At 73.0% G+C, this 54790-nt stretch carries 56 protein-coding genes (2 of these 56 running past the window's edge); 27 read left to right on the top strand and 29 right to left on the bottom strand.

Annotation, left to right across the window (positions count from 1 at the left end; all coding sequences use genetic code 11):
- The 5 genes from ACZ6Y1_RS22510 to ACZ6Y1_RS22490 all read left to right on the top strand — a co-directional run.
- A protein-coding gene (locus tag ACZ6Y1_RS22510; protein ID WP_376658205.1) for a DUF4442 domain-containing protein crosses the window boundary here: on the top strand, positions 1–438 show its 3' portion. Its footprint begins 21 nt before the window's first position; only the last 438 of its 459 coding nucleotides appear in the window; the start codon falls outside the window, past its left edge; its stop codon occupies positions 436–438.
- 49 nt (positions 439–487) lie between these two features.
- Complete coding sequence (locus ACZ6Y1_RS22505) at positions 488–688, top strand: DUF2191 domain-containing protein (protein WP_384581868.1); 201 nt, start codon at positions 488–490, stop codon at positions 686–688.
- 117 nt (positions 689–805) lie between these two features.
- Positions 806–3319, top strand: coding sequence for a beta-glucosidase (locus ACZ6Y1_RS22500; RefSeq protein WP_469632482.1), 2514 nt, complete (start codon positions 806–808; stop codon positions 3317–3319).
- Positions 3320–3376: 57 nt separating this feature from the next.
- Positions 3377–4045 (top strand): DedA family protein, encoded by a 669-nt coding sequence (locus ACZ6Y1_RS22495; protein ID WP_469632480.1) that lies wholly within the window; start codon positions 3377–3379, stop codon positions 4043–4045.
- A gap of 10 nt (positions 4046–4055) precedes the next feature.
- On the top strand, positions 4056–4403 hold the full coding sequence (locus tag ACZ6Y1_RS22490) for a hypothetical protein (RefSeq protein ID WP_469632477.1): 348 nt from the start codon (positions 4056–4058) through the stop codon (positions 4401–4403).
- A 37-nt stretch (positions 4404–4440) separates the two neighbouring features.
- On the opposite strand, the gene ACZ6Y1_RS22485 is transcribed toward ACZ6Y1_RS22490, so the two are convergent.
- Positions 4441–4986 carry a gamma carbonic anhydrase family protein gene (locus tag ACZ6Y1_RS22485; RefSeq protein ID WP_469632474.1) on the bottom strand — a complete coding sequence of 182 codons (546 nt, stop codon included), beginning with the start codon at positions 4984–4986 and terminating at the stop codon, positions 4441–4443.
- Between the two features lie 138 nt (positions 4987–5124).
- On the opposite strand from ACZ6Y1_RS22485, the gene ACZ6Y1_RS22480 reads away from it, so the two are divergent.
- On the top strand, positions 5125–5871 hold the full coding sequence (locus ACZ6Y1_RS22480) for an acyltransferase (protein WP_469632472.1): 747 nt from the start codon (positions 5125–5127) through the stop codon (positions 5869–5871).
- 54 nt (positions 5872–5925) lie between these two features.
- On the opposite strand, the gene ACZ6Y1_RS22475 is transcribed toward ACZ6Y1_RS22480, so the two are convergent.
- Complete coding sequence (locus ACZ6Y1_RS22475; RefSeq protein ID WP_469632468.1) at positions 5926–6792, bottom strand: EamA family transporter; 867 nt, start codon at positions 6790–6792, stop codon at positions 5926–5928.
- Between the two features lie 105 nt (positions 6793–6897).
- Here ACZ6Y1_RS22475 and ACZ6Y1_RS22470 point away from each other — a divergent pair, with 105 nt between their 5' ends.
- Complete coding sequence (locus ACZ6Y1_RS22470) at positions 6898–7530, top strand: helix-turn-helix domain-containing protein (RefSeq protein ID WP_469632465.1); 633 nt, start codon at positions 6898–6900, stop codon at positions 7528–7530.
- Positions 7531–7563: 33 nt separating this feature from the next.
- Here the strand turns inward: ACZ6Y1_RS22470 and ACZ6Y1_RS22465 are convergent, their stop codons facing one another.
- Entirely contained in the window at positions 7564–7968 is a 405-nt protein-coding gene (locus tag ACZ6Y1_RS22465; RefSeq protein WP_469632462.1) for a CoA-binding protein, read from the bottom strand.
- 132 nt (positions 7969–8100) lie between these two features.
- On the opposite strand from ACZ6Y1_RS22465, the gene ACZ6Y1_RS22460 reads away from it, so the two are divergent.
- From ACZ6Y1_RS22460 to ACZ6Y1_RS22450, 3 genes are all read left to right on the top strand, one after another.
- Positions 8101–8727, top strand: coding sequence for a YigZ family protein (locus tag ACZ6Y1_RS22460; protein ID WP_469632458.1), 627 nt, complete (start codon positions 8101–8103; stop codon positions 8725–8727).
- A gap of 83 nt (positions 8728–8810) precedes the next feature.
- Complete coding sequence (locus tag ACZ6Y1_RS22455; RefSeq protein ID WP_469632455.1) at positions 8811–9980, top strand: exonuclease SbcCD subunit D; 1170 nt, start codon at positions 8811–8813, stop codon at positions 9978–9980.
- A complete protein-coding gene (locus ACZ6Y1_RS22450; RefSeq protein WP_469632451.1) occupies positions 9977–12988 on the top strand; it encodes an AAA family ATPase in 3012 nt (1003 codons plus the stop codon). Before ACZ6Y1_RS22455 ends, ACZ6Y1_RS22450 begins: the two co-directional genes overlap by 4 nt.
- Positions 12989–12994: 6 nt before the next feature.
- On the opposite strand, the gene ACZ6Y1_RS22445 is transcribed toward ACZ6Y1_RS22450, so the two are convergent.
- A complete protein-coding gene (locus ACZ6Y1_RS22445) occupies positions 12995–13441 on the bottom strand; it encodes an Lrp/AsnC family transcriptional regulator (protein WP_469632448.1) in 447 nt (148 codons plus the stop codon).
- A gap of 94 nt (positions 13442–13535) precedes the next feature.
- Here ACZ6Y1_RS22445 and ACZ6Y1_RS22440 point away from each other — a divergent pair, with 94 nt between their 5' ends.
- Complete coding sequence (locus ACZ6Y1_RS22440; protein ID WP_469632445.1) at positions 13536–14051, top strand: rhodanese-like domain-containing protein; 516 nt, start codon at positions 13536–13538, stop codon at positions 14049–14051.
- A 90-nt stretch (positions 14052–14141) separates the two neighbouring features.
- On the opposite strand, the gene ACZ6Y1_RS22435 is transcribed toward ACZ6Y1_RS22440, so the two are convergent.
- From ACZ6Y1_RS22435 to ACZ6Y1_RS22420, 4 genes are all read right to left on the bottom strand, one after another.
- The gene (locus tag ACZ6Y1_RS22435; protein WP_469632443.1) at positions 14142–15845 is read right to left on the bottom strand and encodes a DUF885 domain-containing protein; all 1704 of its coding nucleotides are present in this window, start codon (positions 15843–15845) and stop codon (positions 14142–14144) included.
- A gap of 219 nt (positions 15846–16064) precedes the next feature.
- The gene (locus tag ACZ6Y1_RS22430) at positions 16065–17534 is read right to left on the bottom strand and encodes a GNAT family N-acetyltransferase (protein WP_469632440.1); all 1470 of its coding nucleotides are present in this window, start codon (positions 17532–17534) and stop codon (positions 16065–16067) included.
- A 119-nt stretch (positions 17535–17653) separates the two neighbouring features.
- Positions 17654–19222 carry an alkaline phosphatase D family protein gene (locus ACZ6Y1_RS22425; RefSeq protein ID WP_469632437.1) on the bottom strand — a complete coding sequence of 523 codons (1569 nt, stop codon included), beginning with the start codon at positions 19220–19222 and terminating at the stop codon, positions 17654–17656.
- Between the two features lie 239 nt (positions 19223–19461).
- On the bottom strand, positions 19462–20313 hold the full coding sequence (locus ACZ6Y1_RS22420) for an alpha/beta fold hydrolase (protein WP_469632434.1): 852 nt from the start codon (positions 20311–20313) through the stop codon (positions 19462–19464).
- Positions 20314–20600: 287 nt separating this feature from the next.
- On the opposite strand from ACZ6Y1_RS22420, the gene ACZ6Y1_RS22415 reads away from it, so the two are divergent.
- Positions 20601–21371 (top strand): GntR family transcriptional regulator, encoded by a 771-nt coding sequence (locus tag ACZ6Y1_RS22415; protein ID WP_469632431.1) that lies wholly within the window; start codon positions 20601–20603, stop codon positions 21369–21371.
- Positions 21372–22039: 668 nt separating this feature from the next.
- On the opposite strand, the gene ACZ6Y1_RS22410 is transcribed toward ACZ6Y1_RS22415, so the two are convergent.
- The 3 genes from ACZ6Y1_RS22410 to ACZ6Y1_RS22400 form a co-directional block, all read right to left on the bottom strand.
- Positions 22040–23197: an ROK family transcriptional regulator gene (locus ACZ6Y1_RS22410; protein WP_469632428.1), complete on the bottom strand. Its 1158-nt coding sequence runs from the start codon at positions 23195–23197 to the stop codon at positions 22040–22042.
- 101 nt (positions 23198–23298) lie between these two features.
- Positions 23299–23949 carry a response regulator transcription factor gene (locus ACZ6Y1_RS22405; RefSeq protein ID WP_469632423.1) on the bottom strand — a complete coding sequence of 217 codons (651 nt, stop codon included), beginning with the start codon at positions 23947–23949 and terminating at the stop codon, positions 23299–23301.
- 4 nt (positions 23950–23953) lie between these two features.
- Positions 23954–25132, bottom strand: a complete 1179-nt coding sequence (locus ACZ6Y1_RS22400) for a sensor histidine kinase (RefSeq protein ID WP_469632421.1) — start codon at positions 25130–25132, stop codon at positions 23954–23956.
- Between the two features lie 108 nt (positions 25133–25240).
- Here ACZ6Y1_RS22400 and ACZ6Y1_RS22395 point away from each other — a divergent pair, with 108 nt between their 5' ends.
- From ACZ6Y1_RS22395 to ACZ6Y1_RS22385, 3 genes are read left to right on the top strand one after another with little or no spacing between them, the layout of a single operon-like run.
- Positions 25241–26152: an ABC transporter ATP-binding protein gene (locus tag ACZ6Y1_RS22395; RefSeq protein ID WP_469632418.1), complete on the top strand. Its 912-nt coding sequence runs from the start codon at positions 25241–25243 to the stop codon at positions 26150–26152.
- Positions 26153–26181: 29 nt separating this feature from the next.
- Positions 26182–26934, top strand: coding sequence for an ABC transporter permease (locus ACZ6Y1_RS22390; protein WP_469632415.1), 753 nt, complete (start codon positions 26182–26184; stop codon positions 26932–26934).
- Between the two features lie 40 nt (positions 26935–26974).
- On the top strand, positions 26975–27412 hold the full coding sequence (locus ACZ6Y1_RS22385) for a hypothetical protein (protein WP_469632412.1): 438 nt from the start codon (positions 26975–26977) through the stop codon (positions 27410–27412).
- Here ACZ6Y1_RS22385 and mug read toward each other — a convergent pair.
- From mug to ACZ6Y1_RS22360, 5 genes are all read right to left on the bottom strand, one after another.
- Positions 27396–27953: a G/U mismatch-specific DNA glycosylase gene (mug, locus tag ACZ6Y1_RS22380; RefSeq protein ID WP_469632621.1), complete on the bottom strand. Its 558-nt coding sequence runs from the start codon at positions 27951–27953 to the stop codon at positions 27396–27398. The two genes, ACZ6Y1_RS22385 and mug, sit on opposite strands and share 17 nt — an antisense overlap.
- On the bottom strand, positions 27950–29383 hold the full coding sequence (gene purB, locus ACZ6Y1_RS22375; RefSeq protein WP_469632409.1) for an adenylosuccinate lyase: 1434 nt from the start codon (positions 29381–29383) through the stop codon (positions 27950–27952). The genes mug and purB overlap by 4 nt, the downstream gene beginning before the upstream one ends.
- Positions 29384–29454: 71 nt before the next feature.
- Entirely contained in the window at positions 29455–30246 is a 792-nt protein-coding gene (locus tag ACZ6Y1_RS22370) for an SGNH/GDSL hydrolase family protein (RefSeq protein ID WP_469632406.1), read from the bottom strand.
- Positions 30247–30302: 56 nt separating this feature from the next.
- Positions 30303–31328, bottom strand: coding sequence for a hemolysin family protein (locus ACZ6Y1_RS22365; RefSeq protein ID WP_469632401.1), 1026 nt, complete (start codon positions 31326–31328; stop codon positions 30303–30305).
- Positions 31325–32719, bottom strand: a complete 1395-nt coding sequence (locus tag ACZ6Y1_RS22360) for a hemolysin family protein (RefSeq protein WP_469632398.1) — start codon at positions 32717–32719, stop codon at positions 31325–31327. Before ACZ6Y1_RS22360 ends, ACZ6Y1_RS22365 begins: the two co-directional genes overlap by 4 nt.
- Before the next feature lie 272 nt (positions 32720–32991).
- On the opposite strand from ACZ6Y1_RS22360, the gene ACZ6Y1_RS22355 reads away from it, so the two are divergent.
- Positions 32992–33414, top strand: coding sequence for a GNAT family N-acetyltransferase (locus ACZ6Y1_RS22355; RefSeq protein WP_469632396.1), 423 nt, complete (start codon positions 32992–32994; stop codon positions 33412–33414).
- Between the two features lie 124 nt (positions 33415–33538).
- On the opposite strand, the gene bioD is transcribed toward ACZ6Y1_RS22355, so the two are convergent.
- From bioD to bioB, 3 genes are read right to left on the bottom strand one after another with little or no spacing between them, the layout of a single operon-like run.
- Positions 33539–34258 (bottom strand): dethiobiotin synthase, encoded by a 720-nt coding sequence (bioD, locus tag ACZ6Y1_RS22350; protein WP_469632394.1) that lies wholly within the window; start codon positions 34256–34258, stop codon positions 33539–33541.
- A 1-nt stretch (position 34259) separates the two neighbouring features.
- Complete coding sequence (locus tag ACZ6Y1_RS22345; protein WP_469632390.1) at positions 34260–35582, bottom strand: adenosylmethionine--8-amino-7-oxononanoate transaminase; 1323 nt, start codon at positions 35580–35582, stop codon at positions 34260–34262.
- Complete coding sequence (gene bioB, locus ACZ6Y1_RS22340) at positions 35575–36822, bottom strand: biotin synthase BioB (RefSeq protein WP_469632387.1); 1248 nt, start codon at positions 36820–36822, stop codon at positions 35575–35577. The genes ACZ6Y1_RS22345 and bioB overlap by 8 nt, the downstream gene beginning before the upstream one ends.
- A gap of 157 nt (positions 36823–36979) precedes the next feature.
- On the opposite strand from bioB, the gene ACZ6Y1_RS22335 reads away from it, so the two are divergent.
- The gene (locus tag ACZ6Y1_RS22335; RefSeq protein WP_469632384.1) at positions 36980–38158 is read left to right on the top strand and encodes an 8-amino-7-oxononanoate synthase; all 1179 of its coding nucleotides are present in this window, start codon (positions 36980–36982) and stop codon (positions 38156–38158) included.
- A gap of 5 nt (positions 38159–38163) precedes the next feature.
- On the opposite strand, the gene ACZ6Y1_RS22330 is transcribed toward ACZ6Y1_RS22335, so the two are convergent.
- Positions 38164–38385, bottom strand: a complete 222-nt coding sequence (locus ACZ6Y1_RS22330; protein WP_469632380.1) for a DUF397 domain-containing protein — start codon at positions 38383–38385, stop codon at positions 38164–38166.
- Positions 38386–38397: 12 nt separating this feature from the next.
- The gene (locus ACZ6Y1_RS22325) at positions 38398–39282 is read right to left on the bottom strand and encodes a helix-turn-helix domain-containing protein (RefSeq protein ID WP_469632377.1); all 885 of its coding nucleotides are present in this window, start codon (positions 39280–39282) and stop codon (positions 38398–38400) included.
- A 197-nt stretch (positions 39283–39479) separates the two neighbouring features.
- Here ACZ6Y1_RS22325 and ACZ6Y1_RS22320 point away from each other — a divergent pair, with 197 nt between their 5' ends.
- The gene (locus tag ACZ6Y1_RS22320) at positions 39480–39935 is read left to right on the top strand and encodes an ATP-binding protein (RefSeq protein ID WP_469632375.1); all 456 of its coding nucleotides are present in this window, start codon (positions 39480–39482) and stop codon (positions 39933–39935) included.
- 7 nt (positions 39936–39942) lie between these two features.
- Here the strand turns inward: ACZ6Y1_RS22320 and ACZ6Y1_RS22315 are convergent, their stop codons facing one another.
- Positions 39943–40338, bottom strand: coding sequence for a VOC family protein (locus ACZ6Y1_RS22315; RefSeq protein ID WP_469632371.1), 396 nt, complete (start codon positions 40336–40338; stop codon positions 39943–39945).
- Positions 40339–40651: 313 nt separating this feature from the next.
- Between ACZ6Y1_RS22315 and ACZ6Y1_RS22310 the strand changes: the two genes are divergently transcribed.
- The 7 genes from ACZ6Y1_RS22310 to ACZ6Y1_RS22280 all read left to right on the top strand — a co-directional run bounded on the left by ACZ6Y1_RS22310 (position 40652) and on the right by ACZ6Y1_RS22280 (position 47046).
- Positions 40652–40954: an urease subunit gamma gene (locus tag ACZ6Y1_RS22310; protein ID WP_469632368.1), complete on the top strand. Its 303-nt coding sequence runs from the start codon at positions 40652–40654 to the stop codon at positions 40952–40954.
- A gap of 15 nt (positions 40955–40969) precedes the next feature.
- Positions 40970–41281 carry an urease subunit beta gene (locus tag ACZ6Y1_RS22305; RefSeq protein ID WP_469632365.1) on the top strand — a complete coding sequence of 104 codons (312 nt, stop codon included), beginning with the start codon at positions 40970–40972 and terminating at the stop codon, positions 41279–41281.
- A complete protein-coding gene (locus ACZ6Y1_RS22300) occupies positions 41274–42995 on the top strand; it encodes an urease subunit alpha (protein ID WP_469632362.1) in 1722 nt (573 codons plus the stop codon). Before ACZ6Y1_RS22305 ends, ACZ6Y1_RS22300 begins: the two co-directional genes overlap by 8 nt.
- 16 nt (positions 42996–43011) lie before the next feature.
- The gene (locus ACZ6Y1_RS22295) at positions 43012–43686 is read left to right on the top strand and encodes an urease accessory protein UreF (RefSeq protein WP_469632359.1); all 675 of its coding nucleotides are present in this window, start codon (positions 43012–43014) and stop codon (positions 43684–43686) included.
- A gap of 19 nt (positions 43687–43705) precedes the next feature.
- Positions 43706–44401, top strand: coding sequence for an urease accessory protein UreG (gene ureG, locus ACZ6Y1_RS22290; protein WP_469632356.1), 696 nt, complete (start codon positions 43706–43708; stop codon positions 44399–44401).
- Positions 44386–45183 (top strand): urease accessory protein UreD, encoded by a 798-nt coding sequence (locus tag ACZ6Y1_RS22285; RefSeq protein WP_469632353.1) that lies wholly within the window; start codon positions 44386–44388, stop codon positions 45181–45183. The genes ureG and ACZ6Y1_RS22285 overlap by 16 nt, the downstream gene beginning before the upstream one ends.
- Before the next feature lie 246 nt (positions 45184–45429).
- Positions 45430–47046: an alpha/beta hydrolase gene (locus tag ACZ6Y1_RS22280; RefSeq protein ID WP_469632619.1), complete on the top strand. Its 1617-nt coding sequence runs from the start codon at positions 45430–45432 to the stop codon at positions 47044–47046.
- Between the two features lie 34 nt (positions 47047–47080).
- Here the strand turns inward: ACZ6Y1_RS22280 and ACZ6Y1_RS22275 are convergent, their stop codons facing one another.
- The 6 genes from ACZ6Y1_RS22275 to ACZ6Y1_RS22250 form a co-directional block, all read right to left on the bottom strand.
- Positions 47081–47791, bottom strand: coding sequence for a lysophospholipid acyltransferase family protein (locus tag ACZ6Y1_RS22275; RefSeq protein ID WP_469632350.1), 711 nt, complete (start codon positions 47789–47791; stop codon positions 47081–47083).
- An 83-nt stretch (positions 47792–47874) separates the two neighbouring features.
- Positions 47875–48033, bottom strand: a complete 159-nt coding sequence (locus tag ACZ6Y1_RS22270) for a hypothetical protein (RefSeq protein ID WP_469632347.1) — start codon at positions 48031–48033, stop codon at positions 47875–47877.
- Between the two features lie 32 nt (positions 48034–48065).
- Complete coding sequence (locus ACZ6Y1_RS22265) at positions 48066–49028, bottom strand: cytochrome c oxidase assembly protein (protein ID WP_469632344.1); 963 nt, start codon at positions 49026–49028, stop codon at positions 48066–48068.
- A gap of 100 nt (positions 49029–49128) precedes the next feature.
- Positions 49129–50154 carry a 6-phosphofructokinase gene (locus tag ACZ6Y1_RS22260; RefSeq protein ID WP_469632342.1) on the bottom strand — a complete coding sequence of 342 codons (1026 nt, stop codon included), beginning with the start codon at positions 50152–50154 and terminating at the stop codon, positions 49129–49131.
- A gap of 190 nt (positions 50155–50344) precedes the next feature.
- The gene (locus ACZ6Y1_RS22255; protein WP_469632339.1) at positions 50345–51073 is read right to left on the bottom strand and encodes a type 1 glutamine amidotransferase; all 729 of its coding nucleotides are present in this window, start codon (positions 51071–51073) and stop codon (positions 50345–50347) included.
- A 20-nt stretch (positions 51074–51093) separates the two neighbouring features.
- Positions 51094–52332 carry a MurT ligase domain-containing protein gene (locus ACZ6Y1_RS22250; protein WP_030029096.1) on the bottom strand — a complete coding sequence of 413 codons (1239 nt, stop codon included), beginning with the start codon at positions 52330–52332 and terminating at the stop codon, positions 51094–51096.
- Between the two features lie 123 nt (positions 52333–52455).
- On the opposite strand from ACZ6Y1_RS22250, the gene def reads away from it, so the two are divergent.
- A complete protein-coding gene (def, locus tag ACZ6Y1_RS22245; protein ID WP_469632335.1) occupies positions 52456–53016 on the top strand; it encodes a peptide deformylase in 561 nt (186 codons plus the stop codon).
- Between the two features lie 216 nt (positions 53017–53232).
- Here def and ACZ6Y1_RS22240 read toward each other — a convergent pair whose 3' ends face one another.
- On the bottom strand, positions 53233–53877 hold the full coding sequence (locus ACZ6Y1_RS22240) for a TetR/AcrR family transcriptional regulator (RefSeq protein ID WP_469632332.1): 645 nt from the start codon (positions 53875–53877) through the stop codon (positions 53233–53235).
- Positions 53878–54079: 202 nt separating this feature from the next.
- Here ACZ6Y1_RS22240 and ACZ6Y1_RS22235 point away from each other — a divergent pair, with 202 nt between their 5' ends.
- A protein-coding gene (locus ACZ6Y1_RS22235; RefSeq protein WP_469632330.1) for an acyl-CoA dehydrogenase family protein crosses the window boundary here: on the top strand, positions 54080–54790 show its 5' portion. It continues 519 nt past the right edge of the window; 711 of the gene's 1230 nt are visible here — the first part of the coding sequence; the start codon lies at positions 54080–54082; the stop codon falls past the right edge of the window.

Here is a 54790-nt window from a genome sequence, read left to right as displayed (position 1 = left end):
GTGGGCGAACTGCTCGCCGCGACGGTGCCGATGGCCCGGACCCTGAACCTCCAGTTCCTGGAGACCACCCCCGAGCGTGCCGTCGTCCGGCTCCCGGACCAGCCCGACTACCACAACCACGTGGGCGGCCCGCACGCCGGCGCCATGTTCACCCTCGCCGAGTCGGCGAGCGGCGCCATCGTCCTGGCCGCCTTCGGCGACCAGCTCTCGCGCGCCGTCCCCCTCGCGGTGAAGGCCGAGATCGGCTACAAGAAGCTCGCCAAGGGCGTCGTCACCGCCACCGCCACCCTCGGCCGCCCCGCCGCTGAGGTCGTCGCCGAGCTCGACGCGGGCGGCCGTCCCGAGTTCCCCGTCACCATCGCCATCCAGCGCGAGGACGAGGCCGTGACGGGCGAGATGACCGTCGTCTGGACCCTGCGCCCCAACACCCCGGCGTAGCAGGCCCGCTGCCACTAGAGTCCCTCGCACGACGACGGAGGGAGTGCCCGTGGCCAAGGTCAGCATCAGCCTCGACGCAGAGCTCGTGGTGGAGGTGATGGTCCTCGCGGGGGTCGGGTCACCGCAGGACGCCGTGGAGGCCGTCGTACGGGACTACATCGCGCGCGGGCACCGCACCGAGGCCCGGGTGCAGTTCCAGGACGAGGCCCGGCGGGACGCCGACAGCCTGCCCCCGCCGCCGCAGGGCTGAAACTCGGCGCCCGCGGTGGCGCGTCTCGGAGGCGCCCGCCGGCACCCGGCGCACAGTGGGCGGGGGAGCGGTCCGGCGCGGGCCGCTCCCGCCGATCCACGCCGCAGGGGAGCGCCCATGAGCGAGGCCGTGTCCAGACGTACGGCGATGCGGCTGCTCGGAGCGGCGGGCGCGGTGGTCGGCGCCGTGGCCGGAGCGGGCGGCTGCGCGGCCACCGTGCCCCCGGGCGCGGCCCCGCGCAAGGCCTCGCCCCCACCCGCCCCCGCCGCCCCGGGAAAGGCCGCCGCCAGGGTCGACGCCCTGCTGGAGCAGCTCACCCTCGACGAGAAGACCGCCCTCCTGCACGGCGCCCCGGACCCCGCCCCGCTGGGCCAGGCCGGCTACGTTCCCGGCGTACCGCGCCTGCGCGTCCCCGCGCTGCGCCTCGCCGACGGGCCCGCCGGCGTACGGGTCGCCAAGCCCGCCACCGCCCTGCCCGCGCCGGTGATGCTGGCCTCCGCCTTCGACCCGGCGCTGGCCCGCGAGTACGGCAGGGTCCTCGGACGCGAGGGCCGGGCCCTCGGCCAGGACGTCCTGCTCGCGCCCATGGTCAACCTCATCCGCACCCCGTACGCCGGCCGGAACTTCGAGACCCTCGCCGAGGACCCCCGGCTGACCGCCGACCTGGTCGGCGAGCTGGTCCGCGGGATCCAGGACGAAGGACTCATCGCCACCGTCAAGCACTTCGCCCTGGGCAACCAGGAGCGCGGCCGCGACACCGTGGACATGGTCGCCGCCGACCGGACCCTGCACGAGACCGAACTGCGCGGCTTCGAGGCCGCCGTGGCCGCCGGCGCGGGCGCCGTGATGGCCGCGTACAACAAGGTCAACGGGGTCCACGCCGGTGAGAGCAAGCCGCTGCTCGACGAACTGCTGCGCGACACCTGGGGGTTCGACGGCTGGGTGATGTCCGGCCGGGACGCCACCCACAGCACCGTCGCCGCCATCGCCGCCGGTCTCGACATGGAGATGCCCGGCGGGACGCACTTCGGCGGCCCCCTGCGGCAGGCCGTACGCGGCGGCACCGTGCCGGAGGCCTTCGTGGACCTCGCCGTGCACCGGATCCTGACCACCATGGACCGCTTCGGGCTGCTCGCCGGCCGCCCCGCGGCCCGGCCGGCCCGCGACGCCGCCGCCGGGGCCCGGCTCGCGCGCAAGGTGGCGACCGCCGGCGCGGTGCTGCTGCGCAACGAACCCGGCACCCTGCCGCTGACCGGAGCCGACGCCCGCTCCGTCGCGGTGATCGGCCCCACCGGCCAGGTCCCCTTCGTCGGCGGTGGCGGCAGCTCGCACGTGGTCCCCGACCGGGCCGCCTCCCCGCTCGCCGCCATCAGGCAGCGGGCGGGCAGCGGTTCCACCGTCCGCTACGCCCTCGGCGAGGACCTGTACGGGCGTGCGCTCCCGCCGAAACTGCTCACCCCGGCCGCCGACCTGGACGACCGCAGCGTGGAGGCCGGGAAGAGCTGGAGCCACGAGGGCGTGTTCCGGCTCGCCGAGGACGACGAGTGGACCCTGCTCCTCCACTACACCGGACAGCGGCCCGGCGTACGCCTCGACGGGGAGGAGCTGTTTCCGGTACGCCAGGGCGCCGCCGAGCTGTTCGCGGGCGGACTGCTCGGCACCGCGCCCGACGGGATGCACGTGCGCCGCCGCACCCTCGCCCTCAGGGCGGGCACCCACCGGCTCGCCGTCACCGCGCCCGGCGGCCCCAAGGGCCAGCGCTTCCGGCTCAGGCACACCACCAAGGCGACCCGGGCCGCCGACGTCGCCGAGGCGGTCCGGGCGGCGAAGGCGGCCCGCAGCGTGGTCCTGTTCGCCTACGAGGACGCCACCGAAGGCAGCGACCGCACCTCCCTGGCGCTTCCGGGCGGCCAGGACGCCCTGATCGAAGCCGTCGCCGCCGCGAACCCGCGCACCGCCGTCGTGCTCAACACCTCCTCCAGCACGACCATGCCGTGGCTCGCGCGGACCGGGGCCGTTCTCCAGATGTACTACCCGGGCCAGGAGGGCGCCGCCGCCACCGCCGACGTCCTCTTCGGGGACGTGGACCCGGGCGGCAGGCTCACCCAGACCTTCCCGGCCGACGAGCGGGCCACCCCGGTCGGCGGGGACCCGGTGCGCTACCCGGGGGTCGGCGGCCGGCAGGAGTACACCGAGGGCGTCCACGTCGGCCACCGCTGGTACGACGCGCAGCACGTGGCCCCGCTGTTCCCCTTCGGGCACGGGCTCTCGTACACCACCTGGCACTACGAGAAGCTGGCCGTCCGCCCGGAGCGGGGCGGCCTGCGCGTGGAGTTCACCGTCCGCAACACCGGCCGCCGCAAGGGCACCGAGGTGGCCCAGGTGTACGTCGGCCCCTCCCCGGACGTGAAGCTCGACCAGCCGGTGCGCGTGCTGGCCGGGTACCGGCGGCTCACGCTCGCGCCGGGAGCCGAGCAGCGGGTCACCGTCGACGTGGACGCCCGGACCCTGTCGTCCTGGGATCCGGAGCGGCGGGCCTGGGTGCCCGGTTCCGGCCGTCGTGAGGTGTTCGCGGGCCGTTCCTCCCGTGAACTGCCACTGAGGGCGAAGGCTGTGGTGAGGAGCCGATAGGCTGCCCGTTCGGCGGGTCACAGGGGGCGCGCCGGGACGACACGGGAGGACGCACCGGTGCACATCCAGGAATGGCTGGAGACGATTCCGGCGGTCAGCATCTACCTCCTGGTGGGTCTGGTCATCGGGCTGGAGAGCCTCGGCATCCCGCTGCCCGGAGAGATCATCCTGGTCAGCTCGGCGCTGCTGGCCTCCCAGCACGGCGAGATCGACCCCGTGGTGCTGGGCCTCTCCGCGACCACCGGAGCGATCGTCGGCGACTCGATCGGCTACGCGATCGGACGCCGCGGGGGCAAGCCGCTGCTGGAGAGGCTGGGCCGGCGCTTCCCCAAGCACTTCGGGCCCGAGCACGTGGCCGTGGCGGAACGCTCCTTCGAGAAGTGGGGCATGTGGGCCGTCTTCTTCGGGCGGTTCGTGGCACTGCTGCGCATCTTCGCCGGGCCGCTTGCGGGCGTGCTGCACATGCCGTACTGGCGGTTCCTGATCGCGAACATCCTCGGCGGGATCCTCTGGGCCGGCGGGACCACGGCCGTCATCTACTCGGTCGGGATCGTCGCCGAGCCGTGGCTGAAGCGGTTCTCCTGGGCGGCGCTCGCGGCGGCCGTGCTGTTCGGGCTGGTGGTGACCCTGGTGGTGCGCGCCCGGATGAAGAAGGCCGCCGCGGCGGCCGCGGCCGAGGCCGCGGTCCCCGCCCAGTCCGGGGCACGGGTGCCGGCCAACGACTGAGCCGCACCCGGTGGCGGGGAAGCGGTCGGCCGCGCACCGGCCGGAGCAGTACAACCCCCTGGCGAACGGGCTCGGCCGGGCGGCCCCGCCGGTCCCGGCCGCCACGTCGGGGGAGGGCGGCTCGTCGGCGACCGCGGAGCCGCCGCCGGCCCGGGGCGCCGACCCGGAGGAGTGGATGCGGAAGCGCACCGCGCTCGCGTGGGCGGCCCGCTTCGGCCACCCGGGCGTGGTGGAGCGGCTGATCGCGCGCGGCGCCGCCGTCACCCAGCGCGCCGTGAGGGAGGCGGCGGCGGGGCGGGCCGCCGGATGCCGCGCCGGGGCCCCGCCCGCCGCTCCCCGGGGGACGACCGGATCATGACCGCACTCCGGGCCGCGCCAGGCGGACGACCGGCCTCCTAGCCCTCCGGGGTCACCGCGGCGCGATGCTGCTTGGCGAGTTCCACGTACATCTGCGCGTTGATCCGGATGTGCTCGCGCTCCTCCTCGGACAGCTCGCGGCGCACCTTGGCCGGAACGCCCGCGACCAGCGAACCGGGCGGGACCACCATCCCCTGCGGTACCAGCGCCTGCGCGGCGACCAGGGAACCCGCTCCGATCACCGCGCCGTTCAGGACGGTCGCGCCCATGCCGATCAGGCAGTCGTCCTCGACGGTGCAGCCGTGCACGACCGCGTTGTGCCCGATGGAGACGCGCTCGCCGATGGAGACGGGGAAGCCCGGGTCCACGTGGATCGTGCAGTTGTCCTGCACGTTGCTGTCGGCGCCGAGGGCGATCGGGCCGCAGTCGGCGCGCAGCACCGCCGAGTACCAGATGCTCGCGCCCGCGCCGAGGGTGACCTCGCCGACCACGACCGAGGTGGGCGCGGCGAAGGCCGTCGCGTCGATGTCGGGGGTCTTGCCGCCGACGCCCGCAACGAGTGCTTGGGGCCCCTGGTGCGTCATGTTCTCTTCCTTCGTTCTCCGGATGCCGCTGCCGCGCTCACAGCACCGTAGGGCACGCGGGTCCCCCCGCCCGCGATGGGGTGAAGATCACAGGATCGCGGCCCGGACGACCGGCGCCCGGCGCACTACCGTGGCCGGGTGCCGAAGAACCAGAACACGTTCTCATCCCTGACGGCCCTGCGCCGCCGGCTGGCGAACCGCGCGGTCCACGCCGGCTGGCGCTGGATGCAGCAGGCCGGAGCGGTCACCGCGCAGACCCCGGGGCGCCTGAGGTTCGGCGCGATCGGGCACGGCACCCGGCTCGCCTTCCCCCAGGGCACGGTCTTCGGCGAGCAGTGGATCCGCCTCGGGGAGCACTGCATCATCGGCGAACAGGTCACCCTCACCGCGGGCATGATGCCCGACCTCGACCTGGGCACCGAGCCGATGCTCGTGCTCGGCGACGGGGTCGTCATCGGCCGGGGCAGCCATGTCATCGCCGACGCCCGGATCACCATCGAGGCCAACACGTTCTGCGGCCCCGGCGTCTACATCACGTCCACGAACCACAGTTACGACGATCCGCACGAGCCCGTGGGCAGGCAGTGGCCCCGCAACGCCCCGGTGGAGATAGGACCGGGGTGCTGGCTCGGCACGGGCGCGGTGATCCTTCCGGGCGCCCGGCTCGGCCGCAACGTCGTGGTGGCCGCGGGAGCCGTCGTACGGGGCGAGGTGCCCGACCACGCCGTGGTGGCGGGGGCGCCCGCGCGCATCGTACGCAGGTGGCGGCCCGAGACCGGCTGGCAGCCGCCGCTGCGCACGCCGGCCCCGGTGCCGATCCCGGACGGGATGACACCCGAACAGCTGCGCGGGCTGGCGCAGCTGGCGGAGGCCGAGCAGAGCTAGGGGGCGCCGTGGGCGCCGTGCGGGACTTTCGCAACACCCCCAGGCCGGGCCGTCTCAGCCCGCCGCGAGGAGAACCGTCCCGGCGAGGGCGAGCCCGGCGCCGGCCGCCTGTACGCTGCGCAGCCGTTCCTTGAGTACGGCGAAGGCGGCGAGCGCCGTGACTACGGGGTAGAGCGAGGACAGCACCGCGGCGACCGTGACGGGGCCGTGCTGGGCGGCCACGGAGTAGGTGCCGTTCGCCGCGACGTCCGCGAGGCCGACGAAGGCGAGCGCGGGCAGCAGTCCCCACAGGATCCGCGGGCCGGTGCCCTCCGGCAGGGCCGGGGCGCCGCGCCGGGTCTGAGCCCACAGGGCGGCGCCGCCGACGGCGACGTTGGTGACGCGCTGCACGAACAGGGCGAGGAACAGCCCGGTCACGGTGGTGGAGGCCTGGGCGATCAGGGCCATCACCGCGCCGAACCCGAAGGCCGCGACCAGGGTGAGGACCACGGCCTGCCGCTGGACGGGGGCGCCGCGCAGTTCGGGCCCGCCCGCGAGGACGATGCCGACGACGGCCACCGCGATCCCCGCGAACTGGCCGGGGCCGGGCCGTTCGCCCAGCAGCAGCCCCGCGGCGACCGGCACGACCACGCCGAGGGAGCCGAGCGGGGAAACCACGCCCATGGGGCCGAGGGCCAGCGCCTTGTAGAAGCTGAGCATGGCCACGGGCCCGACGAGACCCGCGCCGACGGCGAACCACAGCTGAGGGCCCGCCTCCCGCCAGGCACCCGTGCCGAGGACCACGGCGCCGAGCACGGCCACAGCCGCGATCTGCGAGACCACGACCACCGTGAGCGCGGGCAGCCGGCGGGTCAGCAGCCCGCCGCCGAAGTCGGCCAGGCCCCACAGCACGGCTGTGGCCAGGGCGAAGAGGGCGGTCATGACGGGCCTCGCAGTACAGTGTGATGAACGGTGGGGTGCAGCATCGAACACTCCGCACGGTAGTTCATTCTGCTGGACTGTGTCATCCAAAATATTGGACGGAATGTGTCGGATCTCGAAGAGCTCACCCAGGCACTCGCACGGAACCTCAAGCGCTGGCGCGGTGAGCGCGGATTCACCCTGGACTCGCTGGCCGCCCGCTCGGGAGTCAGCCGGGGGATGATCATCCAGATCGAGCAGGCCCGGACGAACCCGAGCGTCGGCACGACGGTGAAACTCGCCGACGCGCTCGGGGTCAGCATCTCCGCGCTGCTCGACCACGACAGGGGTCCGCAGGTGCGGATCGTGGAGCCGGGCCAGACGGTGCGGATCTGGTCCAGCGAGGCGGGCAGCTCGACGACGATGCTGATCGGGACCGACGAACGCGGGCCGATGGAGCTGTGGACCTGGCACCTCGTGCCCGGCGAGGGGACGGAATCGGTCCCGCACCCCTCCGGCACCATCGAGATGCTGCACGTCACCGCGGGGGACCTGACGCTGGTGGTCGGCGAGGAGGAGTTCCGCGTACCCGCCGGGGCCGCGGCCGCCTTCGAGGCCGGCCTCCCGCACGCCTACCGCAACGACGGCACCGTGCCGATGGAGATGACCCTCGCCGTAGCGGTCCCCCCGGTGGCGGCGCCGGTACCGGCAGCCACCCACGCGACCGCGCCCGCCCGGACGGCCGAGCCGCAGAGCTGAGGCGCGGGGGCGGTCGCGTGGGCAGGCCCGCGGCTAGAGCGCCGGGATCTCGATCGCCGGGCAGCGGTCCATGACCATGTCCAGGCCCGCCCCGCGCGTGCGGGCGAACGCCGCCTCGTCGACCACGTTCAGCTGGAACCAGACGGCCTCCGCACCGGCGGCGACCGCGGAGTCGGCGACCGCCCCGGCCAGCGCGCTGTTCACGAAGACGTCCACCACGTCCACCTTGAACGGGATCTCCTCCAGGGACGCGTACCCGGGCTCCCCGTGGACCGTCTCGGCCTTCGGGTGCACGGGGACCACCCGCTTGCCGAACTGCTTCAGCACGCGGGCCACCCCGTAGGCGGCCCGGTCCTGGTTGTTGGACAGGCCCACCACCGCCCAGGTGTCACCGAGCTCGGTGAGGATCTTGCGGATGGTTGCCGGGTCGCCGTACACGTGTGCCGCCTCCTGCTGGTCCGATCGTCTTCGTACTCCGACTCCTCAACGGAAAAACCGCACGCCGTCTTCCCCGCCGGCCCCGGCTCCCGTCCGGCCGGACCGCTCTCCACCACGGCTTAGGGTGGAGAAGTGAAGGCAGACCAGTATGTGACGGTGGCCCGGGAGGGCCTGCACGAGTCCGAGATCAACCGCTCGCGCTTCCTGTGCTCGCTCGCCCCCGCCGTGACCGAGCAGGAGGCCCAGGACTTCGTCGCGCGCATCCGCAAGGAGCACCCCACCGCCTCGCACAACTGCTTCGCCTACGTGATCGGCGCCGACGCCGCCGTGCAGAAGGCCAGCGACGACGGCGAGCCCGGCGGCACCGCCGGGGTGCCGATGCTGCAGATGCTCATGCGCCGGGACATCCGCTACGCCGTCGCCGTGGTCACCCGCTACTACGGCGGCGTCAAGCTCGGCGCCGGCGGTCTGATCAGGGCGTACGGCGGTGTCGTCGGCGAGGCCCTCGACGCGCTCGGGACCGTCACCCGGCGCCGGTACCGGCTGGCCACCGTGACCGTGGACCACCAGCGGGCCGGGAAGACCCAGAACGACCTGCGCTCCACCGGCCGCACCGTCGTGGACCTGCGCTACGGGGCCGACGTGGAGATAGAGGTGGCCCTGCCGGAGGCGGACCTGCCCGGCTTCGAGGCCTGGCTCGCCGACAGCACGGCGGGCAGCGCCACCCTCACGCTCGGCGGTGAGACGTACGCGCCCTGAGGGCCCCCGGGACGGGTTAGCGTAGAGGGCCAGGCGAGCGGAAGACGATCAGGGGGACACGGCATGCGGGGCGGGACCGGCGAGTGAAGTTCCTCCACACCTCGGACTGGCACCTCGGCCGGTCCTTCCACCGCGTGAACCTGCTCGGCGCCCAGGCGGCCTTCCTCGACCACCTCGTGGAGACCGTCCGCGAGCACGAGGTCGACGCCGTCCTCGTCGCCGGTGACATCTACGACCGTGCCGTGCCCCCGCTGCCGGCCGTCGAACTGTACGACCGGGCCCTGCACCGGCTCGCCGGGCTCGGCGTGCCCACCGTGATGATCTCCGGGAACCACGATTCCGCCCGCCGCCTCGGGGTCGGGGCAGGGCTGATCGACCGGGCCGGGATCCACCTCAGGACCGACCCGGCCGGCTGCGCCGACCCCGTGGTGCTGGCCGACGTACACGGCGACGTGGCCTTCTACGGGCTGCCGTACCTGGAACCCGCCCTGGTCAAGGACGAGTTCGCGGCGCAGAAGGTCAGCCACGAGGCCGTGCTGGGCGCGGCCATGGACCGGATCCGGGCCGATCTGGCCACCAGACCGGCCGGGACCCGGTCCGTGGTGCTCGCCCACGCCTTCGTCACCGGCGGCCGGGCCAGCGACAGCGAGCGCGACATCTCCGTGGGCGGTGTGGAGGCCGTGCCCGCCTCCGTCTTCGACGGGGTGGACTACGCGGCCCTCGGCCACCTCCACGGCTGCCAGACGATCGGCGAACGGGTCCGCTACTCCGGCTCCCCGCTCGCCTACTCGTTCTCGGAGGCCGACCACCGCAAGACCATGTGGCTCGTGGAGCTGGGCGCGGAAGGGGAGATCGTCCGCGCCGAGCGGATCGACACCCCCGTGCCGCGCGCCCTCGCCCGGCTGCGCGGGCCGCTGGAGACCCTGCTGACGGACCCGGCGCACACGGTGCACGAGGACGCCTGGGTCGAGGCGACCCTCACCGACGCGGTCCGGCCCGACGACCCCATGGCGCGGCTCGCCGCCCGCTTCCCGCACACCCTGAGCCTCGCCTTCGACCCCGAGGGCCGGGAGGCGGAGACCGGCACGTCCTACGCCCAGCGGCTGCGCGGCCGCAGCGACCAGGAGATCGCCGAGGACTTCGTGGCCCACGTGCGCGGCGGCGGAGCCGCGGACGAGGCCGAACGGGCCGTGCTGCGCAGCGCCTTCGACGACGTACGGACCGACGACAGCCGCCAGGAGATCCACCGATGAGGCTGCACCGGCTGGCGGTCACCGCCTTCGGGCCCTTCGCCGAGCCCCAGGAGATCGACTTCGACGCCCTGTCGGGCGCCGGGATCTTCCTGCTGCACGGGCCCACCGGCGCCGGCAAGACCTCCGTCCTCGACGCCGTCTGCTACGCGCTCTACGGATCCGTGCCCGGCCCCCGCCAGGCCCCCGGCACCAGCCTGCGCAGCGACCACGCCGCCGCCGACACCCCGACCGAGGTCACCCTCGAACTCACCGCGGGCGGACGGCGCCTGGAGATCACCCGCCGCCCCGAGCAGGACCGGCCCAAGAAGCGCGGCACGGGCACGACCAAGGACAAGGCGCAGAGCCGGCTGCGTGAGCGCACCGGTGAGGGCTGGGTGGCGCTGAGCCGTTCGCACCAGGAGATCGGCGAGGAGATCGAGCAGCTCCTCGGCATGAGCCGCGAGCAGTTCTGCCAGGTGGTGCTGCTGCCGCAGGGGGAGTTCGCCAAGTTCCTGCGCGCCGACGAGGCCGCGCGCGGCCGGCTGCTCGGCCGGCTCTTCGACACCCGCCGCTTCGCGGCCGTCGAGACCCTGCTCGCCGACCGCCGCCGGGCCGCCGAGGCCGAGGTCCGGGCCGGCGACGAGAAGGTGCTGCACACCGCCCAGCGGCTCGCCCAGGCCGCCGGGGACAGCGCGGACCTGCGGGCCTGGCCCATGCCCGGGCACCAGCCCGGCGACCCGGGGCTCGCCGAGGCCGTCCGCGCGTGGGCGGCCGTCGCCCGGTGCGCCGCCCGCGAGCGCCGCACCGTGGCCGAGTACGCCCTGGCCGCGGTCGAGGGCCGGCACGCCGCCGCCCGGCGGGCCGCCGAGGAAGCCCGGGAACTCGACCGCCTGCAGCGCCGCCACGCGGAGACCGCCCGCCGGGCCGCCCTCCTCGCCGAGGCGGGGCCCGAGCGGGAGCGGGTGCGCGGCCTCCTGGACCGGGCCCGGCGCGGCGCCCTGGTCGCCCCCGCGCTCGAACTGCGCGGAGCGGCCTGCGCCGCGCACCTCGCCGCCGCCCACGCGGAGACGGCCGCCCGGTCCGAACTCCCCCCGATGTTCAGGGAGGCGGGCACCGAGCAACTGGCCGGGATCGAGCAGGACCTGCGCAGCGAACTGGGCGCACTGGGAGCGGCCCGCAGGGACGAGCAGCGCAGCGCCGAGATCGGCCGCGAACGGGCCGACCTGGAACGGGAGTCCCGGGCCGCCGAGGAGGCCCACCTGGAGTCGGCCCAGTGGCTCGAACGCTGGGACGCCACCCGGGCCGGGCTGCAGGAGCGGGCGGAAGCGGCCCAGCAGGCCGCGACCCTCGCCGAACAGCTCGCGGGCAGGCTGGAACCCGCCCGCATGCAGCTGAACTTCGCCCGCCGACGCGACGAGCTGGCCGCCGACGCCGAGCGCACCGAGCGCGAACTGCTCACCCTGCGCGAGGAGTCCGCCGCCGCCAGGGAACGCTGGCTGGAGCTGAAGGAGGCCCGGCTGCGCGGGATCGCCGCCGAACTCGCCGAGGCACTGGTGGCGGGCGAGGCCTGCGCGGTGTGCGGCTGCGCCGAGCACCCCGCACCCGCGCGCCCCGCCCCCGGCCATGTGGACCGTGCCGCGGAGGACGCAGCACACGCCGTCTTCGAGCGGGCCGAGCAGGCCCGCGCCGCCGCCGAACGCCGCCTCGCCGCCACCCGGCAGGCCCGCGAAGAGGCCGCGGCCGCCGCCGGGGACGCCACCACGGCCGAACTCCTGGAGCTGACCGCCGACCTGAGCGCCCGGCACGCCGCCGCCCACGCCTCGGCCGCCGGACTGCACACCGCCCGCGAGCGCCTGGCCCGCGCCGAACGGGAGCACGCCGCGCGCAGCGCCGACCGGCTCGACGCCGAACGCCGCGCCGCCGCCAGGGCCTCGCGCCGCGAGGCGCTCGACCGGGAGCAGGCCGCGCTGGAGGCGGAGCTCGCACGGGTGAGGGACGGGCTGCCCACGGTCGCCGCCCGCACCCGCCTGCTGGAGGACCGGGTCCGAATCGTCTCCGGGGCCGCCGCCGCCCTGCGCCGGGCCGAGACCACCGCCGCCCGGCTGAAGGAGGCCGACGACCAGCTCGCCGACGCCGCCTTCAAGGCCGGCTTCGACACCGTCGAGGACGCGGCCGCCGCGGTCCTGCCCGACTACGAACGCACCGCGCTCCAGCACCGGCTGGACGCCTGGCAGGCGGAGGAGGCCATGCTCGCGGAGCGCCTCGCCGAGGACGACACCGCCGCGGCCGCGGCGCTGCCACCGGCCGCACCGGAGGAGGCCGAGGGCTACGCGGCGCGGGCCGCGGCGAAACTCCGTACGGCGGCCTCCGCGTTCGACGCCGCCCGGGTCCGGTGCGAGGAGCTCGACCGGCTCTCCCGGCAGGTGGAGCACGAACTGCGCGCCCTGGGCCCGCTGCGCGAGGCCTACGACCGGGTGGCCCGGCTGGCCGGACTCACCGCGGGCACCTCCGCCGACAACGAACGCAAGATGCGGCTGGAGGCCTATGTGCTGGCCGCCCGCCTGGAGCAGGTCGCCGCCGCCGCGACGGTACGGCTGCTGCGCATGTCCGGCGGCCGCTACACCCTCGTGCACTCCGACGCGCGGGCCGGCGGACGGGGGCGTTCCGGGCTCGGCCTGCACGTCATCGACGCCTGGACCGGCAGCGAGCGGGACACGGCCACGCTGTCGGGCGGCGAGACCTTCTTCGCCTCGCTCGCCCTCGCACTGGGCCTCGCCGACGTGGTCACCGACGAGGCGGGCGGGATGCGCCTCGACACCCTCTTCATCGACGAGGGGTTCGGCAGCCTCGACGAACAGGCGCTGGACGAGGTGCTCGACGTACTGGACTCACTGCGCGAGCGGGACCGCAGCGTCGGCATCGTCAGCCACGTGGCCGACCTGCGCACCCGGGTCCAGGCCCAGCTGGAGGTCGTCAAGCAGCGCGGCGGCTCCGTGGTGCGCCACCGCACGGCGGCGCTCACGGACTGAGCGTGTTCACGGACTGAGCGGGCGCCTCGGGAGCGGGGAGGAGTACACGATGCTCGTCGTCACCGGGCCGAGGCCGGCGATCCGGCCCGTGACCTCCTCCAGGTGCGCCATCGAGCGCGCCGCGACCTTCAGCACGAAGCAGTCGTCGCCCGTGACGTGGTGGGCCTCAAGGATCTCCGGGGTGGCCTCCAGGAAGTCGTGGAACGGCTTGTAGTTGCCGTGCGGATAGCGCAGCCGCACCAGCGCCAGGATCGCCTTGCCGAGCTTCTCCGGATCCACCACCGCCGTGTAGCCGGTGATGACACCGGCCTCCTCCAGGCGGCGGACCCGCTCGGTGACGGCGCTCGCGGACATGGATACGGAGCGGGCCAGCTCGGTGAAGCTGGCGCGGCCGTCCCGCTGGAGCGCTTCGAGGATCCGCCAGTCGGTGGCGTCAGGGGAATAGTCGGTCATGTCGTAGATCTAGCAGGGGATTCCCCGGCCGTTCAAGCCGAAGGCCGGGGAAAATCACTTCCGGAGTTGATCAACAACTCGTAGATTCCTTGGCATGACGACGACGCAGAACACCCCTTCCCCCGCCGCCACCGCCAACCCCGTTCTCCGGGTGCCCCCGGCCTCCCCGGCCGCGGCCGCCGCGTACTTCGCCGCGAGCCTGGCCTTCCACGCGGACGTCTCGGACGTCGCCGCCGCCTTCAAGGCCCACCGCGAGCAGGGCGCCGAGCTCGGCTTCCAGCTGATCGACTCCCGCTCCACCCCGTCCTGGGACCAGGCCCACGTGCCCGGCGCGATCCACCTGCCCACCGCCCTCATCCCCGAGCAGGCCGAGCGGCTCCTGGACAAGAACGTGCCCGTGGTGACGTACTGCTGGGGCCCCGGCTGCAACGGCGGCACCCGCTCCGCCCTGGCCCTGGCCGAACTCGGCTTCCAGGTCAAGGAGATGCTGGGCGGAATCGAGTACTGGATCCGCGAGGGCTTCGAGGTCGAGACCTGGCAGGGCAACCAGCAGCGCGCGGAGGCCGACCCGCTCACCGCGCCCACCGACTCGGACGACTGCGGCTGCTGACGTGAGCACCTTACGGGCCGGGTCCGGCGCACGCGGACGGGCCGCCCACCCCACGGGGAGATGAGCGGCCCGTCCCTGTCCCCGACGGGCTCAGAGCTTGGACAGCTCGTCCACCAGGTCGTCCAGACCCAGCGAACCCTGCGACAGCGCCGCCATGTGCCAGGCCTTCAGGTCGAAGGACTCGCCGCGCGCGGCCCGCGCGTTCTCGCGGCCCAGCAGCCAGGCACGTTCGCCGAGCTTGTAGCCGATCGCCTGCCCCGGCATCGACAGGTAGCGGGTCACCTCGCTCTCCACGAAGTCGCCCGGCCGGCCGCTGTGCAGGCCGAAGAACTCCTGCGCCAGGTCCACCGTCCACCGCTCGCCCGGGTGGAACGGGGAGTCCGCCGGGATCTCCAGGCCCAGGTGCATGCCGATGTCCACGATGACCCGCGCCGCGCGCATCATCTGGCAGTCCAGGTAACCCAGGCGCTGCTCGGGGTCCTTGAGGTAGCCCAGCTCGTCCATCAGGCGCTCCGCGTACAGCGCCCAGCCCTCGGCGTTGGCGCTGACCAGACCGACGCTGGCCTGGTAGCGCGACAGCTGGTCCGCTACGTGCGTCCACTGCGCGAGCTGCAGGTGGTGACCGGGGACGCCCTCGTGGTACCAGGTGGACACCAGGTCGTAGACCGGGAAGCGGGTCTGGCCCATCGTGGGCAGCCAGGTGCGGCCCGGACGGGAGAAGTCCTCCGACGGGTTCGTGTAGTACGGGGCCGCCGCGCCGCCCGGAGGGGCGATCTTCGACTCGACCCGCTTGACCCGCTCGGCGAGTTCGAAGTGGGTGCCGTCGAGGTTCGCGATGGCCTCGTCCATGAGCCCCTGGAGCCAGGCCTGGACCTCGTCGACGCCCTCGATGTGGGTGCCGTGCTCGTCCAGGTGCTTCAGCGCCTCCCAGGGGCCCGCGCCCGGGAGGATCTTGGCCGCCTCGGCCTTCATCTCGGCGAGCAGGCGGTGGTACTCGGACCAGCCGTAGGCGTACGCCTCGTCCAGGTCCAGGTCCGTGCCGTTGAAGTAGCGCGACCAGCGGGCGTACCGCTCGCGCCCCACCGTGTCCGGCCTGCCCTCGACGGCGGGGGCGTACACGTCACGCATCCAGTCGCGGAGCTCGACGAGCGCGGCCGTCGCGGCGGAGGCCGCCGCGTCCAGTTCGCCGCGCAGCGACTCGGGGCCGCCCGAGGCGAAGTCCTCGAAGAAGGCGAGCTCGTCGCCGTCCTGGCCGGCCCAGGTGGAGAGCTGGCCGATCATGGTGGTGGTGGCGCGGGGGCCGCCGTACAGGCCGCGCTCCAGGCCCAGGGCCAGGCTCTCGCGGTAGCCGGCGAGGGAGGAGGGCACCGCGCGCAGCCGCTCGGCGATGGCCGCCCATTCCTCGTCGGTGTCGGACGGGGTCAGGGTGAACACCTCGCGGACGGCGTGCGCGGGGCTGTGGATGTTGCTGACCGCGCACAGGTCCTCGTCGGCGGCGTGGACCGCGAGTTCGGCGGTCAGGCGCTCGCGCAGCAGCCGGCCGCAGCGGCGCTCGGCGTCGCTGTCGGCGCCGGGCAGGGCCTCCGCGGCGTCGAGCCGGGCGAGGGTGGCGCGGGCCAGTTCGGCGACGGCAGCGCGGCCGGCCGGGGAGAAGTCCGGGAGTTTGCCGGAGCTCGCGGCGACACCGAGATAGGTGCCCGTGATCGGATCGAGGGCGATGAGGTCGTCGACGTACGCGTCGGCCACCTGGCGGGGCAGCTTCGGAGTGCTGCCGTTGTTGGAGATCTCTGACATGCGGCCATCTTCGTACGTGAGACGGGCCTACGTCATCACCGTATGCCGCCAGTCTGCTGACCTGGGCAGCTTTCGGAAAATGCCGCCGACCCGCACGCTGCCCGGGCAGGCGGCGGATCGGCTGCCGCGTCACCTGCGGGCCGGGGTGCGGGTCGGGGCGAAAGGGGCGTTCCGTGGGCCCCGGTTGTGGCCGGTTGTCGCCGGTCGTACCGGGTGGGGTCAGCGCTGGTCGCGCGGGGGCTGCGGTTCGCGTCGGGGGAGCTCGCGCGCGCCCTCGTGCGTGACGTCGTACGGCAGGCGCGAGGTGACGGGGGTCGCGTCCAGCCGGGCAGTGATCACCAGGGTGCCCTCCTCGATCTGGTAGTCGAGGGGGAGGCCGAGCCCGCGCATGGCGGCGACCATGCCGGTGTTGGAGGCCTGGGTGACCGCGTACACGCTGTCGCACCCGGCCTCGACGGCCATCGCGACGAGCCGGCGCAGCAGCTCGGAGCCGATGCCCCGGCGCTGCCAGTCGTCCTCGATGAGGAGCGCCACCTCGGTCTCGTCGCCGTCCCACAGGAGGTGGCCGAGGGCCACGAGCCTGCCAGAGGCGGTGGTGGCGGCCAGGGTGCGGCCGAACCGGGGGCTGAGCAGGTGGCCGAGGTAGCGGTCGGCGTCGGCGACGGGCCCGTGGTAGCGCAGCGACAGGGTGCGCTCGGAGCAGCGGTCGTGCATCGCGCGGGCGGCGGTCAGGTCGGAGCCGTCGGCGCGGCGCACGGTGACCTCGTTGCCCTCGGGCAGGGTCAGTACGTCCAGGCTGCGCGGGACGCGGGGGCCGAGCCGGGCGTCGAGCTCGACGAGGGCGCGGGCGCGGGCGAACTCGGTCGGTGTGAAGGGGAGGTAGGGGCGCTCCACGGTGATCGCGCCGCCCGAGGGGTCGCGCAGCCGCATGACGGTGGTTTCCAGAACCCCCTCCACCGGCGCGTCGGCGGCCGCGTTGGGGCGGCCGGAGAGGGTGGTCGCCGGGATCGAGTGGATGGTGCAGCGGCCGAGCAGCTGGCGCAGTGCGAGGGGCAGTTCGGCGGCGTCGAGGGCGGTGCGGGTGGCCAGGCCCAGGACCCGGGTGGGGGTGTCGACCAGGTCGTGGGCGTCGGCGCGCTCGATCCAGGTGCTGCGCCCGCCGGCCAGCGCGATGGCCCGGGTGAGGTCGGCGGACGGCAGCTTCTGCGGCGCCCGCAGCAGGAACTCGTCGACCGTTCCGCCCTCGGGGAGCGGGTGCGTCTGGAGCGTGAGGATGTCCACGCCGTGGCGGGCGAGGGCGGTGCAGAGGGCGGCCAGCGATCCGGGCTCGTCCCGTACGGTCGTACGCATCCGCCAGAGCGCGGCGGTCGGTGCGTCGGTGGCGGGGGCCGCTTCGGTGCTGCTGCGCGTGCCTGCGAGCGGGCCCGTGCCCGGGGCCGCCGCCGGCCCGGTGTCCGGCGGCGGCGCATGGCTGTGGCGCCGGGCCCACCAGGTGTGGAAGGCCGCGGTGACGAGGAGTGCGACCGCAGAGGCCACGAGCATGACCGGGCCCCGGGGGCCGTGCGCGACGAGATTGGCGATGGCGTCGGCGACCGCGACGGCGCAGAACAGGGCGGCGAGCTCGACGACGTCACGGCGCCAGTGGTGGCGGTGCGAACGCTGGGCGGAGGCAAGATCACGGTCAGTCATGCACACCACTGTGGCGCAGGGGTGTTGCGTGATCACGAACGATCTGTGACCGACTGGTTAAGTGTCCATCTGGCCGATTTCACCCAGTTTTCCAGGGCATTTCCGTGGACCTGCCGACCCTACTGGCCCACCCGCCCCGGCTGGAGCGTCTTGGTGAAGAGCACGCCGCCCCCCTGGCGCCGCAGGCGGACGGTGAGTTCCCCGCTGTCGCCGTCGATGTCGACCTCGCCGTAGTACGGCGGGTTCTCCGAGGGGGACATGTTGGCGAACGGGGCCGACTGGACGAAGGCCGTCTCCGGGCCGAAGGTGGCGTCGAGCCGTCCGGCTGGGAAGCCGCCCGCCCCGATGGGGCCCGAGACGAACTCCCAGAACGGCGCGAAGTCGGCGAAGGCCGCCCGCTCCGGCACGTAGTGGTTGGCGGCGGTGTAGTGCACGTCGGCGGTGAGCCAGACGGTGCCGGTGATGCGCTGGTGCTTGATGTGGCGCAGCAGTTCGGCGATCTGGAGCTCGCGGCCCAGCGGGGCACCGGGGTCGCCCTGGGCCACGGCCTCGAAGTCGGCCGAGCCGTCGGGTACGACGATGCCGAGCGGCATGTCGGAGGCGATGACCTTCCACGTGGCCCGGGAGCGGGTGAGCTCGCGCCGCAGCCAGGCCAGCTGCTCGGGACCGAGGATCCCGATGGGGTCCTCGGTCGCGGTGCCGGGGGAGTTGGCGTTCCGGTACGTACGCATGTCGAGGACGAAGACGTCGAGGAGCGGGCCGTACCGCATCACGCGGTACATCCGGCCCTCGGCACGGCCGCCGCGCAGGTCCGTGACGGGGAAGTACTCGCCGAAGGCCTGGCGGGCGCGGGCGGCGAGGGTGTCGGCGTCCCGCACCGTGTAGCGGGGGTCGTCGATCAGCTGGCCGGGGTACCAGTTGTTGCGCACCTCGTGGTCGTCCCACTGGGCGAGGACGGGTACCTGGGCGTTGAAGGCGCGCAGGTTGCCGTCGAGGAGGTTGTAGCGGAAGTTCCCGCGGAACTCGGCGAGGGTCTCCGCGACCTTCGACTTCTCCTCGGTGGTGACGTTGCGCCACGTGCTGCCGTCGCGGAGCGGCACGCCGGCCTTGATCGGCCCGTCCGCGTAGATGGTGTCCCCGCTGAAGAGGAAGAAGTCGGGGTTGCGCAGGCGCATCTCCTCGAAGACGCGATAGCCGCCGAGATCGGGGTTGATGCCCCAGCCCTGGCCCGCCAGGTCCCCGGACCACAGGAAGCGCACGTCGTGGCGGCGGGAGACGGGGGTCGTACGGAAGCTGCCGTGGACGGGTTCGCAGGTGCGGCGCGGGTCGTCGGGGTCGGTCAGGACCACGCGGTAGTGGATCTGCTGGCCGGGTGGCAGGTCGCGCAGGACGGTGGTTCCGGTGAAGTCGGAGGAGGGGCCGAGGAGCGGACCGCGGTGGCGGCGCACGGCGTACCGGAACGCTTCGCTGGGGGAGGTCTCGACGGACATCCACGCGGGGCGGTCGGAGCGGGTCCACACGGTGGCCGAGTGGGCGGTGATCTCGCCCGACTGCACGCCCCAGAGCGCGTTCGGCCGGCCGGAGCGGGCGAAGGCGGGAGCCGCGAGCGCCGGGACGGCGAACAGCGCGGAGGACAGGGCGAGGGAACCGCCGATCAGGGACCGTCGGGTGTGCGGCATCGGTGCCATCGGTGCGTCTCCAGGGGCGGGCGGGGGTGGGTCGGACCAGGGTGCCGTCGCACCCCGGCCCGGCCGCGTCGCCCACGCGAACCCGGGATGAACAGCCGCCAGCCGCTCAGCCGTTCGGCTCTGCGGCCCGTTCATCCCTTTTCGGCCACCGGCCTGCGGCGTTCCGTGCCTTCCCGTGACGCGTCGCGCTATGCCGTGCCGCCGGTCGGGTCGTGATCGGGGTCAGGCCGCGACGGTGGTCAGGCCGCGACGGGGGTCCGGCCGCGGGCGGTGTCCAGGATCACCCGGGAGACGAGCGCCGGGTCGTCGTTCATCGGCACGTGACCGCACCCCGGGAGGCTGACCAGCCGCGCGCCGGGGATCGTGTGCTTGGCCCGTACGCCCTGGCGGCGCAGCAGCAGCCGGTCGCGGGTTCCCCAGGCGATCGTGACCGGTACGCCGGGGACGTCGTCGGTGAAGCGGACGGAGCCGCCCGCCGACAGAGTCGCCTCGAAGCCGGTGGCCCCGCGCAGGGCGAGGGTCTCGGCCACCACCGCCTCGGGCGAACGCCGGGCCGGGCGGGCGTAGATGGTGCCGGTGAGCGCGACCCGGCCCGCAGCGCCGCGCGAGAGGCGCTCGAGCGCGGGGCGGGGCAGTGCCCTGGCCCCGGCGCGCATCGCGAGGAGGGTGGCGAAGGCGTAGCGGCGTTCCCCCTCGGTCCAGAACCCGGCGGGGGAGAGGGCGGTCACCGAGCGGGCGAGGCCGGTCCGGCCCATTTCGAGCGCGAGCAGGCCGCCGAGGGAGTTGCCCGCGACGTGCGGGCGCTCGACGCCGAGGGCCGCGCAGAGCGCCCCGAGCGCCGGGGGCACGGTGGCCAGGTCGTACGGAACGCCCTCGGGCAGGGGCTCGGAGGCGCCGAAGCCGGGCAGGTCGACGGAGATCACGTCGTACTCGGCGGCCAGGACGTCGGTCACGGGGTGCCAGGCCTGGAGGTGGTGGCCGATCCCGTGCAGCAGGAGGAGCGGTTCGCCCGAGCCCTTGCGCTCGTAGGCGACGGTGGCGGTGCGGGGGCCGAGCGGCGAATCGATGGTGAAGGAGACCGTGGCGGTCATGCTGCTCCTCGTCGGGTGGACGCGTGTGAGACAGGCTGTCAGTAGTCCTGCCGCCATCATTACCGTCCGGTAGCCCTTGACTACAAGCCTTCGGCGCCCGCGAGAACATCCTGTGAACGGCTGCGTGCCCATGCCCGGCCTGCCCGGTACAGGGGGGACCATTGGTCTTGACCAAGGGGGTGCACCGTCCTATCGTCGCAGGGATAGTGCAGGAACCTTTAATAAACAAAGGCGCGGAACTGCCGCTCGAACACACGGCGAGTGCGGCGATGGCAGGAGGAGTCAGGGTGGGGACCACGCAGCTCGAAACGGTGCCGGAGCCGAAGTACTGGCACCTCAAGACCGTCCTCAGCGAAGCACTCGACCAGGATTTCGCCGTCGGAGAGGTCCTGCCGAACGAGCGTGAGCTCGCCGCCCGGTTCGGCGTCGCCCGCGCGACCCTGCGCCAGGCCCTGGAGCAGTTGGAGCTCGAAGGCCGTCTGCAGCGCCGCCGCGGAGTCGGAACCACCGTCGCCCCGCCGCGCGTCGGCGTCGCCGTCGGCACCGCCGGGCACAGCTGGCCCGGTGAGCAGGCCGACGGCTGGGAGCCGGTTGACGCCGCCGAGGCGCTGCCGACGGCCGCGGTCCTGAAGCTGCTGGGGACCGGCGGGGTCTTCGCCGCCGACGAGCCGGTGCACACCGTGCGCCGGACCCGCGTCACCCAGGGGCAGGCCGTCGCCGCCGAGATGCTCCACGTCCCGGCCGCCTCGGTGCCCGGACTCCCCGCGATCGACACCCCGGCCGGTCCCGCCCGCGCCCGCGCGGTCCTGCGCGAGCTGCAGCGGCTGACCCTCGAAGGCCAGGACCGCTCGGTGGAGCTCGGCTCGGCGCGCGCCGACGACGCCAAGGAATTGGACCGGCTGCCCGGCGCGCCCGTACTCGTCGTCACCACGCGCTACTTCACCGCCGCGGGCACCGCCGCGGTCTCGGTGGCCACCTACCGCGCCGACACCTGCCGCCTCACCTTCGGCGACTCGGGGGACGTCGAGATCACCCACGAGCCGCGCGTCGCCTCCTGACGCGCATACAGGCAGTTCCCTCCGCCGCAGCCGACCGGCTGCGGCGGCACTTCGTACCCGCCGGGCACGGGGGCAGGGCGTCCTGCGCCCGCGATCCCGACTCCGGCGCCGGGGCCCGGGCCGGAAGCCCGCGGCGGGGTAGGAGTCCGGGGGCACGGGGCGAGGCGTTCTGCGCCCGCGATCCCGCGCCGGGGCCCGAGGCGGAAGCCCGCGCCGGCGCCGGGGTAGGAGTCCGGGGCGCGGGGCGAGGCGTTCTGCGCCCGCGATCCCGCTCCAGGCCCGGCCCCGAGGCGGAAGCCCGGCCCGGGGTAGGGGCCCGGGGCGCGGACCGGGCCGGGGCCCGAGGCGGAAGCCCGGCCCGGGGTAGGGGTCCAGGGCGCGGACGCGGACCGGGGTCGGGGCCCAGGGCGGAAGCCCGCGCCGGGGTAGGGGTCCGGGGCCCCAGGCGGAAGCCCGGCCCGGGGTGGGAATCCGAGGCGGGGACCGGCGTCGGGGCCAGGGCGGAAGCTCGCGCCGGGGTAGGGGTCCGGGGCGGCAGCCCGGCCCGGGTAGGAGTCCGGGGCAGGGACCGGGGGCGGGGCCCGGGGGCGGGAGCCCGGCCCGGAGTCGGAGCCCGGGGCGGAGGCGCAAGTCGGGCCGGGGGCGGGGCCCGAGGCCGCGCGGCGCGGTCAGCGGCCGCGGGCCGTGACCGTCTTCTCCACCGCGAAGAGCTCTTCCTCGACGTGGTCCAGCGCGAGGCGAAGGGCGCCGGTGGCCACCGCGGCCTCGCCGAGCAGGGACAGGGCAACCTTCGGCGGACGCAGGCAATAGCGCTCCAGCTCCCGGCGCAGGGGATCCAGCACCCCGTCCAGCCCGGCCGCCCAGCCGCCGACCACCACCAGCTCCGGATCCATCGCCAGGACCAGCGCCGCGACGTCGTGCACCAGCCGCTGCAGGAACCGCTCCACGGCGGCCACCGCCCGCTCGTCGCCGCGCTTGGCCATCGCGAAGACCTCGGCGACCGCGGGCTCGTCCAGCGGGTGGAGCGGCTCACCGGTGGTCGACAGCAGCTTCTCCGGCGTGACCTCACGGCCCAGCAGGTGCAGTGCGCCGATCTCCCCGGCCGCTCCGCCGAAGCCCCGGTGGAGCCGTCCTCCGATCAGGGAGCCGGCGCCGGGGCTGAGCCCGGCCATGACGAACACGATGTCGTCGGTGTCACGCGCGGCCCCCTTCCAGTGCTCGGCGACCGCCGCGGCGTTGGCGTCGTTCTCCACCTTCACCGGGCAGCGGAACGAGCGCTGGAGGCGTTCCCCCAGCGGGAGCCCGGTCCAGCCCGGCAGGGCGGTCCCGAGGCGGACCGTGCCGTCCGCCTCCACGATCCCGGGGCTGCCGACGCCGACCGCGCGCAGGGAGTCCCGGGGCACCCCGGCCCGGCGCAGCAGATCGGCCACCGCCGAACGGACCTTCTCCAGCCGCTCGTCGGCGGACGCCGACTCGGCGACGTCCTTCGTGCCCGCGCCGATGACCCGCCCGTCCAGGCCGGAGAGCAGCACGGCGACCCGGTGCGAACCGATCTCGATGCCCAGCAGATGCCCGGCCTCGGCCCTGAAACGGAACCGCCTGGCCGGCCGGCCCTGCCGCCGCGCGCCTTCCTCTACGTCGGCCTCGGCGACCAGCCCGGTGGCCATCAGCCCCTCCACGACCCCCTCGACGGTCGGCCGGGATAGCCCTGTGACCCGGGTGAGGTCGGTGAGCGTCGGCGCCTGGGCCGCGCGCAGTGCGCGCAGCACCACGGCGGAATTGATCCGCCTCAGCAGAGAGGGGTCCCCGCCGGTCAGCTGCCCCAACGTGTGTCCTCCCAGCTAGCGAGCCCGTCAGCCGGATGGTACTGCCCACCTGGTGCCTCAGCGAGAACCAGCCCCCCATAGGCCGGAACTGGGCCCTCCGCTCAGGCCGGGGTCACGAACCCCGACTCGTACGCCATGATCACGGCCTGGGTCCGGTCCCGCGCTCCCAGCTTTCCGAGAATCGCACTGACGTGGGACTTCACCGTCTCCGTGCCGACGATCAGGTTGCCCGCGATCTCCACGTTGGTCAGCCCCCGCGCCATGAGCCGCAGCACCGCCTCCTCGCGCTCGGTCAGCCCCGCCCGCTCCAGCCCGGCCCGTGCCTGGCGATTTCCGTACTCGGCGGCCAGGGCCCGCACGGCCGCGGGGAAGAGCAGCGTCTCGCCCTCCGCGACCAGCCGGACCGCGTGCACGATCTCGGAGGGCCGCGCCCGCTTCAGCAGGAACCCGTCCGCCCCGGCCCGCAGCGCCTGGTAGACGTACTCGTCGTTCTCGAAAGTGGTGACGACGAGGATCTTCGGCGGGGAGTCGACCGTCTTCAGGATCGCCCGAGTCGCCTCGATCCCGTCGAGCAGCGGCATCCGCACGTCCATGGCCACCACGTCGGGCCGCAGCTGTCGCACGAGCGGGATCACGGAGGCCCCGTCGGGCGCCTCACCCACCACCTCGATGTCGGGCTGGGCCTCGAGGACGGCGCGCAGACCCGCGCGCACCAGGGGCTCGTCATCGACGAGCAGTACGGTAACCGGCATCCGGTCAGCGTATTCGCTCCAGCGGAAGCCGGGCGCGCACTCTCCAGTTGCCCTCGTACGGCCCGGTCTCGGCCTCCCCGCCGAGCAGTGCCGCCCGTTCCCGGATGCCGCGCAGGCCGGAGCCGCGGCCCGTCACCTGCGCCGCCTCCGCCGGAAGCGGATTGGTCACCTCCAAGTCCAGTCTTCCCACCCCCACTTCGATCCGCACGCGGACCGGCACCGGCCCGCTGTGCCGCAGCACGTTGGTCAGCGCCTCCTGAAGGATCCGGTACCCCTCGCGCGCGACCGGGCCCGGCAACTTCTCCAGCGGACCGGACAGTTCGGCGTCGACCGGGGCGCCCGACGCGCGCGCCGACTCCAGCAGCCGGTCGGCATCGGCGAGGGTGGGCCGCTGGGAGGGGGGCTGGCCGGACTCCCGGAGCACCTTCAGCACCCGGTCCAGGTCCTCCATCGCGGCCCGGCCGGTCTCCTCGATCGCGCACAACGCCCGCTCGGTGAACTCCGGATCGGCCGCCGCCCGCGCGGCTCCCGCCTGGACGACCGCCACGGTGAGCGCGTGGCCGATGGAGTCGTGCAACTCCCTCGCGATCCGCGTCCGCTCCAGCAGCTGCTCGGTCCGTGCCTCCAGCGCGGTCAGCCGCTCGGCCGCCGAAGGCCCCAGGAGTCTCGCGGCGATCGCCGTGACGACCTCGCCGAGCAGGACCACTATGACCAGCAGCAGGACCAGCGGCACCGGCAGGAGGAGCAGAGCCGCCCAGCGGGGCGGTTCGAACGGCAGGATCACGTCGTCCGACCCGAGAGAACGGCCGGCGGCGATGGTGACGAGTTCCACGGTCATCACCGGGAGCCACACCGTCGCCATGAGGGCCACGCCCGCCAGTACGAGACGTATCTCCAGCCAGGCCACCGTCCGCCACCGGTCTCCCCAACGGGCGGACGGCGAGACGCTGATGGAACCGTCGTACCGTCCGCGCTCGTGCGGGGTCAGAAGGAACTGCGCCTGCAGCCCCTCGGCCAGCCGCACCCACGGAATCAGCCCGAACGGAGCGACGATCACGGCTGGCATCCACGGCCAGGCGGGCTCTATGAACATCCAGATGGAGACGATCAGGATCGGTACGAGCAGATGCAGCCAGCGGGTGTACGTGACCCCGCGGAAGGGAGCACGGAGCAGTCGGTCCATGTCCTCATCCTGGCAGCCGGGACATGGCTCCCGTCTCCCCCACGTGGGGGAGACCATCCCCTCACGTGGGGGAGGGCAGGAGGTGGGACCGACGGCGAATCTTGAGGCATGAACAGCATCGAGATTCGGGAACTGACCAAGGAATACGGCACCACCCGTGCCGTGGACCGCCTCACCTTCGACGTGCTGCCCGGACGGGTCACCGGCTTCCTCGGCCCCAACGGCGCCGGAAAGTCGACCACGATGCGGCTGCTGCTGGGCCTGGACGGGGCCACCTCCGGCACCGCCACCATCGGGGGAAGCCCGTTCACCACCTTCACCGACCCGCTGCGCCGGGTCGGAGCGCTCCTCGACCCGCAGTCCATCCACGGCGGGCGCACCGCCCGCGACCACGTGCGCTTCCTCGCCGCCTCGAACGGGATACCGGCCCGCAGGGTGGACGAGGTGCTGGAGCAGACCGGCATAGCCGCCGCGGCGGGGCGCCGGGTGAAGACCTTCTCCCTGGGCATGCGTCAGCGGCTGGGCATCGCCGCCGCCCTCCTGGGAGATCCCGGAGTGCTGCTCCTCGACGAGCCGACCAACGGGCTAGACCCCGAGGGAATCATCTGGATCCGCGAACTGATGCGCGGCCTGGCCGCCGAAGGCCGGACCGTCCTCGTCTCCAGCCACCTCATGTCGGAGACGGCGACGCTGGCCGACCACCTGGTGGTGCTCGGCGCGGGGAAACTCCTGGCCGACACCTCGATGGAGGAGTTCATCGACGCGCGCAGCACCCCGCGGGTGCGGCTGCGGACCACGGACGCGTTCCGGCTGCGGGCCGTCCTCGCCCGGGACGGCTACGACCTGGTGGAAGCCGAGGGCGGGCGCTGGACCGTCGACGGCATACAGGCGGAGCAGCTCGGCATCATGGCTGCCCGCGAAGGCATCCCCCTGCTGGAACTCTCCGACGAGCGCGCCTCACTGGAACAGGCCTACCTCGATCTCACCGCGGACCACGCCCAGTTCGCCGCCACCCGCTGACCGCCCCCCTTCCTCACCGGAGGTTCGCCATGAGCACCGCTCTGCCCACCCGGCCCGTCCTGCACTCCGAATGGATCAAGATCAGATCGCTGCGCGGCACGTTCGGCGCGCTGATAGCCGTGCTGATCGCGACCGCCGGCATCCAGGCGTTCACCGCCTGGGCTATAGGAACGGCCGAGGAAGGCGCCATGGGCGACGATCCGCTCTTCGCCGCCTACTACGCAGTCAACTTCGGCCAGATAGCGGCCATCACCTTCGGAGCCAACGCCGTCAGCGCCGAATTCCACAACGGGGCCCTGCGCACCACCTTCGCGGCGGTGCCGAACCGTACCCGGTTCTACCTCTCCAAGATGGCCGTGATCGGCGGGCTCGCCCTCCTCGTGGGGCAGGTGACCGGGCTGCTCACCTTCGTCGGCGGGCAGGCGTTCATGGGGCAGTACGCCCTGAAGCTCGGCGACCCGGGCACCGTGCGCTCCGTCGTGGGCTGCGGCCTGTACCTGACGGTCATCACGCTCTTCTCGGCCGGCCTGACGGCGATCCTGCGCAGTGGTGTCGCCGTCATCAGCATCCTCGTCCCCTTCGTCCTGCTGCTCTCCTTCGTCATCAGCGGAGCAGCCGGCGACATCGGACAGTTCATGCCGGACAAGGCCGGCCAGATGGTGCTCCGGAGCGAGTCGATCGGCGGAGTCCTCGGCCCGTGGACCGGAATGGGCGTGGCGATGCTGTGGGCCGCGGCCGCGGTCATCGGTGGTCTCATATCGGTGCGGCGCCGGGACGCGTGACGCAGGGCCAGTTGTCAGTGGTGGTCGGGATACTGACGGCATGACCACGGCAGAGCATCTCGACACGATCGACCAGCTCCGGGGGACGGAATTCCCGCCCGAGCCGGTCCGGTCCGGCGGGCAGAGCAGCGGCCCGGGCTACCACCTCGTCCAGCTCGGCCGGACGGGGGACTACTGGGAGGACGACGGCTCGGGCCGGGCAGAGGCGGCCGACCAGATCGCGGCCGAGTACGGGGCACTCACCCAGGCCCTGGCCGACCGGTGGGGGGATCAGCAGGTCTTCAGCGTCACATCGCTGCTGGACCGGGGGTTCGACGGGGAGGAGATACCGGAGCCGTGGGGCGAGGTGGGCACCACCACCGACCACGTGCACCTGTGGCGGGCCGAGGAGAAGTGGCTGGTGGCCTATGTGGCGCGGTGGGGCACCGAAGACCCGTACCTGTTGATGGCAGGGGTCACCGTCATCGATCCGCCCTGAAGACGGGGGGTTCGGCGGCTGCGCGGAGGCGGGCGTACTCCTGGGCCATGGTCTCGGCGGTCCAGTGGGCGTTGAGGCCGCTGGGGTTGGGGAGGGCCCAGATACGGGTGGAGCCGATGGTCCGCTCCTGGGGACCGATCTGTGCCTTCCTCTCGCCGAAGGCCGTGCGGTAGGCGGTCACCCCGACCACGGCGAGCCACTGGGGGCGCAGGAGCTCCACCTTGGCGGTCAGGATCCGGCCGCCTTCGCGGAACTCCTCGGCGCTCAGCTCGTCGGCGCGGGCCGTGGCGCGGGCCACGACGTTGGTGATGCCGAGCCGGTAGGTCAGCAGCTCCTCCTGCTCGGAGGGGGCGAGCCGGCGCGGGGTGAAGCCCGACAGGTGGAGGACGGGCCAGAAGCGGTTGCCGGGACGGGCGAAGTGGTGACCCGTCGCGGCGGAGAGGAGGCCGGGGTTGATCCCGCAGAAGAGCACACGCAGACCGCCCGCGACCACGTCCGGGAGGACGCGGTCACGGGCGGCGTTGAGCTCCTCGGGGGTCAGAGGATCGACCCCGGGGTGTATCCGGCGGCCTCCGGGTGCTGCTTGGCGATCGCCTCGATGCGGGAGACCACTGCCGAGACCTGGTCGCCCGCGGCGCCGGTGAAGGACAGCTTGTCGGCCATCAGGGCGTCGAGCTGGGCCCGGTCCAGCGGCATCCGCTCGTCGGCGGCCAGCTTGTCCAGGAGCTCGTTGCGCTCCGCGCCCTGCTCGCGCATGGCGAGGGCCGAGGCCACCGCGTGCTCCTTGATGACCTCGTGGGCGGCCTCGCGGCCGACACCGGCGCGTACGGCGCCCATGAGGACCTTGGTGGTGGCGAGGAAGGGGAGGTAGCGGTCCAGCTCGCGGGCGACGACGGCCGGGAAGGCGCCGAACTCGTCCAGGACCGTCAGGAAGGTCTCCAGGAGGCCGTCGAAGGCGAAGAACGCGTCCGGCAGCGCCACGCGGCGGACCACGGAGCAGGAGACGTCGCCCTCGTTCCACTGGTCGCCGGCCAGCTCGCCGGTCATCGAGGCGTAACCGCGCAGGATGACCATCAGGCCGTTCACGCGCTCGCAGGAGCGGGTGTTCATCTTGTGCGGCATCGCGGAGGAGCCGACCTGGCCGGGCTTGAAGCCCTCGGTCACCAGCTCGTGGCCCGCCATCAGGCGGATCGTCTTGGCGATGGAGGAGGGCGCGGCGGCCAGCTGGACCAGCGCGGTGACCACGTCGTAGTCGAGCGAGCGCGGGTAGACCTGGCCGACCGAGGTGAAGGCCTGGGCGAAGCCGAGGTGGGCGGCGATCCGCTGCTCCAGGTCGGCCAGCTTGGCGGCGTCGCCGCCGAGCAGGTCGAGCATGTCCTGGGCGGTGCCGACGGGGCCCTTGATACCGCGCAGCGGGTAGCGCTCGAGGAGGTTCTCCAGGCGGTCGTAGGCGACCAGCAGCTCGTCGGCCGCGGTGGCGAAGCGCTTGCCCAGGGTCGTCGCCTGCGCGGCGACGTTGTGGGAGCGGCCGGCCATGACGAGCTCGGCGTGCTCGCCGGCCAGCTTGCCGAGGCGGGCGAGGACGGCGACGGTGCGGTCGCGGGCCAGCTCCAGGGAGAGCCGGATCTGGAGCTGCTCGACGTTCTCGGTGAGGTCGCGCGAGGTCATGCCCTTGTGGACGTGCTCGTGGCCGGCGAGAGCGTTGAACTCCTCGATGCGGGCCTTCACGTCGTGCCGGGTGACCTTCTCGCGCTCGGCGATGGAGGCGAGGTCGACGGTCTCGAGGACGCGCTCGTAGTCGGCGAGGGCCGCGTCGGGCACGTCGATGCCGAGGTCCTTCTGGGCACGCAGCACGGCGAGCCACAGCCGCCGCTCCAGCGTCACCTTGTACTCGGGGGACCACAGGACGGCGAGCTCCGCGGAGGCGTAGCGGCCGGCCAGGACATTGGGGATGCGGGGCTTGGCTGTCACGTGGATGGATTCTACTTGGGCCCGGGCTGTGCGTTTACGCAGGTGGGGCCCCCGCGCCTGATTGTGCCTTGCTACGAGACGGGAGAGTCCTCGTACGGCGCGTACGGCAGCAGTTCCGGACGCTTCGCCGGCCGGCCGTCCCCGGAGGAGCGGCCCGTCAGGCGGCGGCCGATCCAGGGGAGCAGGTGCTGCCGGGCGAAGCTGAGGTCCCGGGCCCGGCGGACCGCCCAGCCGGGGGGCTCGGTGGCCGGGAGCTCGGCGCGCCAGTCCTGTTCGGCGGGCAGCCCGAGAGCCTGCCAGACGGCCTCGGCGACCCGGCGGTGGCCCTCGGCGGTCAGGTGCAGCCGGTCCACGTCCCACATGCGCTGGTCCGCGAGGGCGGGAGCCCCGTACAGGTCGACCACCAGGGCGCCGTGCCGGGACGCGAGCTCCTCGATGAAGAGGAAGAGTTCCTCCATGCGCGGCCGGAAGCGTTCCATCACCGGCCCGTTGCGCCCCGGGGAGCGCATCAGGACCAGTTGGCGGCAGGAGGGGGCGAGGAGCTCCACGGAGGCCTCCAGCCGCTCCAGGACCCGGCCCATGTCCACCTTGGGGCGCAGGGTGTCGTTCAGCCCGCCCACCAGCGTCACCACGTCGGCCCGCATCGCGGCCGCCGCGGGGACCTGCTCCTCGGCGATCTGCCCGATGAGCTTGCCGCGCACCGCGAGGTTGGCGTAGCGGAAGCCCGGCTCGCGCGCCGCCAGGCGTGCGGCCAGCAGGTCGGCCCAGCCCCGGTAGGAGCCGTCGGGGAGCAGGTCGGACATGCCCTCGGTGAAGGAGTCGCCGACCGCGACGAAACTGGTGTACCGCGCATTCATCTCCATGGCGGAGTGATGCTACCGCCCGGTACCCCGGCCCCGCAGGGCCGGGGACCGGATCATCAGGCGGACGCGGGACGCCCGAACAGCTCGCGCAGCACGTCTTCCATCGTCACCAGGCCCGTCATCGCCCCGTCCGGGCCGAGCACCGCCGCCAGGTGCGTACGGCTGCGTCGCATCGCGGTCAGCACGTCGTCCAGCGGCGTTTCGGCGCGGATCTGCGCGATCGGCCGCAGGGCCGCTACCGGGAAGGGCTCGTCGCGGTCCTCCGGATCGGCGTCCAGCGCGTCCTTGACGTGCAGGTATCCCAGGATCCGGTGCTGCGCGTCGATCACCGGGAAACGGGAGTAGCCCGACCGGGCCGACAGCCGCTCCAGCCCGGCCGGGGTGATTCCCTCGCGGGCGGGGACCACCCGGTCCGCGGCCAGCACCACGTCGGTGACCGGTCGGCGGCCCAGCTCCAGGGCATCGTGCAGCCGCTCGCTCGCCCGATCGTCGATGAGCCCCGCGTCACTGGAGTCCTTGACGATCCGCGCCAGCTCGTCGTCCGAGAAGGTCGCCGCGACCTCGTCCTTGACCTCCACCCGCAGCAGCCGCAGCAGGGTGTTGGCGAAGGCGTTGATCGCGAAGATCACCGGCCGCAGCGCCCGGGTGAGGGTCACCAGCGGCGGGCCCAGCAGCAGCGCCGTGCGCACCGGCTCGGACAGCGCCACGTTCTTCGGCACCATCTCGCCGAAGAGCATGTGCAGGTACGTTGCCAGGGCCAGGGCCACCACGAAGGAGATCGCGTGCGTCACCCCGGCCGGCACCCCGACGGCGTCGAGCAGCGGGCTCAGCAGGTGGGCGATGGCGGGCTCGGCCACCACGCCCAGCACCAGGGTGCAGAGCGTGATCCCGAGCTGGGCCGCCGCCATCATCGCCGACACGTGCTCCAGACCCCACAGGACCGCGCGGGCCCGCCGGTCGCCCTGCTCCGCGTACGGCTCGATCTGGCTGCGCCTGACCGAGATGAGTGCGAACTCCGCGCCGACGAAGAAGGCGTTGACGACCAGCGTCGCCAGACCGATCAGAAGCTGGATCGCGGTCATCGGGTCCCCTCCGTGCCCTCGTCACCCTTGTGGCCCCGATTGGCCTGGTCGCCCTGGTCGCCCTGGTCGCCCTGGTCCTCGTGGTGCCCGGCCGGCATGTGCAGCAGCACCCGCGCCGCCCGTCGCCCGCCGGCGTCGACCACCTCGAGCCGCCAGCCGTCCATCTCCAGCCTGTCGCCGACCTCGGGGATCCGGCCCAGCTCGGTCGCTATCAGCCCGGCGAGCGTCTCGTACGGCCCCTCGGGCACGCGCAGCCCGATCCGCTGGAGCTGGTCGGTGCGGGCGGCTCCGTCGGCGGCGTAGAGCGTGCGCCCGTCGGCGTCCGTGCCGGCCGGGGCCAGGTCGAAGGTCTCGTGCGGGTCGTGCTCGTCGTGGACCTCGCCGACGACCTCCTCGACGATGTCCTCGAGGGTGGCCACGCCGGCCGTACCGCCGTACTCGTCGATGACCACGGCCATGGTCTGCCTGCCGGACAGCCGGTCCAGCAGCCGGTCCACGGTCAGCGACTCCGGTACGAGAAGGGGCTCGCGCAGCAGCTGCGCGACGGGGTGGCGGTGGCGATCCTCGGCGGGCAGGGCCAGCACGTCCTTGATGTGGACGGTGCCGACGACGGTGTCGAGGCTGCCCCGGTAGACGGGGAAGCGGGACAGGCCGGTGGCCATCGTCGCGTTCGCCACGTCCTCCGCGGTGGTCTGCACGTCGAGGGCGGTGACCTGGACGCGCGGGGTCATCACGTTCTCCGCGGTCAGGTCGGCCAGGTTCAGGGTCCGCACGAACAGCTCGGCGGTGTCCTTCTCCAGCGAGCCCGCCTTCGCGGAGTGCCGCGCCAGTGCGACCAGCTCCTGCGGGGTGCGGGCGGAGGCCAGCTCCTCGGCCGGCTCCATGCCGAAGCGGCGGACCATGTGGTTCGCCGTGGTGTTCAGGTGGCTGATCAGAGGCCTGAAGATCCGGCTGAACACCCGCTGCGCGGTCGCCACGCGCTTGGCGATGGCGAGCGGTGAGGAGATCGCCCAGTTCTTGGGCACCAGTTCGCCGACGACCATCAGGACGACGGTCGACAGCACGGTGCCGAGGACCAGCGCGGTGGAGGACGCGGCGGCGGCCGAGAGCCCGATGGCCTCGAACGGGCCCTGGAGCAGGGCCGCGATCGACGGCTTGGAGATCATGCCGATGACCAGGCCGGTCACGGTGATGCCGAGCTGGGCGCCGGAGAGCTGGAAGGTCAGGGTGCGGACGGCGGCCAGGGCGCTGTCGGCCCCGCGCTCGCCGCGCTCGACGGCCCGTTCGAGTTCGCTGCGCTCGACGGTGGTCAGCGAGAACTCGGCCGCGACGAAGACTCCGCAGGCGACGCAGAGCAGCAGTGCCACGACGAGCAGGAGCACCTCGGTCATCGGTCGATCACCTCCGTTCCATGATCGGCCAGGAGGAGGCGTATCGCGCGATGTCGCGCTCGGGAGGGTCGTGGACTGGGAGGCTCGCCCATGGGCGGACGCTCACACCTTTCATCTGAGTCGTTCGGTCGTCGGCCGTTCACTGCGGAACGTCTGTCCCACATCGTAAAGGAAGGGCAAAGGAGGCGGATCATCTTTTTGGCGGAGCCGGCCCGCGCGCGGCGGAAGAAGTCGGTGGCGGGCCGCGGACCGGGCGTGCTTGGGTCCTGCCCATGACCGAGATCCGCATACGGACCGCTGTGCCGGCCGACGCCGAGAACGTGCTCGTCTTCTGGAAGGAAGCCGCCGAGGGCACGTCGATCACGGACGACCTGGACGGCGTGAGACGCCTTCTCGCACGGGATCCCGAAGCCCTGATCCTCGCGGAGTCCGACGGCCTCCTCGTCGGTTCGGTGATCGCCGGCTGGGACGGCTGGCGCGCCTCGCTGTACCGGCTGGCCGTCCTGCCTTCCCACCGCAGGCGGGGTATCGCCGCCACCCTCCTCGAAGCGGCCGAACGGCGCTTCACCGCCCTCGGGGGCCGGCGCGGGGACGCGATGGTGCTCGAAGCGAACGAACGGGCGCATCTGCTGTGGGCGGCGGCCGGCTATCAGCGCGAGGACCGCTGGCGGCGCTGGACGAAGCCGTTCGGGTAGGTCCGGGGACCCGGAAGCCCGCGGAGGAGGAGGGGCGAGAGGACGAACAGGGCCCCCGGCCGAAGCCGGGAGCCCTGCACATCACGTCACGCCGTCACGCCGTCGCCGTCACGCCGTCACGCCCTCACGCAGGCCAGGCCGCCAGGAAGGACTCGGCCGACCACGTGCCCGAGAGGGCGGGGGCGAGCCAGCCCGGGGCCTCGGCCCGGAACTCCTCCGGCGACAGGCCGCCCGAGCCCTCGGGCACCGCGCCCAGCAGGGGGAGGGCCGAGCTCGTGGGCAGGTCCGCCAGGTTGCAGCGGGCCGCCAGGTCCGGCGCGGCGGGCCAGCTGCCCACCACCACGCCCAGACCGGTCAGCCCCCGGGCCCGGAGGGCCTCCGCCGTCAGGGTGGTGGAGTTGAGCGTGCCGAGACCCGCCGGGGCCACCACGAGGACCGGCGCGTCGAGCAGGCGGGCCGCGTCGGCCAGGGTGTGCCCCGCCTCGTCGAAGCGGACGAGCAGGCCGCCGGCGCCCTCCACCAGGACCAGGTCGTGGGTGCGGGAGAGCTCGCGGGCCGCTTCGGCCACCTGCTCCGGGGACACCGTGGCCAGGCCCGCGCGGCGGGCGGCCGTGTCCGGGGCCAGGGGCTCCGGGTAGCGGGCCAGTTCCCTCGCCGTCACGGCCGCACCGGCCAGCCGGACCGCCTCGGCGGCGTCCCCCGGCTCCTGCGGGCCGACACCCGTCTGCGCGGGCTTGAGGACGGCCACCGAACGGCCGGCCGCCAGCGCGGCGGCCGCGACCGCCGACGTGACCACGGTCTTGCCGATCTCGGTTCCGGTGCCGGACACGACCAGTACGGACATCTCAGCCTTCCTCGGCCGCCGCGCGCACCGCACGGCAGATACGGGCCACGTCCGCGTCGCCGGTGACGAAGGGCGGCATGGTGTAGATCAGGTCCCGGAACGGGCGCAGCCACACGCCCTCGCGCACCGCCGCCCGGGTGGCGGCCGCCATGTCGATCTCGTGGTCGAGCTGGACCACGCCGATCGCGCCCAGGACGCGTACGTCCCGTACGCCCGGCACCGACGCGACGTCCGCGAGGCCATCGCGCAGCCCCGCCTCGATCCGCTTGACCTCGCTCGTCCAGTCCTGGCCGAGCAGCAGTTCGACGGAGGCCAGCGCCACGGCCGTCGCGAGCGGGTTGCCCATGAAGGTCGGCCCGTGGGCGAGGACGGGGACCTCGCCCCGCGAGATGCCGTCCGCCACCCGCTCGGTGCACAGGGTCGCGGCGAGGGTGAGGTAGCCGCCGGTCAGCGACTTGCCCAGGCACATCACGTCCGGGGTGATCCCCGCGTGGTCGGCGGCGAAGAGCGCGCCCGTGCGGCCGAAGCCCGTCGCGATCTCGTCCAGGATGAGCAGCACGCCGTACTCGTCGCACAGCTCCCGCAGCACCCGCAGGTAGCCCGGGTTGTGGAAGCGCATGCCGCCCGCACCCTGCACCACGGGTTCCACGATCACCGCGGCCAGTTCGTCGGCGTGCGCGGCGATCAGGGAGCGGAGGTGGCCGGCGTACGCCGGATCCACCGGCGTGTCGAAGCCGCCGGGCGGCGCGTCCGCGAAGACCTGCCGCGGCAGGTGACCCTGCCACAGCTCGTGCATGCCGCCGTCGGGGTCGCAGACGGCCATCGGCTGCCAGGTGTCCCCGTGGTAGCCGCCCCGCCAGGTCAGCAGCCGGGTCTTGCCCGTGCGGCCCAGCGAACGCCAGTACTGCAGGCACATCTTGACCGCGACCTCGACGGACACCGAGCCCGAGTCGGCGAGGAAGACGTGCTCCAGCCCGGCCGGGGTGATCTCGACCAGCTTCGCGGCGAGCCGGACGGCGGGCTCGTGGGTGAGCCCGCCGAACATCACGTGCGACATCAGGCCGAGCTGCGCGGTCGCGGCCTCGTTCAGCACCGGGTGGTTGTAGCCGTGGATGGCCGACCACCAGGAGGACATGCCGTCGACCAGCTCGTCGTGCCCCTGCCCCTGGGACGGCACCGCGAGCCGCAGCCGGACACCCGAGGCGGACGCGATGACGAGCGGCTCCTGCCGCCCGGGCATCGGACCGTACGGGTGCCAGACGTGCTGCCGGTCCAGCGCGAGGAGTTCCGCGCCGGACGCCGGCAGGGGGTGCTGATCAGGCATTGGGGGCGACGTCCGTCCCCGCCCCGCGGCGGCGCACGGCCACCAGGTCGGACCGCACCTTGCCGGCCTCGGCCTGCGCCGGTACGGGCGCCGCCTCCGCGTGCCCGGAGCAGCCGCCGCACGCCGAGCCGCAGCCGGCCCCGGCGGCGGAGTCGGCGGAGCCCGCGGAACCGCAGACCGAGGCGCCGCCCCCGTGGGAGCCGCAGCCGCCACCCGTCGCGGCGGCCGCCACGTCGGCGCGGTGCGCGGGGAGGGTGGTCGTACCGGCGCCCTCCACCTCGAAACCGGCGTCCGCGATCATGTCGAGGTCGGCCTGGCCGGCCTGGCCCTCACTGGTGAGGTAGTCGCCGAGGAAGATGGAGTTGGCGATGTGCAGCGCGAGCGGCTGCATCGAGCGCAGGTGCACCTCGCGGCCGCCGGCGATGCGGACCTCCACGTCGGGGCAGACGAACCGGACCATCGCCAGGATCCGCAGGCAGCGCTGCGGGGTGAGGTTCCACTCCTTGGCCAGCGGGGTGCCCTCGAACGGGATCAGGAAGTTGACCGGCACCGAGTCCGAGTCCAGCTCGCGCAGCGAGTAGACGACGTCGACCAGGTCCTCGTCGCTCTCGCCCATGCCCGCGATCAGGCCCGAGCAGGCCGACAGTCCCGCCGCGTGCGCCTTCTGCACGGTGTCCACGCGGTCCGCGTAGGTGTGCGTCTTGGTGATCGCGCCGTACGTGGCCTCGGAGGTGTTCAGGTTGTGGTTGTACGCGTCGGCGCCCGCGTCGCGCAGCTTCTCCGCCTGGCCGTCGGAGAGCAGCCCGAGACACGCGCAGACCTCGACGCCCTCGTTCTGCTCCTTGATCGCCGCGATGGTCTTGCCGACGCGCTCCACGTCCCGGTCCGTCGGACCGCGGCCGCTCGCGACCAGGCAGACCCGCTTCGCGCCGCCCGCGACACCCGCGGCGGCCGCCTCGGAGGCCTCCTGCGGCTTCAGCCACGTGTACTTGAGGATCTCGGCCTTCGAGCCCAGCCGCTGGGAGCAGTACGAGCAGTCCTCCGGGCACAGGCCCGACTTCAGGTTGACCAGGTAGTTCAGCTTGACCCGACGGCCGAACCACTGGCGGCGCACTTTGCCGGCCGCGGCCACCACGTCGAGCAGTTCGTCGTCGGAAGTCGCCAGAACGGCGAGCGCCTCTTCGCGGGTCGGCAGCTCGCGCCGGAGCCCCTTGTCCACCAGGTTGTTCAGCAGGTCCATGAGGCCGATCCTGGCCTACACGACCACTCCCGGCCAAGGAGAGATCGCACAACATGGCCGGATGGGAGTGTGTGTATCGCCACACCTGGCGCAGCTGTCACGGCGGCTAGGGTCGAGCCTGGTCTGTGGACTGCCGACAAAACGCGAGGACCTGCCGATGCCGCCGTTGCCCCAGCACACCCCCGACTCCGACGTCTTCGCGTGGATCGACGAAGCGGAAGGCGCCCGGGCCGAGGCCGGACTCGTACGGACGCTGCGCCCGCGGCCGGAGTCCTCGCCGCTGCTGGACCTCGCGAGCAACGACTACCTCGGCCTGACCAGGCACCCCGAGACCGTCCGCGGCGCCAGGGAGGCGGCCGGGCGCTGGGGCGGCGGTGCCACCGGCTCCCGGCTGGTCACGGGCACGACGGAACTCCACGCGGAGCTGGAACGAGAACTCGCCGCCTTCTGCGGTTTCGAGGCCGCGCTGGTCCTCTCCTCGGGGTACGCGGCCAACCTCGCGGCCGTCACCGCGCTCAGCGGCCGGGGAACGCTGGTCGTCTCGGACGCCGGGAACCACGCCTCGATCGTCGACGGCTGCCGGCTCTCGCGCGCCGAGACCGCGGTGATCCCGCACTCCGATCCCGACGCCGCGCGCAAGACGCTCGCCGCCTACGAGGGCAGGGCCCTCCTGGTCAGCGACTCGGTGTTCTCGGTGGACGGGGACGCCGCCCCGCTCGCCGCCTACGCGGCCGCCGCCCGGGACGAGGGCGCGGCCCTGGTCGTGGACGACGCGCACGGGCTCGGCGTGCTCGGTGAGGGCGGCCGCGGCGCGCCGCACGCCGCCGGACTGGCGGGCGCGCCCGGGGTGGTCGCCACGCTGACCCTCTCCAAGTCCCTGGGCAGCCAGGGGGGAGCCGTGCTCGGCCCGGCCAAGGTCATCCGGCACCTGGTCAACACCGCGCGCACCTTCATCTTCGACACCGGGCTGGCCCCGGCCGCCGCGGGCGCGGCCCTGGCGAGCCTGCGCCTGCTCCGGCGGGAACCGGAGCGCGCGGACCGCGCCCGCGAGGTGGCCGCCCTGCTGTACGGGCGGCTCACCGCGTCCGGCCTGACCGCGGCCCGGCCGGACGCGGCCGTGGTGTCGGTTCGGGCCCCGTCGGCCTCGGCGGCACTGCAGTGGGCCGCCGACTGCCGCGAGGCAGGACTGTCCGTGGGCTGCTTCCGGCCGCCGTCGGTACCGGACGGCATCTCCCGGCTGCGGCTGACCGCCCGGGCGGATCTCACGGGGGACGAGATCGACCGGGCCGTCGGGACGATCCTGCGGACCGCTCCGGCCGGAGCCACGGACCGGTAGGCGGGTTACGCGGGAACGTCCGCCCTGACGTGTGCGAGGAAGCCGTCCCAGGCCGGCCCGGTGAAGAGCACGGCCGGGCCGTCCGCACGCTTGGAGTCACGGACGGCCAGCAGGCCGCTCGAGAGGACGGCCGCTTCCACGCAGTTGTTCATTCCGGTGCTGCGACTGCTCCGCCGCCACCGCGCGCTGTTCAGAAGTCCGCTGCTGGATAAGGGGGTTGCGGACACGGGGGTGCCTCCTTACGCGTCGTCAGCGAGGGTGCTGATGAGATCCGACGAGTCCTGGGGCGGGAGGGCGTGCGCCTGGATGGTGCGGAACGCGGCGCTGTACGCCTCTAGGTCTTCCTTCCGCTCCAGATAGAGGCTACTCGTCAAATGGTCGAGTACCACCACATCCAGATCGGCGATGTTCGGAAATGAGAAAATCACGAACGGTCCGGTGAGGCCGAGATGTCCCCCCACACTGAACGGCAGTACCTGCAACCGCACTTGGGGCAGCCGTGACACCTCCACCAGGTGCCGCAGCTGCTCGGCCATCACCCCGGCCCCGCCGATCTGCCGGCGCAGCACCGCCTCGTCCAGTACGGCGCTCAGCTCCAGCGGCGGATCGGCCCGCAGCACCGACTGCCGGGCCAGCCGTACGTCGACCAGCGCGTCCACCTTGGGCTCCGGGAGCCCGCCCAGCGCGGCCCGGGTCACCGCCCGGGCGTAGGCCGGGGTCTGCAACAGCCCCGGTACCACGGACAGCTCCACGGTCCGGGCCGACCGGGCTCCGGCCTCCAGGCTGATGAAGTCCCGGTACTCCTGCGGCAGCAGCCCCCGGTAGTCGTGCCACCACTGCCGGCCCCGCCCGGTGTCGCCGCCCGGCCCGGGACCGGCGGCCGAGACGGACAACGCCTCCAGCAGAGCGCGCTGCTCGGGGCTGACGATCTCCCCGTAGGCGTCGAGGAGCAGACGGATGTCCTCCGGCTTCACGCCACTGCGACCCGTTTCGATGCGGCTGATTTTCGACTGGTGCCATCCCACGATCCCGGCGGCCTCACCACTGGTGAGTCCGGACCGGTCGCGCAGGGCACGCAGTTCCTCGCCGAGCTTGCGTCGGCGCACCGCGGGACCGTGCTGCACACCCGCCTCCTTCCACCGGCACAGCTCGCACCAGTCTGCCGTCCGAATACGCTCTTCCGTAGCAGAGTTCACCGCATCGAGCGACAGATATATGCATATCTTGGTGGAAGTGCGGGTGTGGTGGGGCGATGGGTGGCACTCTGGCGTCCAGCACAGATCCGGGGCCGCTCGGCCCCGGTGGGAAAGGGACCGTCGCCATGGCAGATCACCAGGAAGCATCCGTCACTCTGCCGAGCGATCCCGCCTCGGTCGCCACCGCCCGCCGCTACGTCGCGGAGGTGCTCGGCGAATGGGGACTCCCCGATGACGCGGAGGCGGCCGACAGCATCCGGCTGATCGTCTCGGAGCTCGCCACCAACGCCGTGCAGCACACTTTCGGCCAATCGCCCACCTTCACCGTCGACATCAGGCTGGAACGGGAGGAGTGGCTCCGGATCGGGGTCACCGACAGCCACCCCCGCTGGCCGAGGCGGCTCCCGGCCGCCGTCCAGCAGGACAACGGCCGGGGGATGGTCATCATCCGCTGGCTCACCGCGGAGGCGGGCGGCCGGCTCTCGGTCACGCCCACCGAGGACGGCGGCAAGACGGTCTCCATCGCCCTGCCGTGGACCGCCGGAGCCGGTGCGCAGGCCCCGGCGCCCACCGGCTGCTGAGCCGGGGTCAGGCGGACGCGGAGCGCTCCTGGGCGCTGCGCTCGATGCACAGCTCGTTGCCCTCCGGGTCGGCGAGGACGACCCAGCCGAGGACCCCGTCCTCCGCGCGCCGGTCGTCGACCACCCGCGCCCCGAGCCCGACCAGGCGCTCGACGGTCTCGTCCCGGGTGCCCGTGGCCGGCTGGATGTCCAGGTGGACCCGGTTCTTGACGGACTTGGCGTCCGGCACCCGGATGAACAGCAGGCCGGGCACGTTCGGCTGACCCGGCTCCAGCAGGACCTCGTCGTCACCCGCCTCGTCGTCCGGGTGGATCGGGAAGCCGGTCACCGCCGACCAGAACTCGGCGGTCCTGTACGGGTCGTGCGCGTCGAAGGTGATGTGCCGGACGGGATTGACGAACATCTGTCTCCTCTGTGGGCAGCGCGAGTGGAGCTCCGTATACGGAACGGCGTTCCGGGGGTCAACGGATCGAACCGGTTGCCTGCCGGAAACGTGGGTTAACTCGCCGGAAAAGCGCGGCCCCTAGCGTGGGGTCACGCTCGACCGCCAATGATCACCCAAGGTCCGGTAAAGCGGCGGTGGTCGGGACGGAAAGCCTTCCCCTGCGTTGGGCAAGAGACGCTTGGCTCGGATATGCGCAGGTCAACAAAGTGTTGACGGCCGTTAGCGTCGTCGGGCCCCAAGTCGACCTTGTCCCGGAAACTAGGTGAGTCGTGTGCAACTGACACCGCATGAGCAGGAGAGACTGCTCGTCCACGTGGCCGCGGACGTGGCCGAGAAACGCAAGGCGCGCGGGGTGCGCCTCAACCACCCCGAGGCGATCGCGCTGATCACCTCGCACATCCTCGAAGGGGCCCGCGACGGCCGGACCGTGGCCGAGCTGATGGCCTCCGGCCGCACCGTCCTGACCCGCGAGGACGTCATGGAGGGAATCCCCGAGATGATCCACGACGTCCAGGTCGAGGCGACCTTCCCGGACGGAACCAAACTCGTCACCGTCCACGACCCGATCGTCTGAAGGGGAGCCACCCGCATGATCCCGGGCGAGATCGCCTACGGGGACGGACCGGTGCTCCTCAACGAGGGCCGTCCCGTCACCCGCCTCACCGTGCTCAACTCCGCCGACCGGCCCGTCCAGGTCGGCTCCCACTACCACTTCGCCGAGGTCAACCCCGGTCTCGAGTTCGACCGGCTCGCCGCGCGCGGGCTGCGCCTGGACATCGCCGCCGGCACGGCCGTCCGCTTCGAGCCGGGCATCCCGGTCGCGGTGGACCTCGTACCGCTGGCCGGGCTGCGCACCGTACCCGGACTGCGCGGGGAGACCGGAGGGCCGCTCGATGTCTGAGATCTCCCGGCAGGTGTACGCGGACCTCTTCGGGCCGACCACCGGTGACCGCATCCGGCTGGCCGACACCGACCTCTTCGTCGAGATCGAGCAGGACCTGGCCGGCGGCCCCGGGCGGGCCGGCGACGAGGCCGTGTTCGGCGGCGGCAAGGTGATCCGCGAGTCCATGGGGCAGGCCCGCACCACCCGGGCGGAGGGCGCACCCGACACCGTGATCACCGGGGTCGTCGTCCTCGACCACTGGGGCGTCGTCAAGGCCGACGTCGGCATCCGTGACGGCCGGATCTGCGGCATCGGCAAGGCCGGCAACCCCGACACCATGGACGGGGTGGATCCCGCACTGGTCATCGGCCCGGAGACCGAGATCATCGCGGGCAACGGGAAGATCGTCACCGCCGGCGCCATCGACGCGCACGTGCACTTCATCTCGCCCACGGTCGTCGAAGCGGCGCTCGCCTCCGGGATCACCACCCTCGTCGGCGGCGGCACCGGTCCGGCCGAGGGCAGCAAGGCCACCACCGTCACCCCCGGGCCCTGGCACCTGGCCCGCATGTTCGCGGCACTGGAGGCCTACCCGGTCAACATCGGCCTGCTGGGCAAGGGGAACACCACCTCCCGCGAGGCCATGCACTCCCAGCTGCGCGGCGGCGCCCTCGGATTCAAGATCCACGAGGACTGGGGCTCCACCCCCGCCGTCATCGACGCCTGCCTGAGCGTCTGCGAGGAGACCGGGGCCCAGGTCGCCATCCACACCGACACCCTCAACGAGGCCGGTTTCGTCGCCGACACCCTCGCCGCCATCGCCGGGCGGACCATCCACTCGTACCACACCGAGGGCGCCGGCGGCGGCCACGCACCCGACATCATCACCGTGGTCTCCGAGCCGAACGTCCTGCCCAGCTCGACCAACCCCACCCGGCCGCACACCGTCAACACCGTCGAGGAACACCTCGACATGCTGATGGTCTGCCACCACCTCAACCCGGCCGTCCCCGAGGACCTCGCCTTCGCCGAATCCAGGATCCGGCCCTCGACCATCGCCGCCGAGGACGTCCTGCACGACCTCGGGGCCATCTCCATCATCTCCTCCGACTCCCAGGCCATGGGCCGGGTCGGCGAGGTCGTGATGCGCACCTGGCAGACCGCCCACGTGATGAAGAAGCGGCGCGGCTTCCTCCCCGGCGACGGACCCGCCGACAACAACCGCGCCCGCCGCTACGTCGCCAAGTACACGATCAACCCCGCCGTGGCCCAGGGACTCGCCCGCGACATCGGCTCGGTCGAGAACGGGAAGCTCGCCGACCTGGTGCTGTGGAACCCCGCCTTCTTCGGGGTCAAGCCCGAACTGGTGATCAAGGGCGGCCAGATCGCCTACGCGCAGATGGGCGACGCAAACGCCTCCATCCCCACTCCACAGCCCGTCCTGCCCCGCCCCATGTTCGGCAGCACCGGGAGCGCACCCGCCCTGAACTCGCTCAACTTCACCGCGCAGGCGGCGCTCGACGACGGGCTGCCCGAGCGGCTCGGCCTGGGCAAGACCTTCACGGCCATCGAGAACACCCGCAAGGTCTCCAAGGCGGACATGCGCAACAACGACGCCATGCCGAGGGTCGAGGTCGACGCCGACACCTTCACCGTGACCATCGACGGCGAGGCGGTGGAGCCCGCCCCCGCGGCGGAACTGCCCATGGCGCAGAGATACTTCCTCTTCTGATGGGCGGCGCAGTCCGATGAGCCTCGCCGCACTGCTCGTTCTCGCCGACGGCCGCTTCCCCGCCGGAGGGCACGCCCACTCGGGCGGGGCCGAGGCCGCCTGCAAGGCGGGCCGGATCCACGACGCCGCCAGCCTGGAGGACTTCTGCCGGGGCCGGCTGCACACCACCGGGCTCACCGCGGCCGCCCTCGCGGCCGCCGCCGCCCTCGGGCTCGACCCGGCCGCGCTCGACGCCGCCGCCGACGCCCGAACCCCCGCGCCCGCGCTGCGCTCCGCGGCCCGCAGACTCGGCCGGCAGCTGCTGCGCGCCGCCCGGGCCACCTGGCCCGCGCCCGAACTGGACGCCCTGGCCGCGGCCTTCCCCCGCGGGGCCCACCAGCCCGTGGTGCTCGGCGTCACCGCCCGCGCGGCGGGGCTCCGGTCCCTCGACGCCGCGCACGTGGCGGCGTACGAGAGCGTCAGCGGTCCCGCCACGGCGACCGTACGCCTGCTCGGCCTGGACCCCTTCGAGGCGAGCGGGGTACTGGCCCGGCTCGCCCCCGAGCTCGACGGCGTCTGCGCCGAGGCGGCCGCGGCCGCGCTGCTGGCCCGCTCCGAGGGCCTGGAGGCGCTGCCCGCGGCCTCCTCGCCACTGCTGGACATCTCGGCGCAGCTCCATGCCGACTGGCCGGTACGCCTCTTCGCTTCCTGAATCCCCAAGGAGACCACCCGTGCACCTCGACCACGCCGTGACCTATCCCCAGCGGCACACCCACGGCGCCGAGCCGCTGCGGCCCGACGGCACCCGCCGCGCCCTGCGGATCGGCCTCGGCGGACCCGTCGGATCCGGCAAGACCGCCACCGTCGCCGCACTGTGCCGCGCCCTGCGCGCCGAACTGTCCATGGCCGTCGTCACCAACGACATCTACACCCGGGAGGACGCCGAGTTCCTGCTCCGCGAGGCCGTCCTGCCCCCCGAGCGGATCGCCGCCGTCGAGACGGGCGCCTGCCCGCACACCGCCATCCGCGACGACATCTCCGCCAACCTGGAGGCCGTCGAGGAACTGGAGGAGACCTTCCGGGAGAACGGCCGACTCGACCTCATCCTCGTCGAGTCCGGCGGGGACAACCTCACCGCCACCTTCTCCCGGGGCCTGGTCGACGCCCAGATCTTCGTCATCGACGTGGCGGGCGGCGACGACATCCCCCGCAAGGGCGGCCCGGGCGTCACCACCGCGGACCTCCTCGTCGTCAACAAGACCGACCTCGCCCCGCACGTCGGCTCCGACCTCGGCCGGATGGCCCGCGACGCAGCCGACCAGCGTGGTGAACTGCCGGTCGCCTTCCAGTCGCTGCGCGGCGCCGAGGGCGTGGGCCCGGTGGCGGACTGGGTGCGCGAGCGGATCGCCGCATGGGGCGCCCGGTGACCAGCGCGCCGCCGCTCGCCCCGTCCCCGGCGGGCGTACGGGCCACCGCCCGCATCCGCGCGACCGCCGACGGGCGGGGCGGCACCGCCCTGCCGCTGCTGGCCGGCGAGGGACCGCTCGCACTGCGCCGCACCCGCAGCACCGGAACCGAGGCCGGCGTGATGCTGGTCGGCGCCATGAGCGCCCCCCTCGGCGGGGACCACCTCACCGTCGAGGCCGTCGTCGGGCCCGGCGCGGGTCTCGCACTCGGCTCGGCCGCGGCCACCCTGGCCCTGCCCGGCCGGGGCGGCGAACCCGCGCGGTACGACGTACACCTGACCCTGGACGAGGGAGCGTCGGCGCGCTGGCTGCCGGAGCCGCTGGTCTCCGTGCACGGCAGCGACCTGCGGGTGCACACCCGCGTGGAGCTGGCCCCCACCGCGCGGCTGCTGCTGCGCGAGGAGCAGGTGCTGGGCCGCAGCGGCGAGGCGCCGGGCCTGCTGCGCAGCCGCCTCTCCGTCACCCGGGACGGGCGGCCCCTGTTGGACCAGGAACTGGCCTGCGGGCCGGGCGCCCCGAACGGCTGGGACGGCCCGGCGGGACTCGCCGGGCACCGGGTCCTCGGACAACTCCTGGTCGTCAACCCGGACTTCGCCGTACAGCCGCCCCAGGCCCGGACACTGGGAGAGTTCGCGGCGGTGACGCCGCTGGCCGGTCCCGCGGTCCTGGTCACGGCGCTCGCCCCGGACGCGCTCGTGCTGCGCACCCTGCTGGAGGAGGCCCGCGCCACCTACGCCTGGTGACCGGGGGGCGAACACGGGACGAAGCAGACACCGCTCAGCGGTACACACCTTTCCGGTTATCGGGTTGGCAAAGAAGTCGAACCGGCTCTGTCGCCAACTCCCGGTAAGACGCAAGGATCCCCCTGCACGCGGACCGCCGCACCCGGCGGTCCGAGCCGTATCTGACGCAGGGGGATCAACCACGTGATACGCAACGCGGCGCTGGGGAGCGCCGCCACACTGATCACCGGGACGCTGGCGGCGAGCATGCTGCTCGCCACGCCGGCCTCGGCGGCCACCGCCGGCCGTGACAACGGGCTTCCGGAGGCGCTGGGCGTCCAGCTCGCCGCCGCGCGCGCCGCCCGTACCGGGATCGAATGGAAGGACTGCCCGGCCGACTGGGGCCTCGCTGCCCCGATCCAGTGCGGCTGGGTCAAGGTCCCGCTCGACTACGCCAAGCCCTTCGGCAAGACCATCGACATCGCCGTCGACCGCGCGGTCAGCACCGGTACCAAGGAGGAGCGCCAGGGCGCGCTCGTCTACAACCCCGGCGGTCCCGGCGGTTCGGGCATGCGCTTCCCGCGCCGGTCCACCACCAAGAGCCCGCTGTGGGTCAACACCGCCAAGGCGTACGACTTTGTCGGTTTCGACCCGCGCGGTGTCGGCCACTCGGCCCCGATCTCCTGCATCGACCCGCAGGAGTTCGTCAAGGCCCCCAAGGCCGACCCGGTCCCGGACACCGCGGCCGACAAGAGCGCCCAGCGCAAGCTCGCCGCGGAGTACGCGGACGGCTGCAAGGAGCGCAGCGGCGAGATGCTGCCGTACATGACCACTCCGAACACCGCGCGCGACCTGGACGTCATCCGGGCCGCCCTCGGTGAGAAGAAGCTGAACTTCCTCGGCGTCTCCTACGGCACCTACCTCGGCGGGGTCTACGCGACCCTGTTCCCGAACCACGTGCGCCGCATGATCGTCGACAGCGTGGTCAACCCGGCGCAGGACAACATCTGGTACGAGGCCAACCTCGGCCAGGACGTCGCCTTCCAGACGCGCTGGAACGACTGGCAGGACTGGGTCGCCAAGAACGACGCGGTCTTCCACCTCGGCGACACGCGCGCCAAGGTCGAGGCCAAGTACCAGGAGCTGCGTGCCAAGGCCAAGGCGCACCCGCTCGGCGGGATCGTCGGCCCGGCGGAGCTCATCGGCTTCTTCCAGGGCGCGCCGTACTACGACTCCTCGTGGGTGCCCGTCGCCCAGACCTTCGCCGCGTGGGCGGCCGGTGACGAGCAGGCGCTGATCGACGCCATCGCCCCGGACATGACGGACATCAAGGGCAACGCGGCCTCGGAGAACGGCAACGCCGTCTACACCGCGGTCGAGTGCGCCGACGCCAAGTGGCCCACCAGCTGGACCAAGTGGGACCGGGACAACTCCAAGCTGCACGAGAAGTACCCGTTCCTGACCTGGTCCAACGCCTGGATGAACCTGCCCTGCGCGACCTGGAAGTCCAAGCAGTACAACCCGATCGAGGTCGGCGCGAACGCCAGGCGCGGTCTGCCGCCGGTCCTGATCGTCCAGTCGGAGCGCGACGCGGCCACGCCGTACGAGGGCGGGGTCGAGCTGCACCGCCGCCTGGGCGGATCGCGTCTGATCACCGAGAAGAACGCCGGTTCGCACGGTGTCACCAGCCTGGTGAACCCCTGCATCAACACGCGGGTGGACGCCTACCTGCTGACCGGCAAGGTCGACGCCCAGGACGTGACGTGCGAGCCGCACGCCGCCCCGGTCGCCCCGGCCCCCGCCGCGGCCCGGGCGCTGACGTCCGACGCCGCACCGGCGAACTCCGTGTTCCCGGCGCGTGAGGAGCTCCCGGCCATCCGTTAAGGACCGGGAGCGGCAGTGACGTACGGGAGAAGGCTCAGCGTGAGGAGCGCCGGGCCTTCTTCCGTGCTTCCTCCTCCTCGGCCTTGACCTCGGCCGCGTACCGGTCGACGTACTCCTGGCCGGACAGTTCGAGGATCGCGTACATGATCTCGTCGGTGACGGCCCGCAGCACGGCCCGCTCGTCCTCCAGACCCTCGTACCGCGAGAAGTCCAGCGGCCGGCCGAAGCGGATGGTCACCCGCCGGATGTTCGGGATCTTCTGCCCGGGAGGCTGGATCTCGAAGGTTCCGACCATCGCGCACGGCACGACCGGCACTCCCGCGCGCAGCGCCATCGCGGCCACGCCGACCTTCCCCTTGTAGAGCCGTCCGTCGTGCGAGCGCGTGCCCTCGGGGTAGATGCCGAGCAGTTCGCCCTTGGCCAGCACACCGAGCCCCTCGCGCAGGGCGGCCTGCCCGGCGTCCTTGCCGGAGCGGTCCACCGGGATCTGCCCGGCGCTGCGGAAGAACGCGGCCGTCAGCCGCCCCTTCACACCGGGGCCGGTGAAGTACTCCGCCTTCGCGAGGAAGGTGATGCGCCGCTTGAGGATCGCCGGCATCAGGAAATGGTCGGAGAACGACAGATGGTTGCCCGCGATGATCGCCGCACCCTCGGCCGGAATGTTCTCCAGACCCTCGATCCGGGGCCGGAACAGCAGCCGCAGCAGCGGACCGAGCAAGACGTGCTTGAGCAAGTGGTAGAACACCAGGCCACTCCCGTCGATGTCCCGTGGTCACGGTCATCCTACGGAGGGTGAGCCGCCGGCCCGAGGGGGTGGGCGCTACTTCGTCAACCGTTACGGGACGCGGCCATTCCGACGGTGATCATTCCCAGCACGATCCAGCCGAACCAAAGCCAGCCGTTGCTGCCGAGGGCCACGGAGTACGTGGCGACGGCCACCAGGGCGGCGAAGGTCAGGACCGCCATCGCCTTCACGGATCCGCTCATGCCCCATGGTGGCCCGCGAACGCGTGGTTCCGCTACTGGCCACGCGCGCGCAGCGAGGCGAGATACGAGTTGTACGCCGCCAGCTCCTGGTCGCCGTCCCGGTCGGCGGCCCGGTCGGCGCGCTTCGCCGCCCGCTGCTCCGAGTGGTACCACTGGTACATCAGCGCGATCAGCACCAGCACCGAGGGGATCTCGCTGAAGGCCCAGGCGATGCCGCCGCCCCACTGCTGGTCGAGCAGCGGGTCGATGCCGAGGGAAGCCGGCGGGTTCGCGTACGTCTTGATCATCGGCTGGCTGGCCATCATCAGCGCGATGCCGAAGAAGGCGTGGAACGGCATGCCCGCGAAGAGCTCCAGCATCCGCATCACGTAGCCGGGGCGATGCGGGCCCGGGTCGACGCCCATGATCGGCCAGAAGAACACGATGCCCACCGCGAGGAAGTGGACCATCATCGCGATGTGCCCGGTCCGGCTCCCCATCAGGAAGTCGAAGAGCGGGGTGAAGTACAGCGCGTACAGGCTCGCGATGAACATCGGGATCGTGAAGGCCGGGTGCGTGATGATCCGCATGTACCGGCTGTGCAGCAGCATCAGGAGCAGCTCGCGCGGGCCCTTGTGGCCGCGCGCGGCGGGCGGCAGGGCGCGCAGCGCCAGCGTCATCGGCGCCCCGAGCAGCAGCAGGATCGGGGTGATCATGCTGATCACCATGTGCTGGACCATGTGCACGCTGAACATGACCATGCCGTAGTCGTTCAGCTTGGTGCACATCACCAGGGCCACGGTCAGGACGCCGACCGTGAACGCGACCGTCCTGCCGGCCGACCAGGAGTCGCCGCGACGGCGCAGCCGCAGCACGCCCCACCCGTACAGGGCGAGGCCGATCAGCGAACCGAACAGGAAGAAGGCGTCGAAGGAGAACTCCAGCCCGCGGCCGAGGGTGAAGGGCGGCAGGTCCATGTCCATGTGCATGTCCATGCCGTGCCCGCTGTGATCCATGTGTTCACTCCCTTGACCGTGGTGCCCCACCACAGTAATGCCGCCCCCGTACGCTGCTGCGCGCGGGGGCGGCATCAGGGCAAAAGCCCCCGAAAGGGCGTCACAGAACGGTCTGCGCCTCTTCGTAGCGCTGCGCCGGAACCGTCTTGAGGGCCGAGGTCGCCTCCGCGAGCGGCACCATCTCGATCTCTGTGCCGCGCAGCGCCGTCAGCATGCCGAACTCGCCCCGGTGCGCCGCCTCCACGGCGTGCCAGCCGAAGCGGGTGGCCAGCACCCGGTCGTAGGCGGTGGGCGTGCCACCGCGCTGGACGTGGCCCAGGATCACCGGCCGGGCCTCCTTGCCCAGACGGTGCTCCAGCTCCACCGCCAGCCGGTTGCCGATGCCGGCGAACCGCTCGTGGCCGTAGATGTCGGTGCCGCCCTGCTCAAGCTCCATCGTGCCGGGCTTCGGCTTGGCGCCCTCGGCGACCACGACGATCGCGAACCGCTTGCCCGCGGAGAAGCGCTCGCCGACGATCCGCGTCAGCTGCTCGATGTCGAAGGGGCGCTCCGGGACCACGATCGCGTGCGCGCCGGCCGCCATGCCCGAGTGCAGGGCGATCCAGCCGGTGTGGCGGCCCATGACCTCGACGACCATCACGCGCTGGTGGGACTCCGCGGTGGTCTTCAGCCGGTCCAGCGCCTCGGTGGCGACGCCGACGGCGGTGTCGAAGCCGAAGGTGACGTCCGTCGACGCGATGTCGTTGTCGATGGTCTTCGGGACGCCCACGATGGGCAGACCGGCCTGGGAGAGCAGGTTCGCGGCCTTCAGGGTGCCTTCGCCGCCGATGGGGATGATCGCGTCGAGGCCGAGGTCGGCGACGTGGCCGCGGGCCCGCTCCACGCCGTCGCGCAGGTGCGCGGGCTGGACCCGGGAGGAGCCGAGGATCGTGCCGCCGCGGGCGAGGATGCCCGCCACGGCGTCGAGGTCGAGCTTGCGGTAGTCCGCCTCCAGCAGGCCCTTCCAGCCGTCGAGGAAGCCGATCACCTCGTCACCGTGGTCCACGACGGCACGGTGCACGACGGAACGGATGACGGCGTTGAGGCCGGGGCAGTCGCCACCGGAAGTGAGCACACCTATGCGCATGGCAGGAGAGACCTTTGCAACGTGGGCCGACGACCGGACCACGTCGTCCGGTTGGAACTACCCGTCACCCTACAAGCGGAAGGAGGGTGGACTGAACCATCCTCCACATCCTGGTCCCGAAGGTCGTGCGAACGCACGTCGGCCCGGTTCCCGCCAGGGGGAACCGGGCCGAACGGCTGGTGCGGGCGTGCTACGCGGGCTGCGTCGCCGCCGCGATGCGCTCCGCGCGGAGCGCGTCGTACCACTGGTCGTCTATGGGCGGCAGGGCGTTCACGTCGAGGGCCAGCTTGAGCAGCAGGTCCGCGATCAGCGGGTTGCGGGCCATCACGGGGCCGTGCATGTACGTCCCGAACACCGTGTCGTTGTACGCGCCCTCGGTGCCGTCGCCGGTGCCGTTGCCGCGGCCCATCGTCACCCGGGCGAACGGCTTCGCCGTCGGGCCGAGGTGGGTCACGCCCTGGTGGTTCTCGAAGCCCGTCAGCTGCGGCAGGCCGAGGCGCGGGTCGATGTCCGCGAGGACGTCGCCGACGCACCGCTCGCCCTCACCGCGCACGGTGACGACGTCGAGGAGGCCCAGCCCCTCCTGGCGCTGGCCCACGTCGTTGACGAACTCCTTGCCGAGGATCTGGTACCCGGCGCAGACGGAGAAGACGATCGCCCCGTTCGAGACGGCCCGCTCCAGCCCGCCGTCACGCAGCAGGCGCTCCGCGGCCAGCCGCTGCGGCCGGTCCTCGCCGCCGCCGATCAGGTAGATGTCGCCCGAGGTGGGGATCGGCTGGTCGCTGCGCACGTCCACGCGCTGCACGTCCAGACCGCGCTGGCGCGCCCGGCGCTCCACCACGAGGGCGTTGCCCTGGTCTCCGTACGTGCTGAGCAGGTCGGGGTAGACCCACACCAGACGCAGGCTGTTGTCGCTCATGCTCACTGTCCTTGAGGGTGCTAGTTGCCGACGCGGCGGCGGACGTCCTGGAAGGCGGTGTAGTTCGCGATCAGCTCGATCTGACCGGGCGGCGCGAGCTGCACGGCCTCGTCGAGGGTCTCGCACACCCGGAAGTCCAGCCCCGCGACCTCCAGGCGGACCGCCAGGTCCAGCTTGCGGTCGCCGATCACGAAGATCGGGTGGCCGGCCAGGCGCGGGTAGTCCACGTCCCACAGCCAGGAGGTGTCGGTGCCGTCGGCGCCGCGCGCGTTCACCGAGAGGATCACCGGCGTGGGCGGGGGATCGATCAGGGAAAACGTTTCGAGCCAGCCCGCCGGGTTCTTCGCGAGCAGCAGCCGCAGCTCACGGCCCTGGAAGTTCACCACGTCGTAGCGGCCGGCGACGGCCTGCACCTGGTACATCCGCTCCAGCGCGACCTGCGGCGGCACGCCGAAGACGGCGGCGACGGCCGCCGAGGTGGCGGCGTTCGCCTTGTTGGCGCGGCCGGGCAGCTGGAGGTGGATCGGCCAGGCCGAACCGTGCGGGTCCAGCACGTGGTCGCCCGAGAGGACCCAGGTCGGCGTCGGGCGGCGGAAACCGCACTCGCCGCAGAACCAGTCGTCGCCCGGGCGCTGCATGACGCCACCGCAGGAGGGGCACGACCAGGCGTCGTCCTTCCACTCCTGGCCGGCCGCGACCCAGACCACGTTCTGCGAGGAGGAAGCGGACCACACGATCAGCGGGTCGTCGCAGTTCGCGACGATGACCGCCTTGGAGCCCTGGAGCCCCTCGCGCCACTTCTCCGCGAGCATGCGGGTCTCGGCGGCGCGGTCCAGCTGGTCGCGGGAGAGGTTCAGCAGGGCGATCACCTTGGGGGTGACGTCCCGGGCCACGCCCGCCAGGTACTTCTCGTCGACCTCGATGACGCCGTACTTGGCGTCCGAGCCGCCGGCGAGGGCCGAGGTGATGCCGGCCGGCATGTTCGCGCCCAGCGCGTTGGAGACGACCGGGCCGCTGGCCCGCAGGGCCTCAGCGATCAGCCGGGTCGTCGTGGTCTTGCCGTTCGTCGCGGAGACGAGGACGACATCGAGATGCTGCGCGAGTGCTCCGAGGAGATCGGGGTCGAGTCTGAGCGCGACCTTGCCTCCGATCACCGATCCGCTTCCGCGTCCCGCGGCCCGCGACACCGCCGCCGCGGCCTTGCCCGCCGTCACGGCCAGCTTGGCCCGCGGCGAAAGCGGCTCCGTGTTGCCTGCCATCGTCCCTTGTCCTCCTTGCGTCGGTCGGCCCCAGCCTATCCAGTACCTGCCCGGGCCTTGACCGCGGCGCCCCAACGCCACGGCAGATCTCCTCATATATTCGCCCGTCGTACCCTTACGGCCATGCGACAGCGCCCCATCCCAGGTACCAACGGTCACGTCCGCACCATGAGCCTCCTGGGCGATCCGGTGCTGCATTCCGCTTGTGCGGAGGTCACCGACTTCGGCCCCGAACTTGACCGGCTCATCGAGGACATGTTCGCGACGATGTACGCGGCCGAGGGCGTCGGGCTCGCCGCGAACCAGATCGGCGTGGGGCAGCGGGTGTTCGTGTACGACTGCCCCGACGACGAGGACGTGCGGCACGTCGGCCACATCGTGAACCCGCGGCTGGTCGCCGCGGACGGGGACGAGTTCCTCGGGCCGGAGGGCTGCCTGTCCCTGCCGGGGCTGGAGGCGGGCACGGCGCGGTTCGACCGGGCGGTCGTCGAGGGGGTCACCTCCGACGGCGCCCCCGTGCGGATCGAGGGGACGGGGTTCTTCGCACGGTGCCTGCAGCACGAGTGCGACCACCTTGCCGGTGCGGTGTACGCGGACCGGGTGACGGGGCTCCGGGCCCGTCGCCTGCGGCGTGCCATCCGCAAGACCCCCTGGGGCGCGGCCGCCACCTGGCCCCGCGACTGATCCCCTCGGCTGCGCCGCCGCTGAGCGAAATCCAGCCCCTCCGGCGTTTGAGCAGGGGGTACCTCCCAGCGGTAGCCGGGGGAGGGTCCGGGCGGAGCCCGGTGCCCGGCGGAGCCGGGTTTCCTGGGGCTCCGCCCCAGACCCCGCTCCTCAAACGCCGGAGGGGCTGAACGTGCCAGGCGGCACCGGAATACCGAGCCGTGCCGGGGTCCGGGGTCAGAAGCCCGGGCCGTTTTCGCGGTTGCCGGCGGTGGAGAGGCGGCCCCAGAGGAGGTCCGTGAGGGCGGCCACGAGTTCCGCACGCTCGCAGGGCCGTTCGCCCAGCCACCAGTCGCCGGCCGCGTGCATCATGCCGACGATGCCGTGCCCCCAGACGCGCGCCAGCCGCTCCCCGCCCGGGCCGAGGTCGACCCGTTCGCCGATCACCTGCGCCAGTTCCTCGCCCAGCCGGCGCAGCAGCGGCGCCGAGTGCAGGCCCACGTCGAAGCCGCGCTCCGCGCTGTGGGAGTCCTCGGCCGGGTGCATCAGGAAGCGGTAGACCTGCGGGCGGGCCTCGATGGCGGCCAGGTAGGTGTCCAGCGTGTGCTCCACCCGGCTCCGCCGCTCGGCCGGGGCGTCGAGTGCGGCCCGCAGGGAGTCCAGCAGGGCGTCGGTGTGCCGGACGGCGAGCGCCTGGTACAGGCCCGCCTTGTCGCCGAAGTGGCGGTAGAGGATCGGCTTGGTGATGCCGGCCTCGGCCGCGATGGCGTTCATGGAGGCCTTGGGGCCGTCCCTGAGCACGACCCGGTCCGCCGCCTCGAGCAGTTCCCGGCGCCTGCGATCGGCCGAGCCGGGCTCGCCGGCCTGCTGCGTGGTCTCCATGACGTGTTTTCTCCCCGCCCTTGCGATGTGCGTGACGCCCACGCAACGTAACACCCCGCACACCTCGCCGATCCCATCGGCCGTACCTCCTCCGGCCGCGCTTGACAGTGCTTACTCGCCGGTAACAGACTGTGGCGATCGTGCAGGTTACCGCTAGTAACCCGCTCTGGGACGCGAACGAGTACGGACAGGTGGAGGGGACATGGCGGAGTTCACCATGGAGCTGAGCGAGGACCAGAAGCAGGTGCAGGAGTGGATCCACGGCTTCGCCGCCGATGTGATCCGCCCGGCCGCCGCGGAATGGGACGAGCGCGAGGAGACTCCCTGGCCCGTCATCCAGGAGGCCGCCAAGATCGGCATCTACTCCCTCGACTTCTACGCCCAGCAGTTCTTCGACCCCACGGGCCTCGGCATCCCGATGGCGATGGAGGAGCTCTTCTGGGGTGACGCGGGCATCGCCCTGTCCATCGTGGGCACCGGACTCGCGGCCATCGGCGTCGTCGCCAACGGCACCGAGGAACAGATAGGCACCTGGATCCCGCAGATGTACGGCACCCCGGACGACGTGAAGGTGGCCGCCTTCTGCTCCTCCGAGCCGGACGCCGGGTCGGACGTCGGTTCCATGCGGACCCGGGCCGTCTACGACCAGGCCAAGGACGAGTGGGTGCTGAACGGCACCAAGACCTGGGCGACCAACGGCGGCATCGCCAACGTCCACATCGTCGTCGCCGTGGTCGACCCGGAGCTGGGCACCAAGGGGCACGCCTCCTTCATCATCCCGCCGAACACCCCCGGCCTGTCCCAGGGGCAGAAGTTCAAGAAGCACGGCATCCGCGCCTCGCACACCGCGGAGGTGGTGCTGGAGGACGTACGGGTTCCGGGCTCCTGCCTGCTCGGCGGCAAGGAGAAGCTG

This window comes from Streptomyces sp. NPDC053432 (assembly GCF_055585365.1).
This window is presented reverse-complemented; position numbering and strand designations above follow the sequence as displayed.

Excerpts from the sequence above, each read along its gene's own strand:
- ACZ6Y1_RS22500 (WP_469632482.1), top strand. The coding sequence starts at position 806 with ATGAGCGAGGCCGTGTCCAGACGTACGGCGATGCGGCTGCTCGGAGCG.
- ACZ6Y1_RS22485 (WP_469632474.1), bottom strand. The coding sequence starts at position 4,986 with ATGACGCACCAGGGGCCCCAAGCACTCGTTGCGGGCGTCGGCGGCAAG.
- ACZ6Y1_RS22475 (WP_469632468.1), bottom strand. The coding sequence starts at position 6,792 with ATGACCGCCCTCTTCGCCCTGGCCACAGCCGTGCTGTGGGGCCTGGCC.
- ACZ6Y1_RS22450 (WP_469632451.1), top strand. The coding sequence starts at position 9,977 with ATGAGGCTGCACCGGCTGGCGGTCACCGCCTTCGGGCCCTTCGCCGAG.
- ACZ6Y1_RS22445 (WP_469632448.1), bottom strand. The coding sequence starts at position 13,441 with ATGACCGACTATTCCCCTGACGCCACCGACTGGCGGATCCTCGAAGCG.
- ACZ6Y1_RS22440 (WP_469632445.1), top strand. The coding sequence starts at position 13,536 with ATGACGACGACGCAGAACACCCCTTCCCCCGCCGCCACCGCCAACCCC.
- ACZ6Y1_RS22435 (WP_469632443.1), bottom strand. The coding sequence starts at position 15,845 with ATGTCAGAGATCTCCAACAACGGCAGCACTCCGAAGCTGCCCCGCCAG.
- ACZ6Y1_RS22430 (WP_469632440.1), bottom strand. The coding sequence starts at position 17,534 with ATGACTGACCGTGATCTTGCCTCCGCCCAGCGTTCGCACCGCCACCAC.
- ACZ6Y1_RS22425 (WP_469632437.1), bottom strand. The coding sequence starts at position 19,222 with ATGGCACCGATGCCGCACACCCGACGGTCCCTGATCGGCGGTTCCCTC.
- ACZ6Y1_RS22420 (WP_469632434.1), bottom strand. The coding sequence starts at position 20,313 with ATGACCGCCACGGTCTCCTTCACCATCGATTCGCCGCTCGGCCCCCGC.
- ACZ6Y1_RS22405 (WP_469632423.1), bottom strand. The coding sequence starts at position 23,949 with ATGCCGGTTACCGTACTGCTCGTCGATGACGAGCCCCTGGTGCGCGCG.
- ACZ6Y1_RS22400 (WP_469632421.1), bottom strand. The coding sequence starts at position 25,132 with ATGGACCGACTGCTCCGTGCTCCCTTCCGCGGGGTCACGTACACCCGC.
- ACZ6Y1_RS22395 (WP_469632418.1), top strand. The coding sequence starts at position 25,241 with ATGAACAGCATCGAGATTCGGGAACTGACCAAGGAATACGGCACCACC.
- ACZ6Y1_RS22390 (WP_469632415.1), top strand. The coding sequence starts at position 26,182 with ATGAGCACCGCTCTGCCCACCCGGCCCGTCCTGCACTCCGAATGGATC.
- ACZ6Y1_RS22385 (WP_469632412.1), top strand. The coding sequence starts at position 26,975 with ATGACCACGGCAGAGCATCTCGACACGATCGACCAGCTCCGGGGGACG.
- ACZ6Y1_RS22370 (WP_469632406.1), bottom strand. The coding sequence starts at position 30,246 with ATGGAGATGAATGCGCGGTACACCAGTTTCGTCGCGGTCGGCGACTCC.
- ACZ6Y1_RS22365 (WP_469632401.1), bottom strand. The coding sequence starts at position 31,328 with ATGACCGCGATCCAGCTTCTGATCGGTCTGGCGACGCTGGTCGTCAAC.
- ACZ6Y1_RS22360 (WP_469632398.1), bottom strand. The coding sequence starts at position 32,719 with ATGACCGAGGTGCTCCTGCTCGTCGTGGCACTGCTGCTCTGCGTCGCC.
- ACZ6Y1_RS22355 (WP_469632396.1), top strand. The coding sequence starts at position 32,992 with ATGACCGAGATCCGCATACGGACCGCTGTGCCGGCCGACGCCGAGAAC.
- bioD (WP_469632394.1), bottom strand. The coding sequence starts at position 34,258 with ATGTCCGTACTGGTCGTGTCCGGCACCGGAACCGAGATCGGCAAGACC.
- ACZ6Y1_RS22345 (WP_469632390.1), bottom strand. The coding sequence starts at position 35,582 with ATGCCTGATCAGCACCCCCTGCCGGCGTCCGGCGCGGAACTCCTCGCG.
- bioB (WP_469632387.1), bottom strand. The coding sequence starts at position 36,822 with ATGGACCTGCTGAACAACCTGGTGGACAAGGGGCTCCGGCGCGAGCTG.
- ACZ6Y1_RS22335 (WP_469632384.1), top strand. The coding sequence starts at position 36,980 with ATGCCGCCGTTGCCCCAGCACACCCCCGACTCCGACGTCTTCGCGTGG.
- ACZ6Y1_RS22320 (WP_469632375.1), top strand. The coding sequence starts at position 39,480 with ATGGCAGATCACCAGGAAGCATCCGTCACTCTGCCGAGCGATCCCGCC.
- ACZ6Y1_RS22315 (WP_469632371.1), bottom strand. The coding sequence starts at position 40,338 with ATGTTCGTCAATCCCGTCCGGCACATCACCTTCGACGCGCACGACCCG.
- ACZ6Y1_RS22305 (WP_469632365.1), top strand. The coding sequence starts at position 40,970 with ATGATCCCGGGCGAGATCGCCTACGGGGACGGACCGGTGCTCCTCAAC.
- ACZ6Y1_RS22300 (WP_469632362.1), top strand. The coding sequence starts at position 41,274 with ATGTCTGAGATCTCCCGGCAGGTGTACGCGGACCTCTTCGGGCCGACC.
- ACZ6Y1_RS22295 (WP_469632359.1), top strand. The coding sequence starts at position 43,012 with ATGAGCCTCGCCGCACTGCTCGTTCTCGCCGACGGCCGCTTCCCCGCC.
- ACZ6Y1_RS22285 (WP_469632353.1), top strand. The coding sequence starts at position 44,386 with ATGGGGCGCCCGGTGACCAGCGCGCCGCCGCTCGCCCCGTCCCCGGCG.
- ACZ6Y1_RS22280 (WP_469632619.1), top strand. The coding sequence starts at position 45,430 with ATGCTGCTCGCCACGCCGGCCTCGGCGGCCACCGCCGGCCGTGACAAC.
- ACZ6Y1_RS22270 (WP_469632347.1), bottom strand. The coding sequence starts at position 48,033 with ATGAGCGGATCCGTGAAGGCGATGGCGGTCCTGACCTTCGCCGCCCTG.
- ACZ6Y1_RS22265 (WP_469632344.1), bottom strand. The coding sequence starts at position 49,028 with ATGGATCACAGCGGGCACGGCATGGACATGCACATGGACATGGACCTG.
- ACZ6Y1_RS22260 (WP_469632342.1), bottom strand. The coding sequence starts at position 50,154 with ATGCGCATAGGTGTGCTCACTTCCGGTGGCGACTGCCCCGGCCTCAAC.
- ACZ6Y1_RS22255 (WP_469632339.1), bottom strand. The coding sequence starts at position 51,073 with ATGAGCGACAACAGCCTGCGTCTGGTGTGGGTCTACCCCGACCTGCTC.
- ACZ6Y1_RS22250 (WP_030029096.1), bottom strand. The coding sequence starts at position 52,332 with ATGGCAGGCAACACGGAGCCGCTTTCGCCGCGGGCCAAGCTGGCCGTG.
- def (WP_469632335.1), top strand. The coding sequence starts at position 52,456 with ATGCGACAGCGCCCCATCCCAGGTACCAACGGTCACGTCCGCACCATG.
- ACZ6Y1_RS22240 (WP_469632332.1), bottom strand. The coding sequence starts at position 53,877 with ATGGAGACCACGCAGCAGGCCGGCGAGCCCGGCTCGGCCGATCGCAGG.